Here is a 57,671-nt window from a genome sequence, read left to right on the forward strand (position 1 = left end):
GGCCGGCGGCGAGCCGGAGCGGATCGTGCTCTCCGGCGGGATGACCGAGGCGATCCCGGCCTGGCTGCACCTGCTGGCCGACGCGCTCGGTGCTCCCATCGATCACGTCGCGGTCTCCCGCTCGACCATGCGCGGCTCCGCCGTGATGGCCCTCGAGCAGGCCTCCCCCGGCACCGCCGTGGCCGAGGCGCCCGTGCTGCGCCGCGTCGAACCGGTCGCCGAGAACGCCGCGCACTACCGCGAGCGCCTGGAGCGCTTCGAGAAGCTCGCCGACCTCGCCTGACAGGGCACGACGTCAGCCCGAGCGACCCCGAAGACGCACCACCCTCAGCCCGCACCACCCCCAGGCGCACCACCTCAGCCCGCACCACCCCCGGGCGCACCACCCTCAGCCCGCGGTTGCGCGCTGTGCTTCCACTATGGGAAGCACAGCGCGCAATCGCGCGTAGTGGACCGGGCCGCGGCACGTGGACCGGGCCGGCCCCGGCCCCGGCCTCGCCTCGGTCCCGGTCTCGGTCTCGGTCTCGGTCTCGGCTCCGGCGTGTCCGCCACCGGCGTCGGCCGTTTGCACCTTTCGGAGGAGGCCACCGGATTCATCCCTCCTGATCTCGCTCTCACCTGCGTAGATGCCTAGCTTTGAGACGTGCCCATCACCTGGGCATCGACGACGACGAAGGGATCTCCCGTGACCACCACCGACCGCCCACCAGCCCTCTCCCGTCGGCCCCCGACGGCTCCCGGGCACGACGGCGTGCTCGCCGCCGTCCGGAGCCATCCCCTGCTGACCTTCTTCCTGCTGGCCAACGGGCTGAGCTGGCTGGCCTGGCTGCCGTACATCCTGTCGTTGAACGGCCTCGGGGTGTGGGGCATCGCGTTCCCCGCGCTTCTGGGCAGCAGCCAGCTGCTCGGTGTCCTGCCCGGTGCCTACCTCGGCCCGATCGGCTCCGCGCTGCTGGTCACCGCGATCGTCGACGGTCGCGCGGGGCTGCGCCGCTGGGTCGGCAGGCTGCTGCGCTGGCGCGTGAACTGGCGCTGGTACGCCGTCACCCTGTTCACGGTGCCCGCCGCCGCACTGCTGGCCGGGCTGGTGTTCTCCGGTGGCGAGGTGCATGCGCCCTCGACCGCCGTGCTCGTGGCGTACGTGCCGCTGCTGATGTTCCAGATGGTCGCCACGGGGCTGGCTGAGGAACCGGGCTGGCGCGACTTCGCCCTGGCTCGTATGCAGTATCGCTTCGGCCCGCTGCGCTCCGCGTTCCTGCTGGGGCCGCTGTGGGGCATGTGGCACCTGCCGCTGTTCCTGACCGAATGGGGAGGCTGGCCGGACTCGAGCTGGACCCGACCGATCGTGTTCGTGGTCTTCTGCATCTCCTTCAACATCGTGATGAGCTGGGTGTTCAACCGGACCGGGGAGTCGCTGCCGCTGTCGATGCTGATGCACGCCGGGGTGAACACCTTCGCCTCCACCCTCGCGGTCGACATGTTCCCGACCCTCGACGCCGAGCGCTCCCTGCTCGCCTTCACCGTGGCCGCGGTCATCGCCGCAGCGATCCTGCTGGTCAGCACCCGTGGCCGGCTCGGCTTCCCGGGGACCGCCCCGACAGCACGCGGCGGGGCGGGGGCCCCGGCCGAACCCGCACTAGGCTCTCGTCCATGACCTCCGACACCTCGCCACGCAGGGCGGTCGCCATCGCGACCGCCCTCGCGTGCTGGGTGCTCGCCCTGGTGCTGCTGGCAATCGTGCCCTCCCTCGTCCCGCCCGACGGGGCCGCCCCAGGAGCCCTCACTCCCCAGTGGTCGGGCCGCTGGTGGGCCACCGCCGGGACGATCACGCTCCAGTCCGCCGCCCTGCTGGTCGTCCGACGGGCACCGATCACCGCGGTGGGGATCATCGCCGCGCTCGCGCTCGCCCTGGGGCCGGTGGCCCCCGGCGTCGCGTACACGCTGTCGCATCTTCCCGTGCTGGTGGCCGTGTTCCTCGCAGCCCCTCGCCGTCCGTGGGGCACGATCCGCCTCGTGCTGACGGCGACGGCTCTCGCGATCACCCTGGGCACGCTCGCCAACGCCCTGCTCAGCGGGCTCGGGACGATGCCCGGCGTGCTCGGCGAGGCGCTCGTGCAGGGGGCCGGGGTCGTCGGGATCACCGCTCTGGTCTCCCTCGCGCTGGCCTCGATCCGGACGGCGCGCGAGGCGCAGCGCCTGGAGCTCGCGGCCCTGGACCGCGAACGGGATGCGCTGGCGCGCGAGCGGGAGGCGCTGGTCCGCGCCACGGCCTCCGAGGAGCGCGCGGCGATGGCCCGCGAGCTGCACGACATCGCGGCGCATCACCTCTCCGGGATCGCGCTGGTGGCCGCCGCCGCGGACCGTCAGATCGATAGGGATCCGCGGGCCGCGCACGAGTCCGTGCGCCAGGTGCGCACCCAGACCCGCGCCGTGCTCGACGACATCCGACGAGTGGTGGGGCTGCTGCGCGAGAGCGGGCCCGCCGAGCGGTCCGTCGAGAATCTCGCCACCGTTTCGGCGCTGGTCGGAGCCCGCGCCGAGGCCGGCATGCCCGTGCGCCTGGAGCAGATCCCCCCGTCGGGCGCCGGCGCGGTCGGCGACGGTATCGGTCCGCTCGCACAGCTGGTCGCGTACCGGATGATCCAGGAGGCCCTGACCAACGCCGCCGAGCATGCGCCGGGCGCGTCGTGCCTGGTCACGATCGACGACACGGAGGCGGCGGAGCTCGTGGTCACGGTGCACGACGACGGCGCGATGGCAGGGGGCGATGCGGACGATGCCACCCGTGCGGGGGATGCCGATGATGCCGGCAGCGGAGGAGGCTACGGCCTGATCGGGATGCGAGAGCGGGCCGGACTGATCGATGCCGAACTGGAGCACGGGCCGACGGCCGACAGCGGCTGGCGCGTGCAACTGAGGATCCCCCGCGACCGCACCGGCGTCCAGGCTCCCTCCGACGACCGGGAACGGGGCCGGAGGCTGGAGCAGGAGCAGGAGCAGGAGCAGGAGCAGGAGCAGGAGCAGGAGCAGGCACGATGATCCGGGTTCTGCTCGCCGATGACCAGCCGCTGGTGCGCGCCGGACTGTCCGGCCTGCTCGCGGCCGAGGAGGACCTCGAGGTGGTCGGTGCCGCCGCCGACGGGCAGGAGGCGCTGACCCTGGCTCGGGAGCTGCAACCCGACATCGCCTGCCTGGACATCCGCATGCCCGGTCTGGACGGCATCGAAGCCACCCGCGCCCTCACCGCGGCGGAGCCCCCGATCCCGGTGCTCATCCTGACCACCTTCGACCTCGACGACTACGTGTTCGGCGCCCTCGAGGCCGGAGCGGCAGGATTCCTGCTCAAGGACGCCGAGCCCGAGGTGATCATCGAGTCCGTGCGCCACGTCGCCGCCGGTCAAGGCACCCTCGACCAGTCGCTGACCCGGCGCATCCTGACCGAGTTTGTCCAGCGGCGCAGTCTGCAACCGGTCACCGCGCGGGGCGCCGAGGGGCTGCTCACCGCCCGCGAGCTCGAGATCCTGGGGCTGCTCGCGCGGGGCATGTCCAACGAGGAGATCGCCCGGGAGCTGGTCGTGGAGATCACCACGGTCAAGTCGCACGTGGCGCGCATGCTGCCCAAGCTCGGCGTGCGCTCCCGCCTGCAGGCCGTGGTGTGGGCCTACCAGAACCGCATCGTCACCGTGCCCGACGGGTCCTGAGGCACGCCTCCAGGGTCGCGACACCGCGACACCGCGACACCGCAACACCGCGGCACCGCGATTGTGCGCTCCACTTCCAGTCTTGGAAGCACAGCGCGCAATCGCGCCGTGGACGGAGTGGGCACGATCGCACCGGGCCGCACAGCGCGCAATCGCGCCGTGGACGGAGTGGGCACGATCGCACCGGGCGCAGGCCGGTCCGGGATCGTTCCTCCCCAAGCCCTATCCGTCCACAGCCGGGACGATGACAACCCGCGGGGACCGGCATCTCCCTACCGTCGCACCATGACGCCCCGTTGGTCCCCGAACCCCCGCAGCCTTCTGCGCCGACAGGAGCTCCTGACGCGTGGCGTCCATCCCCGTCGCCTCGCCTCGGAGGAGTTCACGGAGGTCATTCCCGGCTTCTGCACCCCGACCGATGCGCCGGCCGACCTTCAGGTGATCGCCCGGGTGCTGCAGCGAGAGGTCAGCCCCGACGCGGTGATCAGCCACGTCACCGCCGCGGAGCTCCTGCGGCTCCCCCTCCCCTTCTCGCAACGACACGACGAGCTGAACCGGATCCACTGCACCGTTGCGCCCGAGAAGCGTCGGAGGCTTGGCCCACGCGTCACGGTCCATGCCCGGCGCCCGGCACCGACCCGACGATGGCGGGGACTGACGATGAGCGCGCCCGTCGAGCTGCTGAGCGATCTCGCCGGCGAGCTCACCACGCTCGAGCTCGTCCAGGCGTGCGACAAGCTCGTCGGACCGCAGGCCGAGCGTCCCCGCGTCTCCCTGCGCGAGTTGCAGGAGCTCGTTGACCATGCTTCGGGAATCCCCGGCATCAACCAGGTCCGGCAGGCCGTGACCGAGGCACGGGAGCTGGTGGATTCGCCGAAGGAGACCGAGCTGCGGCTTCTCCTGACGGAAGAGAACTACGTCGAGCCCGAGATCAATGTCTGGGTCCGAGCTCCGAAGACCGGCGAGAACTTCCGTCTGGACCTGTCCTACCCCTGGCTGAAGATCGCCATCGAGTACGACGGGGACTGGCATCGCACCGACAGGGCGCGCCATCGACGGGACCGTCGCAAGGACGATGTGCTGCATGAGCTGGGGTGGCGGGTCGTGCGCGCCACGGACGAGGATCTGTCGTCACCCAGCAACTTCTTGGGCAGGCTGGCCCACCTCGGTGCTCCGCAGCTCCGCGCCGCGCAGATGCTCGTGGGGTGAGGTGCGGCAGGGGCATCGGGTCACGGAACGGCGGCCACGGAAGGGCGGTCACGGAAGGGGGGTCACGGGCACTGCGGAGTCGTGGAACTCGTCGGCATGAGCTGCCCATTCGTTACTCTGCTCACGCCATTGCGCTCTGAGCTTCCAAGAGCGGAAGCACAGCGCACAACCGCGTCACCGAGCCGGCCGCCATCGCCCTCGCACGGCCGTGCCTGCACTTCCGTTCCCGAAAACTCACGCCATTGCGCGCTGGGCTTCCAGTATCGGAAGCACAACGCGCAATGGCGTGAGCGTGCCTCGAGGCGGGGGCGAGCCGTGTCGGAGACCCCGACCAGCACCATCGGATCCAAGACCACCCCATTGCGCGCTGGGCTTCCAAGAGTGGAAGCAGGGCGCGCAATGGCGTCAGGGTCACGCCAGGCGCGCCGTCAAGGTCACGCCAGGCGCGCCGTCAAGGTCACGCCAGGCGCGCCGTCAGGGTCACGCACGACGGGCGCGAGAGCCGCCCGAGGCGCGGCCTCAGGGGCGCGGGAGGCGCTTCTCCTCGGCGATGACGGCATCGACCAGGGGATCGACGGCGGGGACGTCGAGCAGGTCCAGCAGCGCGCTGATCCGGTCGGTGGTGTTCTCCAGGACCGCAGCAGCAGCGATGGCCTCTGCCTGCGGATCCTTGACCTCGTGCCCGGCACGCACGCGCTCGGTGACCCAGGCGGTCCAGGCGGCGACGGCGGCGACTTCGCCGGGGGCCTTCTCGGGGCCGCCGAGCTCGGCGATCACCGGCAGCGCGCGCACGGGCAGCTTGGCGCTGCCGTCGGCGGCGATGCGGATCAGGTTGTCCGCCAGGCGCGGATTGCGGAAGCGCTCCTCGAGGGCCGCGGTGTAGGCATCGAGGTCGGCGGCGGGCAGGTCCAGCGTGGAGCGGGCCTCGGACCACAGCTGCTCGACCAGGGCGCGCACCTCGCGGTGCCTGATCGCCTCGTCGACGCGCTCGAGGCCGGCGACCTGCCCGGCGTAGGCCATGAGGGTGTGGGCGCCGTTGAGCAGGCGCAGCTTGCGCAGCTCGTGGAGCTCGAGATCGTCGGTCAGCTGCACCCCGGCCTTCTCCCACTCGGGGCGACGGCCGCGGAAGCTGTCCTGGACGACCCACTCGGTGAAGGGCTCGGTGACCACCGGGACGGTATCGGCCAGGCCCGTGCGCTCGGTGACCAGCGCGGCAGCGCCCTCGTCGGCCGAGGGGGTGATGCGGTCGACCATGGTGGAGATGACGTCGACGTGGCCGGCGAACCAGGTGCGGGTCTCCTCGTCGGCCGCGGCGAGCACGGCCTCGCGCAGCACGTCGCCGTTGCCAGTGAGGTTGTCGCAGGAGACCAGGGCGATCGGGTCGGTGACCCCGGCTTCGCGGCGGGCCTTCAGGCCCAGCGCCAGGCGCGCGGGAGCGGAGGTCGCGGGATCGTTGCCGGCGGCGTAGCCCTTCTCGGTGATGGTCAGGGTGACCACGGCGGTGAAGGGATCGGCGACCAGACGCACCAGAGCGTCGACGTCATCGGCCGGGTGCACCTCGTCGATCACGTCGACGATGCTGACCTCGTCGTCCTCGGCGCCGCGCACGATCAGGCCGTACTGGCCGTCCTGGGCGTTCAGCGCGTCGGCCATCGCGGCGGTGCGGCCGGTGAAGGCGCTGACGGACCAGCCGCCGGCCCGCTGCGTGGCGACCAGGGTGTGGGCGCGGGCGAAGTTGCCGATGCCGAGGTGGACCAGGCGGCCCACGTCGGAGGGTGCGGGAGTGTTCATCAGTTCTTCTCTCCTGCAGCGTCGCCGAGGCGGAAGACCTCGCGGGGCTGCTGATCGGGCAGGGTGGTGGCGATCTCCCGGGCGTCCTCGAGACGCATCCGGTGCTCGGCGACCAGGCCTGCGAGGTGCGTCGCGTCGAGGCGGCGGGACATGTCGTGGCGCGCCGGGATCGAGCAGAACGCCCGGGTGTCGTCGATGAAGCCGCTGGTGCGCGAGTAGCCGATGGTCTCGGAGACGGCGCGGCGGTAGCGCAGGATCGCATCCGGCGCGTCGATGAACCACCACGGGGCGCCCGCGTACACGGAGGGGTACACGCCGGCCAGCGGGGCGATCTCGCGAGAGAAGACGGTCTCGTCGATCGTGAACAGCACGGTGCGGAAGTTCGCCTCGTGGCCGACGTCGTTCAGCATCGGTGCGATGTGGTGGACGTAGTCGACGGCGACGGGGATGTCGAAGCCGACGTCGGGCCCGAAATTCTGGAACATCGACTCGCTGTGGTTGCGGTACACGGCGGGATGGATGGTCATGACCAGGCCGTCCTCGGCCGCCAGGCGCGCCTGGTCGGCGAGCAGGTGGCGACGCAGCGCCACGGCATCGTCGGCGCCGATCGTGCCGGAGCGGGCGGCGCCGTACAGGCGGCGGGCGTCCTCGTCGGCGAGGCGTGCGGTGCCCGGGTCGATGTGGGCATGATCCGAGGAGGCGGCGCCGTGGTCGCGGAAGTACAGGCGGCGGGCGCGCATGGCCTCGTGGTAGCCGTCGTAGGTGCCGACGTCGACGCCGGCGGCCTCCCCGAGGGCATCGGTGAGCACGGGGAAGTCGGGACGGCCGGCCTCGAGGTACTTGTCCGGACGGAAGGTGGGGATGACGCGCCCGGTGAAGTCCGCATCGGCCGCGAGCGCGTCGTGCGGGGCGAGATCGTCGACGGGGTCATCGGTGGTCGCCATGACCTGGATGCCGAAGCGCTCGAAGAGGGCACGGGGGCGGAACTCGGGCTGGGCGAGTTTCTCGGCGAGCGCGTCGTACATCGCGTCGGCCGTGCGCGGGTTCAGCACGGTCTCCAGGCCGAAGACCTCGTAGAACTCGTGCTCCATCCAATAGCGCGAGGGGGTGCCGGCGTAGGCGTGCCAGTGCTCGGCGAGCAGGCGCCAGGCCGCCCGGGAGTCCTTCTCGTCCAGCGGGCCGCGGCCGACGCCGAGGTCGGCGAGGTCGACGCCGCGGGCGTGCATCAGCCGGTTGACGTAGTGATCCGGGGTGATGAACAGCGAGGTCGGGTCGCGGAAGGGCTCGTCGTCCAGCAGCAGCCGGGGGTCGACGTGGCCATGCGGCGAGACGATGGGCTGGTCCTTTATCCCGTCGTAGAGGTCGCGCGCGATGTCCCGGACAGCGGGGTCCGCGGGCAGCAGTCGGTCGGGGTGGGGCACGTAGGCGTCGTCGCTCATGGAGCCATCCTCCCGCGAGGGGCCGCTCCGGGTCCCCCGGTTGTCATCGGTTGCCGACCAGGTCAGGGCCGAACAGAGCGCTTTCCCAGGTCATGGGCACCCAGCGTACCGGTGGGCTCGGGCCGACGGGGCGAGCTCAAGCACCGCCGGCGACGGCGCGGGTCGCAGAGCCGTCGTGCCGCCAGGCCGTCGGGCCGTCGGGCCGTCGGGCTCAGCCCTTGCCCCGCGGGCCGGTCGTGCCGCGCGGCACCAGGCGCACGGGCAGGGAGCCCTCGACCGGGGTGCGATGGGCCGAGGGGTTCTCGATCCGTCGCACGAGGCGTTCGACGGCCGCGCGGCCCTGAGCCCGTTTCGGGGTGACGACGGTGGTGAGCCCGCCGCCGATGAAGCGCGACAGCAGGATGTCGTCGTGACCCATGACCGACAGCTCGGAGGGCACCTTCACCCCCGCCCGCAGCGCCGAGACCAGGAACCCGAAGGCGACCAGGTCGTTGTAGCAGACCACGGCGTGCGGCAGGGAGTCGCGCAGCTCCTCGAAGGCCTGCTCCCCGCCGACGGTGGTCGGGGCGAAGGGGCCGTGGCGCTGCACCACCAGGCCGTTCGCCCGGGCAGCGGCGCGGGCGGCACGCCACCGCTCGCTGTCGGACCAGGAGTTCACGGGGCCGGCGACGTAGGTGACAGTGCGGATGCCGTTCTCGGCGAGGTGCGCCATCGCCTGCTGCATCCCGTGCTCGTAGTCCGGCGTCACGGAGTCCAGGCCCGCGACGCGGCGGTTGAGGACAACGACGGGGATCCGCTTGGTGAGGTGGTTCAGCGTCGCGTCCGACAGCCGGGTGCCGGACAGCACGATCCCGTCGACGACGTTGATCGCGCTCTCGAGGCTCGAGCGCTCCCGCACCTCGTCCTCCACGGTGTCGAGCAGGAGCATCAGGAAGTCCTGTTCATGGGCGGATTCCTGCATGCCCGAGACGAGCTCGGCGAAGTAGGGGTTGGTGAGGTCGGCGATCTCGATGCCGAGCCGGTGGTGACGCTCGTCGCGCTCCTGCGCATCGGGGGCGGCCGTGCGGTAGTTCAGCTGCTTGGCCGCGGCCATCACCGTGGCGTGCGTGGCAGCGCTGACGCGGCCGGGCCGGGAGAAGGCCCGGGAGACGGTCGACGGCGCGACCCCGGCGGTCTTGGCGACGTCGTAGATCGTCACGCGCTTGTCCGCCACCTGGTCGCTCCGTCCTCGCCTGCGCGGCGATGCTCTTCCGTGCGGCGCGGTCCGATGCTGCCGGGGTACGGTGGAACACGCCTGGTCCTGAGGATGAACTCTACCCCGCCGACGCGGCAACCAGCGGCAACCCCGAGAGGTCCGGGGCTCGCGGTCTGCCGGACGCGGTGCGGCGACGGCGGCTGCCGGCGGCCCGGATCACCCAGCTGGGGCAGGCGGCGGCCTTCGGCGGCGCACTCCCGCGCACGCTGCGTCCACGGTGAACTGCCGAGCGAACGGCCGGCTGACAGAGCTGGGGTGCCGAGACGTCACCGACAGTCGACTATGCACAATAGTCGTCGATGTCGCATAGTGGCGTCATGGAACGTTCCGGGGAGTGGATGAGACGAGCGCGGGAGACGCTGGCTCTGGCCGGCACGGCACTGCGCGCCTGGGGGCCGCGCCAGGTGTCCGTGGCGATCGCCGCGGGGACGGCCGTCGCCCTGGTGATCGGTCTGGCGACCGTGCTCATCCCCAATCCGGTCTTCGCGCGCGAGATCCCGACCGTGCCGTGGAACTACCCGGTATGGATCCTCACCTCCGTTCTGATGGGGGTGCTCGTCGCGACCTACGTCCAGCCGGACGCTGAACCCTCCGGCGCGACCGCCCGGGATGCCGCCGAGGCCGGGCGGGATGTCGAGGCGACCGCACAGCCGGCCACCTCGGACACCAGCGTGCCGGTCGACGCCTCGGAGCGGCGCAGCGCCCGCGCCGGCGGAGCGGCCGGGATCCTGGCCTGGTTCGCCGTCGGCTGCCCGGTGTGCAACAAGATCGCGCTCATCGCGCTCGGCTACACCGGGGCGCTGACCTGGTTCGCCCCGCTGCAGCCGTTCCTGGCGGCGGTCGCCCTGGTGCTCGCGACCCTCGCCGTGGTGTGGCGCTTGCGCGGACAGGTCGCCTGTCCGCTGCCCACCGTCGGCCGACGGGCGGTGACCTCGCCGTGACCGCCGCCGACCCTTCCCCCGACCGTTTCGAGCCCGTGCCCCTCGGCGCCCTCGAGCAGCAGGTCATGGATGCCCTCTGGGACGCCGGCGAGCTGACGGTCCGTGAGGTGATCACGGCGCTCGGCGACGTGCACGCCTACACGACCATCGCCACCGTGCTGACCAATCTCGACCGCAAGGGCATGATCCGCTCGCGGCGCCAGGGCCGCTCCGTGCACTACTCCGCCCGGCGCAGCCGCTCCGAGCATGCCGCGCTGGTCATGGAGCACGCGCTGTCGGCCAGCAGGGACCGTCGGGCCTCGATCGTGCACTTCGTGGAGACCATGGACCCCGGCGAGGTCGACCTGCTGCGCTCGTACCTCGATCAGCACCCCGGATCTGCGGGGAGGGACGGCGGATGAGCGTGCTGACCCCTCCCCTGATCATCGCGCTCCTGCTGGTCACGAGCGCCGTGGCGGGCCCGGCGCTGCTGCGCGCGGGGGCTCCGCTGCTCATGCGGGTCCCTCGCGCCGCCGTCGCGGTGCTGCTGACGTCCCTGGGCACCTGGCTGCTTGCGGCCGCATCGCTCAGCCTGCTCCTGGCCTGGACGCTCACGGGACCCGATCTGCTGCCCGGGGCCGTCGGCGAGGTGTGTCAGCGCTGCCTGGACGCCTCCACACCCTTCACCCCCGACCAGACCGTCGAGACGGCTCTGCCGATCGCGGTCCTCGTGGCCCTGCCGGTCCTCGGCGCTGCCGCGGTGCTCGTCCTCGGGGCGCGGCGCGCGGTTCGGGCCCGCTCCGCCGCTCGGGACGCGGCCCGGGACATCACTGCCGGTGCCCGCGCTGTCCGCCTCGCCGGTCACGACGTCTGGCTGGTCCCCGACGAGGAGCCCGCGGCCTTCGCGCTGCCCGCCGGCCTCGGCGGGATCGTGGTCTCCGCAGGGCTGCGACGGGCCCTCAGCGACGCGGAGCTGAGGGCCGTCCTCGCCCATGAGGGCGCTCATCTGCGCCAGCGTCATCATCTGGTGCTGTCGGCGACGCGCTCCCTCGCGGAGCCGCTGCGCTGGATCCCGCTCGCGGCGGCGATCGCCGACGCGGTCCCGCGCTATCTCGAGATCGCCGCCGACGAGAGCGCCCGCCGGTGTTCCGGAACCCGTTCGCTGGCCAGTGCTCTGTTGAAGATCGGTGCCCCTGTCCGCCCCGCGACCTCGGCGGCCGCTGCCCCCGCGACGGCCGCTGCGCCGGCAGGTCCGCTGCTGCATGCGGGGCTGCTGCACGCGGGTGGTCCGGATCGCATCCGCCATCTGGTCGCGCCGGCCGGGACGGGATCGGCTCTGCTGCCGACGGCACTGCTGTCCGGGCTGATGCTCGCCCTGACCGCCGTCATCGTCGCCGTGCACGGCCCGTACCTGCAGGTGCTGCTCGCGGGGTGCGCGATCACCGGCTGAGGCCGCCGACGTCGGTCAGCGCTGAGACTCCTCGCGGTGCCGGTCAGCGCTGAGACTCCTCGCGGTGCCGGTCAGCGCGTGCCGTAGTCCTCGTCGAAGGTCGTGGTGACCAGGTAGCGGGCCCCGTCGACGTCCACTGCCGCCGCCGAGTCGGCGGAGAAGATCTCGGGGACGGCGAGCGCACCCGTCTGGTCGACGTCATAGGGCTGGACCATGCGTCCATGCGAGGTGTCCAGCACCACCAGGGTGCCCTCCTCCTGCCGCTGGGCGTAGGCCAGGCGCTCGCCCGCGGTGATGAACCGCAGCTGCTCGGCGTCCTCGTGCCGCCAGCTCTCCGAGCCATCGGGATCGAGACCTCGCACCGTGGTCCCGGCGGCGAGGACGGTGACGTCCAGGACGTGGTCGTGGGCCACCTGATCGGCGTCGCGGGCGATCACCTGTCCGTCGGCGAGGTCGATCACGGTCCCGGCTCCGCTGCCGTCGCCGAGGACCGCGTACCCGGTGTTCGGGTCGATGCGCGGGCCGATGGCGCTCCGCTCGGGCTCGAGCCCCTCGGGCAGCGCGATCCGCCATCGCTGTTCGCCGTCGGCCGCCTCGAGCGCGACCAGCTCGTCGCCGTCGATCATGACGACGACGCCGCCGTGCTCGGCCAGGATCCTGCCGCCGTCGAGCTCCTCCTCGGTCAGCGCGATCTCGCCGGTTCCTGCGACCAGGGCCGTGCGCGTCTGCGCCGAGCCCATCGGGGCCTCCTCCGTCGCGGAGTACACCATCCCCTGCGCGGCCTGCGGGCCCGGCACCTCGACCGGGCCCCAGCGCACCTCGGCGGTGCGCAGGTCGTAGCCGGTCAGGCTCGTGGCCAGTGGGGCACCGCCTTCCGATGCCGTATCGGCCAGCACCGCGATGGCGGTCCCGTCGGGGTCGGCCGAGAGGCCGTACCCGGTGCAGCTGAGCGGTCGCTGCGCCTGCCACAGCAGCGTGCCGTCCTGGGCGACGGCCCGGAAGCGCAGCCGGTCACCGGCGTCGGAGTACCCCAGGAAGATCCCGTCCCGCTCCAGGGGCGTCGCGGTCCATCCCGGGTCCACCACGATCATCGGGGTCATCTCCAGCGGCAGGCGCAGCTCGTTGGCGTCGACCGTGTCGGCGCGTTCCTCGACCACCGTCGGAGCGGGGTCGACATCGACGTCCGACGGTGCGCCGGTCCCCTTCGAAGGGTTCGCGGGCTCGTCGGAGTCGCAGGCGGCGAGCGCGAGCAGCCCCAGCGGCAGCGTGAGCGCAAGGGTGCGGCGCCTCATCGCCGATCCATCCGCGGCAGAACGGGCCCGACCTCGACGCGTCGGCGGCGCCGTCGATCATGGCGCCACCACAGGGCCAGGGCGAGCAGCCCGAGCGCGGCGATCACCGCGATCTGGGCGCCGGTGCCGGTCAGCACGCTGCTGCTGGACTGCCAGCTCGCCAGCACGCTGGTGGGGATCAAGGAGGGCATGGTGACCAGGCCGTTGGTGGTCCAGAACAGGATGCCCAGGGCGATGATCACCGCGCCGGTGAGCACGGTGGTGGTGTGCAGCGTCCGACCCAGCACGGTGAACTCCCGGCCTCGCAGCAGGGAGCGGGTCCGGGCGCTGAGACGGTCCCACACGGCGGCGAGCGCCATCAGGGGCACCACCATGCCGGCACCGTAGACGGCCAGCAGGATCGCGGCGAGGACCATGCTCCCCTGCCCCATGGCGAGGGTGAGCACGGCGCCCAGGATGGGGCCGGCGCAGAAACCGGCCACCCCGCCCACGGCACCGAGCAGGAACGTGCGCGGCAGTCCGCTGCCGCGCGAGGAGGCCTGCTGGGCACGATCGATGCCGGGCAGCGCCCGGGAGAGGTCGAAGCCGAGGCCGAGCGCGTGCATCGCCCCGAGCACGATCAGGATCACGGAGGTGACGATGACCAGAACGGTGCGGTGCTGCGCGAACATCGTCCCGAGTGCACCGGCGCCGATGCCGAGCGGGACGAGGGTCAGCACCAGGCCGAGGTAGAACGCCAGGGCGTGCGGGACCAGTCGGGCGCGGCTAATGACGGTGGCGGCGAAGAAGCCGGGCAGCAGGAACGCCCCGCACGGGCTCAGGAGGGCGAGGGCGCCGCCCAGGAAGGCGGTCAGGATCCCGATCTCCATCTCAGCCCTCCTTCTCGGCCAGGGCCGTATCGAGCGCGTCGGTGAACACCTCGGTGGGCTGGGCGCCGGCCATGGGCGTGCCGTCGAGGAGGAAGGCGGGGGTGGACATGGCGCCCAGCTCGATGCCCTGCTGGGCGTTGGCGTCGATGGTCGCCGCGACCTCCTCGGAATTCAGGTCCGCGGTGAACTGCTCGGTGTCCAGGCCGAGTTCCCCGGCCAGATCGACCAGCGAGTCCTCGTCGAGATCCTGCGGTGAGCGGATCTCGCCGCCGGAGAAGAGGGCGTCGTGGTAATCCTGGAATCGGTCCTGCTTCGCGGCTGCGAGGACCGCACGGGCTGCTCGCTCGGACTCTTCCCCGTAGATGTTCACGTCGCGGTATTCGATGCGCAGCTCTCCGCGCTCGACGTATTCGCGCAGGACGGGCAGGGTCTCGTGCGACCACTGGGCGCAGTAGGGGCACTGGAAGTCGGAGAACATCACCAGCACCACCGGGGCATCGACCGGGCCCTCGGCCAGGAGGTCGTCGGGATCACGGGCCTCCTCCTCGCTGAGGTCCGGCTGCGCCACCTGGTCGGGGTGCTCGACCGCGCCGGGCTGCTCGGTGGGCTCGCCCGTGGCGGCGGTGCCGGCCGCCTGCTCGGCATCGTCGTCGCCCCCCATCCAGATCGCGGCCACGATCAGCGCGGCCACCACGGCGAGGATCACCAGCGGAGCCAGCCAGCGGCTGCGGCGGCCGGGAGGCTGTTCGGTCGCGCTCCCGGTCGTCTGCGGGTCAGGCATCCGTTCTCCGATCACGCGGGGGAACGGCGCACCGCGGCGCCATTCGACTATCCGTCATAGTAACTATGGTCGATAGTACGCAGATCGACGCGCTCGACTCAACCTCGGGTGATCGGCCGCTCAGTGCGTGCCGCCGAGCTCGATGAGCAGCACGCCGACGACGATCAGCCCCATGCCCCCGAGCATCGTCGGCGTCAGCGCCTCGCGGAACAGGACGCGGGAGAGCAGGGCGGTCAGCACGATGCCGGCGGCGGCCCAGACGCCGTAGGCGATGCCCAGCGGCATGCCCGTGGCGAGGGAGCCGGACAGGAAGGTGAAGGCGACGACATAGCCGAGCACCACCAGCAGGTAGGCGGCGCGACGACCGCCGGCGGCGACCCGCAGCGACAGGGTGGCGCCGACCTCGCTGATCACCGCAACGGTCAGCAGGATCCAGCTCATGGCGCCCCCGTCCCGCTCGCAGCCGGGAGATCGCGGGCCGGCACGGGCTCCTCGCGCTGCCCGCGCCGACGGGCCCGGTGGGAGCCGACCTCGACCACCGCGACGCCGACGGCGATGAGCACGACGCCGCTGATCTTCATCGCGGTGAAGGGCTCACCGAACAGCACCGCCGACAGCGCGGCGGTGAGCACCACGCCGCAGGCCGCCCAGATGCCGTAGGCGACACCGAGCGGCACCCCCCGGCGCAGCACGAGGGCGAGGAAGCCGAAGGAGAGGGCGTAGCCGATCACGACCACGACGTAGAGCGCGGGGTGATCGAGCGCTCCGCGCAGGGAGAGCGTCGCGCTGACCTCGCTGAGGATCGCGCCCACCAGCAGCAGCCAGGCGATCACCCCTCACCCCCGAGCAGGTCCAGGGCGAGGGCGTGGACAGCGTGCGCATCCTCGGAGGGCAGCTCGAGCTGGCCCGTGGCGCGGTCGAACCAGAGCCCGTCGGCCATCAGGCGCACGGCGAGCAGTCGCTGCCGCTCCGCGACAGGGGTGCCGGCGGGGACGGAGAGCCAGCCGGCCAGCTGCTCCTGCCAGCGCGCGGTCAGGCTCACCCGCAGCTTCGGATCCGCGAAGATCACCAGATCCGCCGGGGAGAGCTGCGCGTGGCAGGCCCAGTCGAGATAGGCGAGGAAGCGCCGGTGGGCGGGCACGGCGGCGAGGTCCTGGACGCCCGTGCCATGGACGGCCTCGATCTGGGCGAGCACCTCGCGCTCGTAACGGTCGGCGATGTGGTCCAGCACGGCCCGCAGCAGGGCCTCTTTGGTGGCGAAGTGGTACATCAGCCCGGTCTTGGTGACGCCGGCGGCGCGGGCCGCCGAGTCGAGGGTCAGGGTGCCGTCCACGCCGAGATGGGCTTCGGCGGCATCCAGCATCGCCACCCGGGCCGACGGGCGGTGGGCGGGACGGGGCGAGGGATCGGGCGCCATGAGGGCTCCTCCGGGACGACGGACCCTCGTTACTTTACTGCCCGTGCGGTCAAGTAAGCAATGGGGTGCACTCACGACCCTGAGGCCCTCCGGTATCACAGTGATACCATGTAGGTATGGCTATGACACTGCGACTGAGTGAAGCGGACGAGAAGACCCTTTCGGACCTCGCCCGCCAGGAAGGGATCAGCCGCCAGGAGGCCACGGTACGAGCGATCCGGGAGACGGCGGCCCGGCGCGGCCATCAGCAGGCCGTCAGCGAGATGTCGGAGCGGGCGCGAACTCGTTACGCGGAGCTGCTGGATCGCCTCGCACAGTGAACTCGACGAACCACCTCGGTCTCGAGGATCTCCTGGCGCTCATCGACGATCTTCGCATCGGGCCGGTGCGTGATCTCGGGTTGCTCGAATCTGCTGCCCACCGGCCGACGACGACGCTCTGGGGCACCGAGGCCTACGACGGTCTTGACCGCAAAGCGGCCGCTCTGCTGGAGTCGATCGTCCGCAATCATGCCCTGCCCGATGGGAACAAGCGACTCAGCTGGCTGGCTGTGGTCGTGTTCTATGGTCTCAACGACATCGATCTCGATGCCCCGGATGACGAGGCCTATGACCTGGTCATCGCCGTGGAGACGCGCGATGTGAGCCTCGAGGAGATCGCCGCAGCTCTTTCCGGCTGGCGATGAGGCTCCCACCCCGGGGCGGTGCGATGCGTCAGCCGACGCTCTCCCCCGGCCCCGGCGCCCAGCGGGCGATCTGGGCGGCGAGGTGCCCGGCGCCGTAGCCGTTGTCGATGTTGACCACGCCGATGCCGGGCGCGCAGGCCGAGAGCATCGTCAGGACGGCGGCGCGACCGCCCTCGGCGACGCCGTAGCCGACGGAGGTGGGCAGGGCGACGACGGGGGCGCTGATCTGCCCGGCGACCACGGTGGGCAGGGCCCCGTCCATGCCGGCGGCGACCACCACGCAGGCGGCCTCACGCAGCTCGGGCAGGCGGGCGAGCAGGCGATGGAGCCCGGCGATGCCGATGTCCGCGATCAGCCGGGTGGGACGGCCGAGATAGCGGGCGGTGAGCTCGGCCTCGCGGGCCACGGGCAGGTCGCTGGTGCCGGCGCAGGCGATGATCACCTCTCCCCCGCTCTCATCGGGCGGGGCCGCCGGCCAGGCCAGCAGGCGGGCGTCGGGGTCGTGGAAGGCGCCGGGCAGCATGTCGAGGATCGCGGCGGCCCGGGCCTCGTCGGCGCGGGTGAACAGCACAGGGCCGAGACCCTCGTGGCCGGCGGCGTGCAGCCGTGCGTACTCTGCGGCGATGGTGGCCACCTGGTCGACGCTCTTGGCGTCGCACAGCACGGCCTCGGGGGCGCCGCGGCGGCGCGAGCGGTCCAGGTCGAGCTCGAGGACGCCGTCGATCCGCCCGTCGGCCTTCCGTGCGCCGGGACCGGGGGCGACCTCGGAGCCGGGCTCGCCGGTGGCGTCAACCACGGGGCTTGGAGCTGAGGATCTGCAGGGAGAACAGGCCGGAGCGGATGCCGTCGAGGTCGATCGTGACGTGCGCGAACCCGGTCTCCTTGCCGGCGGCGACCAGCGCGGTGCGGATCTCCGGGTCCATGGCGCGCGGCAGCTCGTCGGTGGGCAGCTCGATGCGGCCGACGTCGCCGTGGTGTCGCACCCGGCAGTCGCTGAAGCCCTGCTCGTACACGGCGTCCTCGAGGTCGTCGATCTGACGCAGCTTCTCGGGAGTGACGGACTGCCCGAAGGGCACCCGGGAGGCCAGGCACGGCGCGGCGGGCTTGTCCGCGACCGGCAGCGAGAGGGCGCCGGCGACGTCGCGGACCTGCTGCTTGGTCATCCCGGCGCTCGACAGCGGGCGCAGCACGCGGTGGCGGGTGGCGGCCCCGGCACCGGGGCGGTCGCGGCGCTGAGCGTCGTCGGCGTTCTCCCCGTAGGCGACGGCGTCGAGCCGGTGCGCGTCGACGATGTCCTCGCCGATGCGGGTGAACAGCTCGTCCTTGCAGTGGAAGCACCGAGCACCGTCGTTCTTCTGGTACTCGGGGTTCTCGCCCTCGTGGGTGGGGACCTCGACCACGTCGATGCCGATCACGGCGGCGACCCGGTGGGCCAATCGGCGCTCGCGGCGGGCGAGCGAGGGCGAGACGCCGAGCAGGGCGACGACGTTCTCGGTGCCGAGGGCGCGCACGGCCAGCGCCAGCAGGGTCGCGGAGTCGACGCCGCCGGAGTAGGCGACGCCGAGGCGCTGGACGGTGCTGAGCTGGGCGGAGACCTCGTCGGCGAGGGCGAGGGGCTCTCCCTGCAGGGCCTCGGGGGTCATGGCCTCGACGTCGAACCCGGTGCCGCCGGGGTGGAACAGCGATGTGGGGGCAGGTGGCGTCGCGCTGGCGGCAGGAGTCGACGGGGCGATGCCTTCGTGGACGGCCGACGGGTCGGCGCTCGCGACGCGGGCCGACGGGTCGGGCGGGCGGGTGGTGTGCTGGGGGTTCGCGGTCACAGGGACTGGCGCTCCTCGGCGAGACGGAACAGGACTTCTCCGGCGTGGTCGATCACGAGGGTGTCGGGATCGTCGCGCAGCGCCTCGATGTCCAGGGCGGTGGGGTCCTGGTACAGGACGTTGTACTCCTCGCACTCCTGCTTCGAGATCGACGTGGCGAAGTAGCGGTTCACGCGCTGCTTCTCCTCGCCGGTGGCGGGGTCGTAGGTGCCCAGGCCGGTGACGTGCGTGGAGTGGGCGAGCTCGCCCCAGGGGTGGTCCTTGAACCGCTCCCACTGCTTCGTGAAGTACTCGATGTTGTGGTACCCGATGTCGCGCAGGCCGGGGTGCATGGCGGCGACCTCGGTGATGTGCGGGGCGTAGATGATGACGTCGCCTCCGTCGGCGCAGACGGGCTCGGACTTGTAGAAGCCCTTGGCGCCGGTCCACATGTCGTCGTACATCTCCGGCACCAGCGCCACGATGCGTCGGTACGGCTTGTCGACGTAGGTGATGTGGGTCTGCGCGGAGATCTTCGCGCTGGCGGCCCAGGCGGCCTGCGGGTCGCCGTAGGCGACAGCGCCGAGGTCCGCCCCGCCCTCCTTGACATCCATGGTGAAGCAGTACTTCTCGGTGGTGACGAGCTCGCTGGCGGCGTCGATGAGCTGGCGCACCGGGGTGATGCCGAGGGTGCCGATGATGCGGCTCGCGGTGATCAGCGCGCCGACCCAGTGGGAGATGTCGATGACGTCGTGCACCGAGCAGCCGGGGAAGAAGTACTTGTTGCCGCCGGAGAAGCCGACCACCTCGTGCGGGAACACCGGGCCGACGATGAGGTTCACATCGGACTCGACGCACAGGCGGTTGATCTGCACGCGCATGGGGACGTCGGTGAGCAGACCGCCGGTGAGCTCGCCGATGCGCTCGGCGGAGATCTCGCCGAGGTCCGCGATCTGGTCCGGGTCGTCCCAGGCGTGGTTGACGACGGTCCACTCGGGGTAGGTGGCCTGCGCGCCGCGCTCGGTGGAGCCCAGCAGCGTGTCGATCGCGTCGGCGTCCATCGCGGCGTGGGTGCCCAGCGCGATCAGCACGGTCACGGAGGCGGCGCGGCCGGCGAGGGCATCATGGATGGCGGGCAGCACCTTGGGCAGCGGGACCGAGCGAGTGCCGTCGGGGACGATCAGGCAGACGCTCTTGCCGTCGTAGTCGGTGGCGGCGAGCTGCTCGGTGACGAAGTCGCGGATCTGCTCGTCGGTGAGCGTTCCCTCCGGGCCGCCGAGCAGGGCGGCGCGTTCGGCCAGGCCGTCCGGGATCGGGTCGATGGTCGGCGTCGTCGCAGTCGGCTCGCTCATCACTCCATGATGCGCCGCCTGACCAGGGAAAGCCAAGGATGGTCAACTGTTGCCATCGGGCGGTCGCCCCGAGCACGATTTCCCGTCGGACGCTTCGCGGGCATCGGGGGCGTGCGAACAGCGGCCGGCGCTCATGCTGAAGGTGTCGCGATAGGGCCCTTCGTTCGGGGGGCTGCACAGATCTGTCACGAAACTGCCGACACGGACCCTATTCGCAACCGCGGCAGGGCGAGGAGCGGGGTGTCGCGCTGGGGTATACCCCAACGGGCCACCCCGGGGCGTATGACCCCCTGGAGGGTCATAATGTACTGTTCGCGCTTCAACGGTGGGCATTACTGCGGCCCTGGACGCCGGCATCGGAGCCGTGAAGGAACGCGACCACGGGCGCGTACTTGACCGCGCCGATGCCGCTCAAGTATGGCTACATCAACTACCGTCAGGCGATCCGTCGGGCCCTTGCGCTCGGCTACAGCGGTCCCATCTGCTGCGAGCACTACGGTTCGGACTCCTTGGGAGTCATCGCGGAGAATGTGCACTACGTCCGGCAGGTGCTGACCTCCGCTCTGGCCTGAACCGCTTGCCCGCTGACGAGGAGAGCCACCATGAGAGCTGGGCACCGTCTGTCGATCTTCGACGACGACCCCACGGGCTCGCAGTGCGTGGCTGGGATCGATGTCGCCTTCGCCGACGATCCGTTGATTCCGGTCGCAGCGCTGGCCGAGCCGGACTCCGCATGCTTCGTCCTGACCAACGGTCGGGCCCTCGACGAGGATCGTGCGATCGCCGTGAACCGCCGGTTGGTCCGGGGAGATGCTGCGAGCGGGCATCCCACCGAGCGGGATGCATGTGGTCTCCCGCTCGGACTCACCCGACGCTCGATGGGGCGGGTGATCGGAGGGCAAAGGGTCCGCGGCGTTCTTCGACGTCGCCGGCCACGTTATCGCCCTGGGCGGGTACGTTCCGCGCGACGTCGACCCGTTCGCGATCGGACTACCCCGGCAGTCGACGCGCCATCCGCCGCGAGCCCGCGCTACGCCACTCCGGAGGCCTCCGCCCCGTCGTAGGCGATTGCGAAGACGTGCAGGTTCTCGTTGCTCGGGAAGGTCACGGCGGCGATCTGCGTCCCGTCGGGCGCCGACCAGGCGTCGGTAGCGTAGACATAGGTGGTGCTCGCCTCGCCGGAGTTGTGATCCATCGTCGCCACCACGGTGTTGCCGTCGATCGGGGAGCCGTCCTCGCTCGGCAGCACCCAGTCCCCGAAGGAGATCGGCACGTCCTCCGTCGTGCCGTCTGTGAGCTCGACGGACACCGTGTCATCGACGGTGCCGTGGGTGCCGAGGCCAATGAAGGAGATCGACCCTGCCGGACCGGGCGGCTCGACCCGTTGTCCGTCGGCGGTTATGGTGTTCGGACTGCCCGGGGCCACGTCGGGCCACTGGAATGCCAGGCCGTGCACGTCGTGCTCGGACCCCGGCACGAGGCCCGTAGCGGCGAGCGCCTCCTCCGACAGGCTGTTCCCCGAGCCGTCGAGGTCTCCCGGTGAGGAACCATCGTCCGGGGAGCTGCCGACGGTGTTGAAGGACGCCATCATCGACCCGGGCGGGGCGACGCGAAGCCGGACCGGCAGCGTCCTGACCTCGTCGGACCCCTTGCGACCTACCGTGAGCCGCACGTTGTGGTCCCCGATGGCGACCTCGTCCGAGACGGTAAGGGCGATATCGGCGACCACCTGCCCGGAGCTGTCCGGGCGCAGGGGCCGTGCCGTGGCCGAGATGTCCTCGGGCGCGTCGATGTCGACGGCCACCGGCCGGTGGTTTCCACCGAACGCCTGCACGGTGGTGGTGAGGACGGCGGACTCTCCCGGCGCGACGGTCTGGAAGGACGGCGTCGCCGTCGCGACGAGCTCGGATTCGCCGTCACGGAACGACGGCGGGGCCGCATCCTCCCCGGTGCCCCAGTCCTGGTCCGGTGAGTCGGACATCGTCAGGTCGATGACGCCGCCCTCGGCGATCAGCTGCTCGGGCAGGTAGGTCCGATCCCACGGCTCCCCGTCGACCTTCATGCCAGCGATGTATCTGCCGCCGTCAGCAGCGCCCGGGGCCAGGATCTCCAGCTGCTGTCCCTCGCCCAGGTCGACCTCGACCCGTTCGAAGCGCGGGGCGTTGAGCGTCAGCACATCGGTGCCGGGCGTGGAGGGGTACAGCCCCATCGCGGCCCACACGTACCACCCGGCCTGTGCGCCGAGGTCGTCATTGCCAGGCTTGCCGTCCGGCGTGGGCTGGAACAGCTCGGCGATGACGTCGTCGACGAGCTCCGAGGTCCGCACTGGCTGGCCGACGTAGTTGTACAGCCAGGGCACGCCGAAGTTCGGCTCATTGCCGATCCACAGCTTCGGTGCGCCGTCCCCGGCGTTGTACTCGGTGGTGAACTCGTCGAGCCGCGCGATCGTAGCCTCCCTCCCGCCGAGCGCCTCGACCAGGCCCTCGACGTTCTGGGGGACGAGCCAAGTGTACTGGTGATCGTTGCCCTCGTCGAAGCCCTCCTGTCCGAAGCCGGGTCCGGATCTCGGCTCGATGAACGCCCCGGACTCGGAGCGCGCGGACATCAGGTCGGTGGCCGGGTCGTAAATGTTCTGCCAGTACTGTCCGCGTTCCTGGAACTCGGTCGCGACCTCGTCCCGGCCGGTGGCGGTGGCCAGCTGCCCGATCGCGAAGTCGGCGATCGACCACTCCAGGGTCACCGAGGCGCCGACGATCCCGTGGTCGCCGCGGAACTCCTCCGTCTGGGGGCCGTACCCGAGCTCGAGGTAGCTCTCGAGCCCGGGTCGCTGCACGTACCCGTCTGTGTCCGCGGGGGTTTGCGTGGCGCCCTTGATCATGTAGTCCAGGGCGGACTCCACGTCGAAGTCACGGGCCCCGAAGGCATACATGGACGCGATCAGCGGGACGGAGGAGTCCCCCGTCATCTGCCCGGTCGGCTGGTTCGCCACCGGCCATCGGGGGAGCCACCCGTACTGCACGGCGTCGTTTACCAGGGACTGCGCCATGTCAGAGGCGCGCTCCGGCACGAGGATCGCGTGCAGTGCGGCGAGTGAGCGGTAGGTGTCCCAGTCGGAGAAGTTGGCGTACTGGGTGTGGCCGGGGGCGACCTCGTGGATCTCGCCGTCGAAGCCGACGTAGCGCCCGTCGACGTCGTTGAAGGTGTTCGGGTGCATCAGCGAGTGGTACAGCGAGGTGTAGAACATCGTGGTGTCGGAGTCGGCCCCTCCGGAGACCTCGATCCTGCCGAGCATCTCGGCCCAAGCGTCGCGATTGGCCTGCTGGAGGGAATCGACATCCCACGCGGGAATCTCGGCGGCGAGGTTCGCTGCGGCCCCGGCCGCGTCCACGTAGGAGATGGACGACTTGACGGTGATCTCGGATCCGGCCGGGAACGTGAGCCAGGCGCCGGCCGTCTGTCCGTCGGCCGTCGCCTCGCCCGGACGGAGCTCGCCGTCCTGCCAGGTGCCGAAGTCCTCGACGGCGGTGTCGAACTCCATGACGAAGTGGGTGGTGTGCTGGTTGTCCTTACCGCAGAACCCGCCGGTGGTCACGGCGCCGGTCACGGTGCTCCCCTCGACCTGCAGGTCGACGTCGTAGACGCTGGCCTTCGAGCCGCCGGCGTCGAGGATCACTTGGGCCGGCTCGGACTCCGGGAAGTCGAAGGTCATGCCGGCGGAACGGGTGGCCGCGAACAGCTCGACGTCGATGTCCGAGGACTCCAGCGTGACGGCGTACCTCCCGACCTCGGCGGATTCGACGTCGTGCGAGAACTGCTCGGTGCGGTCCCACGGCGTCTCGCCGACCTCCCCGGTGACCGGGAGCAGCGGGAGGTCGCCGAACACGTTGCAGCCTGCGGCCGCGTGGGTCAGGCTGAAGCCGCTGATCTCGGAGTCGGAGTGCCGGTAGCCTGCGTAGGAGCTCGGGGTGTCGGGCGAGACCTGCACCATCCCGAAGGGCATCGACGGACCGGGGAAGTTGTTGATCTCCCCGACCACGGCTCCCGTCGCCGCACCTGTGCCCACCATCGGGTTGACGTGGTCGAGGGGATCGTGCACCGCCGCCTCGCCGCTTCCGTTCGCGGGTGGGGCCGCCGCTGCGCCGACCGTCCCGCCGACGCTCAGTGCCAGTGCCGTCAGTAGTGCCGCGGCACCGCGTGCAGTTCGTGCTCTGGTCAAGGGTCTCATCGCGAATCATCCGCTCAGTTCGTGCCGAGCCGCTGCGCCCGAGCCACTGCGGGCCCGCGTCGTCGCGGGCCTCCGGGTGACACCACCACACCCAGGAGTAGGGTTCCAGCCTTATGACAACCTTGTCAACAGGGCGGAAAAGATGTTGACTATGTCGCGTCCGAGGAACTCCGAGCCGAGTGCACGCAGCAGATCGACCAAGGGCTGCGACGTCTCGCGGCGACCGTCGGACGTCCCGCATTCGCCCGACGGGTGGGGTGAACGACGCTCCAGCCCGTGCCTCACGATCACGTGACGACGAAAGGACCGCCATGCGCTGGCGCACCGCACTCTCCACCACTGCCGCCGTAGGACTGATCTCGATGGGCGCCGCCCTGCCCGCCCACGCGGGACTGACGACGTACTGCCAGGGCACCGCCGCCGACGTGACCGTCCCCGGGGACCTGGTCGTCCGCGCCGACCAGGCCTGTGACCTGTCCGGCGTGACCGTGACCGGGAACGTCACCGTACGTGCGGGGGCAAATCTCCTCGCCGAGGATTCCACGTTCGAGGGCAGACTCCGCGTGCAGGACAACGCCTATCTCGACGCGAAGGGGTCGACCATCGCGGGCAACCTGGTCCTGCGCTCGGCCTACGGCGCCTACGTCGAGGACGGCGCCGTCGATGGCCGGACCAACGCGCAGGAGTCAGGATTCCTCTACAGCCTGGACTCTGAGCACAGCGCCAGGGTCGTCGCCGCGAGCGGGGAGACCTACCTCGATGGGTCCGTGGTCCGGGGCAGCGTCACTACCACCGACGAGCACCTCACGGACGTCTACGACAGCTGGATCACCGGCGATCTGAGCGTGACCGGCGCCGCCGAGGGCGGCCTGCTGTGCACCAGCGAGGTCGACGGCGACCTCAGCTACACGGGCAACGGGGGACTGGTGCAGATCAGCGCCAGCGCACCGGTCGGGCCCTGCGGCGTCAGCTATGTCGGCGGTGACGTCGCGCTCGTGGACAACACGGCCGACGTGATCATCAGCAACACGATCGTACGCGGCGACCTGCGCTGCGACGAGAACGACACGGCCCCGACCGGCGAGGATAACCGCGTGCGAGGGACGTCCGAGGGCCAGTGCGCCGAGCTCGCGCCGACGGCGGACACCTCCGGCCGCGCCCGGATCGCGCCGCAGCAGGTCGACGACCGACGGGAGGGCGTCCTGGAGAAGGCCGGGGCCCGCACCGCCGAGGGGGAGCGGGAGGCCGCTGCGGCGGGCAGCGCCGGGATCGGCGACTGACAACCCAGCGACCTTCACGCAGCACGGAGCCCTCCCCTGCTCGGGGCGGGCTCCGTGCTGCGTAGCGGGGAGTTCCGGTCGGCGATCGGTTCCTGGCGCACCGGACAACTTCCGCCGCAGGGTTGTCCGGTGTGACACAGGACGCTACTCTTGCCCGTGACATCGTTGTCAACATGATGACCACGATCCACCGAATCTGCGTCGATCTACGGTATCGCCCCAGTCGCTCAGAAGAGGCGCTGGGCGCTGTCGACAGTGCGCAGGAGCGGCCTTGCGCTACCGGATCGTCGGGTCGTTCGAAGGAGAACTACATGCGACGCAGAAATTTCCTGGTCCTCGCCGGAAGTGGCCTCACCGCGGCCGGGCTGGCTCGGACTCCGGCGGGGTCGGCTCAGGCGGCGAGGCCAGCAGCGGGACCGGCGGCGACGCTGAGGCCTTCACCTGGTGCCCCCTCTCCGCGCTTCCTGACGTCTTACGAGGACGGGGACCCCGCGCTCGACTGGACCGGCGAGGTCGAGACCCGTCCCGACGGAAGTTCGTGGTCGGGGAGCGTCGTCACCTCGGCGCTCCCCGGCGACCTGACGCCTAGCGTCATCACCGTGACCGGGAGCGCCGAGAACCCGCCGACGGAGACAGCAGCAAAGGCCGTCGACGGCAGCACCGCGACGAAATGGCTGGCCTTCAAGTCCGAGGCCTGGTTACAGATCGAGCTCGAGGAGCCACTCGTCGTCGCTGACTACGTTCTCACCTCCGCCGATGACTCGCCGGAGCGCGACCCGAAGGACTGGACCCTTCAGGGGTCGACCGACGGCGCCACCTGGGCAACCTTCGACACACAGACCAGTCAGACCTTCGAGGGCAGGGGCACCGCCAACACCTACGAGACCGACAACGAGACCGCCTACGCCTTCTACCGGCTCGACATCTCTGCCGTCGGCAGTGGCGACACCGTTCAGCTCGCGGAGCTGACCCTGTCCGACGGCTCCGAGGAGGCGGCACCCGGAATGCTGATCACTACCGGAAGCGGTCCGGCTGCTGCCTACGCCTCGAAGACCAACGTCGGATTCACCGGCGTAAACGCCCTGAAGTACTCGGGACAGACGACGAGCGAGAACGGCGGCCACCACTGGCAAAAGTTGCACGACGTCGACATCTCGGTCACGCCGGACACTGAGCTCACCTACCGGATTTTTCCCGAGTTCACTGACGACCTGAGCTACCCGTCGACGTTCACTGCGATCGACCTCGCCTTCACCGACGGCACCTATCTCAGCGAGCTGGACGCAGAGGACCAGTACCGGTTCGGCGCGTCACCCGCCGCGCAGGGAGATTCCAAGGCCCTCTTCACCAACCAGTGGAACCACCGCGCGCTGCGCGTGGGCGATGTCGCCGCGGGCAAGACCATCGACCGCGTGCTGATCGGCTACGACGCCCCCGTGGGACCGAAGAGCTTCTCCGGCTGGGTCGACGACATCGAGGTCGCTGACCGGCCGCTCGAGACCCACGAGCGCCCCTCAGACTGGGTCGACACCCGCCGGGGCACCCACTCGAGCGGCGCCTATTCGCGCGGCAACAATCTACCCGCCACCGTCATGCCCCACGGTTTCAACTTCTGGATCCCGGTCACCGACGCCGGGGTCCTGAACTGGCCGTACGCCTATCACCAGGACAACGACGCGCAGAACCGTCCGCGTCTCGAGGCATTCGCCGTGAGTCATGCGCCCAGCCCCTGGATGGGGGACCGGCAGACCTTCCAGTTCATGCCCTCGCTGGCCGAGGGTGCCCCGGAGACCGGCCGCGACGGCCGGGCGATGACGTTCTCCCACGACAACGAGAAGGCCACCGCCCATCACTACCGTGTCGAGTTCGACAACGGCACGGTCACCGAGATGGCACCGACGGACCACGCCGCCATCGTTCGCTTCGATTTTCCCGGCGACGACGCCTCCGTCGTCTTCGACAACGTCAACGACGACTCCGGTCTGACGCTCCACGACGACGGCGCCGTGACCGCTTACTCCGACGTTCGCAGCGGACTGTCCGCCGGCGCCACGCGACTGTTCGTCTACGTCCAGTTCGACCAGGAGGTCGTCGACCAGGGGGCCGAGGACGGCAACACCGGGTGGGTGCGCCTCGTCGCCGAGGACAACGGCACCGCCACGATGCGCATCGCCACCTCGCTGATCAGCGTGGATCAGGCCCAGAAGAACCTACAGCAGGAGATCACCCCGGACGACACCTTCGACACCATCCGCGACCGCGCACAGACCGCCTGGGACCAGAAGCTGTCCATCATCGAGGTCGAGGGCGCCACCCCCAACGAGCTCACGACCCTCTACTCCAACCTCTACCGCCTCAACGCCTACCCGAACTCCGGGTTCGAGAACACCGGCACCCCCGAGGACCCGCATTTCCAGTATGCCTCTCCGGTGTCGGAGCCGACGGGGGAACCTACGGAGACCGCCACTGGTGCGGAAATTTTGGACGGGAAGATCTACGTCAACAACGGCTTCTGGGACACATACCGGACCGCCTGGCCGGCCTACAGCCTGCTCGCGCCCGACGACGCGGGAGAGCTGGTCAACGGGTTCGTGCAGCAATACCGCGACGGCGGGTGGGTGTCCCGATGGTCGTCTCCCGGCTACGCGAACCTGATGACCGGCACCAGCTCCGACGTCGCCTTCGCCGACGCCTACACGAAGGGCGTCGACCTCCCCGATCCCATGGGGACGTACAAGGCCGGACTGAAGAACGCGACCGTGACTCCACCCGGCAGCGCGACCGACTCGGACGTCGGCCGCAAGGGACTGAACACCTCGATCTTCCGCGGCTGGACCGACACATCGGTCGGCGAGGGCACCTCGTGGGCTCTCGAGGGCGCCATCAACGACTTCGCACTGGCCCGCCAAGCCGAGAAGCTCGCCGAGGCCTCCGACGTCAGTGATGACGAGGCGGAGCGACTCACCACCGAGGCCGCATACCTAGACGCCCGCTCGAAGAACTACGTCAACCACTTCGACCCGGAAGTCGGCTTCTTCCAGGGCCGGAACGATGATGGGAGCTTCCGCCACGGACCTGACGAGTACGACCCGCGGATCTGGGGACAGCACGACTACACCGAGACCAACGGGTGGAACTTCGCCTTCCACGCACCGTTCGACGGGCAGGGGCTCGCGAACCTGTACGGTGGACGCGACGGCCTGGCCGCCAAGCTCGACGAGTTCTATGCGACACCGGAGACCGCCGAGTTCCCCGGCACCTACGGCGGCACGATCCACGAGATGGTGGAGGCCCGCGACGTCCGGATGGGAATGTGGGGCTTCTCGAACCAGGTCTCCCACCACATCCCGTTCACGTATATCCATGCGGGGCAGCCCTGGAGGACGCAAGAAATTACCCGCGAGGTCCAGTCCCGTCACTACGTCGGCAGCGACATCGGCCAGGGTTACGCAGGCGACGAGGATAACGGCGAGACCTCGGCCTGGTGGCTGTTCACGATGCTCGGCCTCTACCCGTTGCAGCTCGGGGACGGCAATTACGCGTTGACATCGCCTCTGTTCACCAAGGCGACGGCGCACCTGCCGAACGGCGAGGACATCGTCGTCAACGCTCCCGACAACAGCGACGAGAACGTCTACGTCCAGTCCTTGCTGGTCGATGGAAAGGACCGGAACAAGGCGTGGATCGAGCACGCGTCCCTCGCCAAGGGCGCCGTCCTTGACTTCACGATGGGTCCCGAGCCGTCCGACTGGGGGTCCGCGCCGGAGAACGCCCCGCCGTCGCCGACGACGGGCGACGAACCCCCTGAGCCGCTCACCGATCTCCTGGCCGACCCGGCGCAGGTAGGAGGGGTCGAGGGCGTGCAGCAGGTGGTCGACGACGACTCGTCGACCCAGCTCGTCCTCGCCCCTGAGGATGCCATCACCTATCAGTCGGACACCCCCCGGAATGAGGTCACGATGTACACGCTGACCTCGGGCGACGACTCCGTCGGGCACCCGACCGCGTGGGTCGTGGAGGGCTCCCGCGACGGTGAGCGGTGGTTCGAGATCGACAGCCGTGAGGACGAGACCTTCGAATGGGAGCATCAGACCCGGCCATTCAAGGCAACCGGGACTAGGGGGCCGGGCACCTACACCCATTACCGGCTGCAGGTGCTCGAAGGGTCCTCCGACGAGGTCGGGCTCGCCGAGCTCGAGTTCTTCGACATTGACGTCGGCCAGTCCACCCCCGAGAAGTAGGAGCAGACGATGTCACGTCGCCTCCTCACCCCGTTCATCGCGTTCGCGGCCGTGCTGAGCCTGGCCGCTCCGCTCGCCTCCGCGGCATCGGCGGAAGAAGTGTCCTCGGTCGACTCGGTCGACCTCGTGAACCCCTTCATCGGCACTCAGGCCGAGGGGAACACCTTCCCAGGAGCGAGCCTGCCCTTCGGGATGGTGCAGCTGTCCCCAGACACCGGGCACTACTCCGGCTACAGCTACACTCACGACCGCATCCGGGGCTTCTCGATGACCCATGTCTCCGGCGTGGGCTGCGGGCTAGGCGGTGAGCTGCCCATGACCCCGATGACCGGGCGACCCGATACCACCGACTACGCCCAGTACGCCCAGCCGTTCCGGCACGAGACCGAAACGGCTTCCCCGGGGTCCTACCAGGTAACCCTCGACGATCCCGACGGGGCGGTGACCGCAGAGCTCACCGCGACCACCCGCACCGGCTGGCAGCGCCTGACCTACGAGGGCTCCGAGGAGTCGGGCCTGATGCTGAACGCCGGGCAGGCGCTGCACGGTGTGCGCTCGTCCCGGGTCGAGGTCCTCGACGCCCGGACGGTCCGCACGACGGTCGAGGGCTCCGGCTTCTGCCAGGAGACCGAGCCGTATACATTGCACTTCCTGACCACCTTCGATCGCGACATCGAGCGTGTCGACCTGTTCGACGGTGACGAGTTCACCGAGGCGGTCCCCGACGGCTCCGCGGCCACCGAGGGAGAAGCACGGCAGGGGGCCTGGATCGGTTTCGACACCACCGAGGACGAGGACGTCGTCGTCACCACCTCGCTTTCCTGGGTCGATGCCGACGGCGCGGCCGCGAATCTCGCCGAGGAGGGCGCAAGCACCTTCGACGAGGTGCGTGACAATGCACGCGCCGTCTGGCAAGACCGACTCGACAGCATCCAGGTCGAGGGTGGCATCGACGAGCAACGCGCCACCTTCTACTCGTCGCTCTACCGCAGCCTGCTGGGGCCGCACCGCGCAGACGATGTCGACGGCCGCTACCGCGGCTGGGACGATGAGGTCCACACCGCCGACGGCCACGGCTACTACCAGACATCCTCGCTGTGGGACACCTACCGGACGCAGATCCAGCTACTAGCGCTCATCGCGCCGCAGGAAGCGCGGGATCAGTCGATCTCGCTGATCCTTCAGGGCGAGCAGAGCGGATGGCTGCCACGCTGGGGCTGGGGAACGGTGGAGACCAACATCATGACCGGAGACCCTGTCACCCCCCAGCTCGTCACGGCACAGCAGTACGGGCTCCTCGAGGGCTGGGAGGACCGCCTGTGGGACCAGCTCGTCCGCAATGCCGACGGCGTCCCGCCCGCCGACCACCCCGCGAACGGGCGCGCAGGCAACGAGCACTACCTCGAGCACGGCTACGTGCCCGCCGAGACCGGGGCGCAGTGCAAGCCCGGCGACTGCGACCTGGACCACGCCGGGTCGGCGACGATGGAGTACGCGGTCGCCGACGCCGCGATGTCGGTACTCGCCGAGGACCTCGGACACGATGACGACGCGCTCCGCTACGCAGAGCGCTCCCGGTCCTGGGAGAGCATCATCAATCCGGACACTGGGTTCCCGCAACCCCGCAATGCCGACGGGGTCTTCGTCGGCGACCCCGACCCCGCCTACACCGAGGGGTTCCACGAGGGCACCGCCTGGCAGTACCAGTGGCTGGTCCCCCAGGACGTGCCAGGTCTGATCGCGAAGATCGGCGGTACGGAGGCTACCAACGAGCGGCTCGACCACTTCTTCGCCTACGACCAGCTGCTCACGGACCCTGAGGGAACCGCCCGCGACGTCTGGGTCAACAGCGCCTATGGGTACTACGGGACCTCCCGCTACAACCCGCAGAACGAGCCCGACCTGCACGCCCCCTACCTCTACCTGTGGACGGGGCAGCCTTGGAAGAGCGCGGACGTGGTGCGGGCAGCGCTCACCCTGTTCACGGATAGTTCGTCCGGCATCACGGGCAACGACGACGTCGGCACCATGTCGGCCTGGCACGTTCTGTCCTCGCTGGGGATCTACCCGGCGATCGCCGGCACCGACGTTCTGACGATCGGGTCCCCGGTCTTCGATCGCGCCGTGATCGACCTCCCGGAGCCGTTTTACGACGGCGACCTGGTGATCGAGGCGCCCGACACCTCGCAGGACGCCCGCTACGTCCAGCAGGTGGAGCTCGACGGCCGGAAGCACCGTCACTCCTGGCTCGCCGCCAGCGACTTGCGCCACGGCGCCGACCTCGAAATCTCGCTCGGCGAGGAGCCCTCGGACTGGGGCACCCGCCGCGGCGAGCAGCCTCCGGCTCCGGTCCCCGGACGCGGAGAAGGGCAGCGGGAGGACCTCGGTGCCGCGCTCACCACCGACGCGCCGCTGACGGTGACTACGGGTCAGGAGACCACATTCGACGCCACACTGTCGGCTGTGCTGACCGGGCGGGGCGAGACCACGGCCGACGTCGAACTCACCTCCGATGGTGCGGTGTCGGTGACTCCTGAGCACGGCGAGCTGCGCGTGCAGGGAGACGGCGCACCGCAGGTCGCCGAGCTACCCGTGACGCTGACCATTCCGGCCGATGCTCCCGCGGGCGAGCACACCGTCACCGCGACGGTGACCTCCCGCGTCGGCACTGCGGAGTCCGAGCTGGTGGTGCGGGTGCTGGATGCCGGCTGCGAGTCGGCCGGTTCTCAATGCATCGTGCCGCTGGATAGTGTCCTCACCCTAGATGGCGTCGCGACGCTCGACGACACCACGGCGGGTGACTTCGACGAGAAGGGATGGGCGTTCGCGGGCGATGAGCTGCCGACGCCCGGCGATGCGCCGGTCGATGACGTGGTGATGCGGATTCCCTCGACCGCGGGCACGGATCCGAACTTCGCGGTCGGTCCCTTCACCGTCGAGGTCGGGCTGCCGGCGGAGCAGCTGACCTTCCTCGCCACCGCCCGCAACGGGGACGCGGCCGACGTGCCGCTGACGCTCGCCTACGCCGACGGGAGCACCGAGGAGACCACGGTCTCGGTCGGGGACTGGGCGGGCGGGTCACCGCAGTTCGACAACCGGCCGGGCCTCCACCAGGGGTATCGGATCGAGAACGGGGTTGGTCGGGTGGGGCCCGAGACCGATCTGTGGCTTCTTGACGTGCCGGCCGACCCGGCCCGGGAGCTGGCCTCGATCACGGTTGGCGACGACCCCGACCTCGCCGTGATGGCGGTGACAGCGCACCGCTCCTGACCCGCACCACCGGAGGTTCCGGACGGGGCGCGTCGGGAGAGCGTCGGCCCGTCACCGCCGCCCGGTCATCGCCGCCTGATCGCTCAAGCGGCGTCACCGTGGAGCGGCGCACGACCAGCTCGGTCGCCAGCCGCACCCGCCGAGACGGGCCGCTGCCGCCGCGGACCCTCTCCAACAGCATGCGCGCGCCGCGTTCGCCCATCTCGGCGGGAGAGTTCGAGACGACGCTCATCCCAAGCACCTCCGCGAGCTCGAAGTCGTCGAATCCGATCAGCGCGGGCAGGTCGTCGCGGCGGGACACCGCGCGCAGGGCACCGACCGCCATCCGGTTGTTCGTCGTGAACACGGCAGTGGGTGGGGCGGAGAGGGTCAGGAGCCCTCGCATCGCGGCCTCGGCACCGTCGGCGTCGTGGACGTCGGTGACGAAAAGGTCCTCGCGGACCGGGACCCCGGCCTCGGTCAGCGCACGCCGCACGCCGGCGATCCGCTCGTGGTGGGTCGGCAGGGAGCCGAGGTCTCCGATCACCCCGATCCGCCGGTGCCCCTGCTCCAACAGATGGTCGACCGCCGCGCGAGCTCCCTCGAGGTTGTCGAACAGGACCTCGTCGACTGCTAGGTCACGCGCCGGGCGGTCGAGGAAAACGGTCGGCACTCCGCGCTCGGCCTCGCTCCGAAGCTGCGGATGGTCCTCGCGCGAGGAGACCACGAGTAAGCCGGCGACGCGCCGTTCGAGGAAGCCACTGATGATGCGCTCCTCCGACGCGGGGTCCTTGTCGCTGACCCCTATGAACAGGAGCAGGCCCTGCTCACCCAGCACCGCCCCGGCGGCCAGGGCAATGTCCGCGTAGAACGGGTTCGCGGCATCGGCGATAACCATTCCGACGACGTCCGCACCCGCGTGGGCGCGGAGGTCCCGCGCCAGGAGGTTCCGCCGGTATCCGAGCGCCGACGCCGCCTCCTTCACCCGGTCCGAGGTAGCTGGCGCGACGTGGGCCTCCCCATTGAGCGCGCGGGAGGCCGTCTTGATGCTCACCCCGGCGGCTGCGGCAACCTGCCGCAGCGTGGGGAGCTCGCGCGCCACCTTCTCACTTACCATCAGTGCTCCCATCGCTCGAGGATGTTCGGCTGCCACGGCGAAGCCCGGTGAACTCATCCTCGAGCTCCCGGAACTGTACCGCGCCCGGCAGTCCGACATCGTTGTCATAACGTTAGCGATGATTCATCGAAACGCCTTGGACCTGCTGTAGTGTCCTCGTGAGACGAGGTATCAGCGCAAGCGCTGCTGCGCGAGTGCAGCCTCGCACAACCGGATCGTTCGAAGGAGAACACGATGCGACGCAGGAATCTTCTCATCCTTGCTGGGAGCGGAGTTACCGCGGCCGGTCTCGCGGCCTGCAGCGGGGGCTCCGGCTCCGGCGGCGGGACCGGGGGCTCCGCCGGGAGTGAGGTCGAGGTCTTCACCTGGTGGGCCCAGGGCTCCGAGAAAGCGGGCCTCGACGCGCTCGTCGCCCAGTTCGAAGAGGACTACCCCGACTTCACGTTCGTCAACGGCTCGGTCGCCGGAGGCGCGGGCAGCGCGGCGAAAGATATGTTGCAGTCCCGTCTGCAGGCGGGCGACCCGCCGGACACCTTCCAGGCGCACGCCGGCGAGGAGCTGGCGGACTACATCGCCTCTGCCCAGATCGAGGACGTCTCGGGCCTCTACGACGAGTACGGCTTGAACGACGCGTTCCCGCAGGACCTGCTGGAGCTGCTGACGGTCGATGACATGATCTACTCCGTCCCGTCGAACATCCACCGTTCGAACATGGTCTGGACGAACAACCAGCTGCTGGAAGACGCCGGGATCGACCCGAGCGCCATCCCGGCCGATGTCGACGCGTTCACCGCCGACGTCGAGACAGCCGCGGCCTCGGGCGTCACCGGGCTGTCGATCGGGATGGCCTGGACCCAGGTGAACCTGCTCGAGGCGATCCTCATGGCGGACCTCGGCTCAGAGGCCTACAACGGGCTCTGGACCGGCGACACCGACTGGAACGGCGCCGACGTCACCACCGCGATCGAGCACTTCGAGACTCTGATGTCCTTCACCAACAGCGACCGCGACGGCTTGGACTGGACCGATGCCACCCAGATGCAGATCGACGGCACCGCCGCCTACAACGTGATGGGCGACTGGGCCGTGGCCTCGTTCCAGCAGGCCGACATGGTGGCCAACGAGGACTTCGGCTTCTACCCGCTCAGCGGTGGCGAGGCGATCTTCGGGTTCCTGGCGGACTCGTTCACCCTTCCGGTCGGCGCTCCCAATCCCGACGGCACAAAGGCGTGGCTCGACACCATCAGCTCGGAGGCCGGCCAGCTCGGCTTCTCCCTGGCCAAGGGGTCCATCCCGGCGCGCACCGACGTCGACACCGTCGAGTTCCCGACCTACCAGCAGACGGCGATCGAGTCCTACGCCAACGACACCATCTGCCCATCGCTCGCCCACGGCGCCGCGACCCCGGTGCGGTGGCTGAACGAAATCACGGACGCCACCAGCCAGTTCACCACCGGCGCGAACGCCGCCGCCGGCTACCAGGAGCAGCTGGCCTCGATCGCGGAGTCCAACCTCTCCGCCTGATCCAGTCCCCGACGGCGGGAGCGAACCGGAATCCCCGCGTCCCGGGCCCGCGCCCGCCGCCGAGTGCCGACGCGCCCGGGGGAAAGCCCGGGAGAAAGGAGAGGGTATGAAGGGCTTCGTCTCGCGCTACGGCGCACCGGTGCTCATGATCCTCCCGTCGATCCTCCTGATCGGCATCTTCGTCTACGCCCTGCTCGGTGTGAACTTCTGGACGTCAATGACCGACAACCACACCGCCGCCCAGCAGGCCGGCCAGGAACCCGTCGCCTTCGTGGGGCTGACCAACTACATCGACCTGCTGATGACCGAGCAGTTCCGGCACTCACTGGCGAACCTGGTGCTGTTCACCCTCGCCTTCCTGGTGGGTGCGATGGCAACGGGATTCGTCTGGGCGTGGCTGCTGGAGCGGCCGCTGAAGGGCGGACGGTTCTTCCAGACCGTCTACCTGTTCCCCATGGCCGTGAGCTTCGTCGCCTCCGGGGTCGTGTGGCGCTGGCTGCTGAACTCTAGCCAGGGCGAGGGCGCCAGTGGCCTGAACCGGCTGTTCCAGTTGATCGGGCTGGACTTCCTGCAGAATCCCTGGTGGAACAACGTCACGTTCGGCATCCTCGCGATCGCCCTGCCAGCGATCTGGCAGCTCTCGGGCTACGTGATGGCCCTGTTCCTGGCCGGGTTCCGCGGCGTGCCCGAGGAACTGCGCGAGGCTGCCCGCATGGACGGCGCCAACGAGTGGCAGATCTACCGCCGCGTGATCTTCCCGCAGCTCACGCCGATGCTGATGAGCGCGATCGTGATCATCGCCCACATGTCCCTGAAGTCCTTCGACCTGATCATGTCGATCTCCGGCGCGTCGGCCTACCAGACCAAGGTGCCCGCGATCGACATGTTCGTCTTCAAGTCGGGCTTCGACTACGCGAACTCCGCGGCGGTCGGTGCCTTCCTGCTGATCATCGTCGCGTTTCTGATCGTCCCCTACCTCGTCAACCAGCACCGGGAGCGCACCCGATGAGCACCCCCATCACTCCCACCCCGGTCGCCCCCGACGACGTCGAGATCCACCCCGCTTCCCGCACTCGGGGGCGAACGCGGTGGGCGCAGCTCGTCCGCTACTCGCTGATCCTGTTCGGCATCGTCGTCGTGCTGATCCCCGTCTACGTCCTACTGATCACCAGCTTCAAGGGCATCGGCGACGCCTCGCCGACCCGAGCCTGGTTCCTTCCGCAGGACTGGACCACCGAGAACTGGACCCGGGCCTGGGACGCGCTCGCCCCCTCCATCTGGCGCAGCGTTCAGATGGTCGTCCCGGCGACGATCATCTCAGCCGTCCTCGGCTGCATGAACGGATTCGTCCTGTCGCGCTGGCGCTTCCCCGGCGCCGACCTAGTCTTCACGCTGATCCTTTTCGGCATGTTCCTGCCGTACCAGGCCGTCATGATCCCGCTGATGGAAATGCTGCTGGCCGTCGGCGTCCCGAACGGCATCCCGTCGCTGATCCTGCTGCACGTCGTCTTCGGAATCCCGATCACGACCCTGATCTTCCGGAACTACTTCGAGTCCGTCCCGCACGAGCTCATCGAGTCCGCGAAGGTCGACGGCGCTGGCATGTTCCGCACGTTCGTCAGCGTCGCGCTGCCGCTGGCGATTCCGGGCTTCGTCGTCGTCCTGATCTGGCAGTTCACCAACGCCTGGAACGACTTCCTGTTCGCCGTGTTCTTCTCGTCCCCGGCCAACGGTCCCGTCACCCTGGCGCTGAACAACCTCGCCAACGGCGCCCTGCTGACGAACTACGGCGTCTCCATGGCGGGCGCACTCCTGGCGTCGCTGCCGACGCTGCTGGTCTATATCCTGCTCAGCAAATACTTCCTGTCGGGACTTATGTCCGGCTCGCTCAAGGGATGAGCTCGCGCAGTAGTCTCGAATCATGTCGCCCAATTTCTCCGACTCGAGGGCTCCGCACTCCTATCTCTCCTTGTGAATCAATACCAGATTTAACACCTGTGGGCGTTCGCACTTCTTGGTCGACTTGATCCGCCGCTCATAGTGGGCACCGGGTGCGGTTCGATCTGAGTCTCTACGGCGTGCTGGCGTGCCCTGTCCTCTCCGATCTGTCATTGATGGAAGTGGCAGATTGGAGAGGCATGAGATCATCACGACGTGAGCAAGGCAGACAACGCGAGCCCGACGCCGCCGGTGGTGCGCGGGACACCGATCACGATGCGCCGCCGGTGCGGCAAGATGACGTGCCGATGCGCGAGCGGGGCCCAGCACGAGAGCCCGGCGCTGTCGACGAGCCGGGCGGGCCGGTGACGAGCAACGTGCGTCCGGCCGATGTCCCGGCGGCCCAGGCGGCACTGGACCGATACCAGAGCGCTCGCGAGGATCTCGAGGCGCAGGCAACGCAGGGCGTGGAGGCACTGCGGGCCCGGCGCAGACGGCGCTGAGGTCCTGGGAGCAGCTGCTCGCGCTCACTGCAATGGTGTTCACCGCGCCGGGCTTCGCGCTCTTCACCGACCTGGTCACCGGCTGGGTGTGCCCCGTTACCTTCTTCGTATCCCCGGTTCCACACGGGATCGGGGTGGCTGGCCTGTCGGGCCCGGCATGGCTCTTACCCCCAGTCGTTGATGATCCGGGGGGTGTTGCCACCGGGCCTCGATAGGCGTCAGAGGATCGCTGATAGGGACCAGGCCAAGCCGCGTAGCGATGCGACGGCAGGCCGGGCGTAACGTGGATGCCGAGCTCTGAGGCCGCAGGACAAGCCAGCCGTTCCACCCGTCCGACCTCGCCTTGGAGGAGCTCATGTTTCCCGAACACGACACGGTCGATGTGTTCATCGGCATCGACGTCGGCAAGACCGACCACCACGCCGTCGCGATCGACCGCACCGGCAAGAAGCTGCTGGACAAGCCCCTGCCGCAGGACGAGGCGAAACTCCGCGCACTGATCAACAAAGTCACCGGCCACGGACGGATTCTCGTGGTTGTGGACCAGCCCGCGACCATCGGCGCACTGCCCTTGGCGGTCGCTCGGGACATGGGCGTCATGGTCGGCTACCTTCCCGGTCTGGCCATGCGCCGCATCGCCGATCTCCACCCCGGTGAAGCGAAGACTGACGCCCGCGACGCCGCGATCATCGCCGATGCCGCCCGCACCATGCCCCACACGCTGCGTTCAATCGTGCTGGCCGATGAGCAGGCCGCGCAGTTGAGCATGCTCTGCGGTTTCGACGACGACCTCGCCAAGCAGGCCACCGCCACATCGAACCGGATCCGGGGGCTGCTGACCCAGATCCATCCGGCACTCGAGCGCACCATCGGCAAGCACCTCGACCACCCCGTCATGCCTGCCCTGCTGGAGAAGTATCCGGGCCCGGCGGAGCTCCGGAGGGCGGGGCAGAAGCGCGTTGCGACTTTCATGCGCAAGTACGCTCCCCGAGGCGGGAACGCCTGGGCCGCAGACATCTTCGAAGCGCTGGACCAGCAGAGCGTCACCGTCGCCGGCACCGACGCGGCCGGCCTCGTGCTGCGCCAACTCGCCACACAGCTCGCCCAGTTGCGCACCTCCCGCGAGGAGGTCTTCGAGCAGGTCGAGAAGTTGGTGGCCGACCACCCTCTTTGCGACCTTCTGATGTCCATGCCGGCGGTCGGCGTCAGGACCGCTGCCAGGATCATCACCGAGGTGACCGGCAAGCACTTCGAGACCGCAGGCCACCTCGCCTCCTACGCTGGCCTCACCCCGGTGACCTGGCGTTCTGGCACCTCGATCCGCGGGGACCACCCCTCGAGGAAGGGCAACAAGGTCCTGAAACGGGCCTTGTTCCTCTCTGCGTTCGCAGCGCTGAAAGATCCAGTCTCCCGGGCTTACTACGACCGGAAGCGGGCCGAGAAGAAGAAGCACAACCAGGCGCTCATCGCCCTCGCCCGACGCCGCTGCGACGTGCTATTCGCGATGCTCCGCGACGGCACGTTCTACACCACACCGACCACCCCCGAGGCGCCCATCGCGACCGCCGCCTGACACCTCGCACGCACCCACGAACCGGCAGCAACGCCACCCTGCCGGCCACTCCCTCACGCCCCAGTCCCAGCGCCACGAACCCAAACAAGTAGCCCTGATCCTCTTGACGAGGAACATAGGGGGCTCTTCCCGGTTCGTGGTGATGGGGAGCGTCGCGTCGTTGGCGTAGAACGGCTCGTGGTCCTGCTGTGATGGGTGTTGTCAAGACATCCACATTCCAGAGGACCACGAGCCTGTGCACGAGAATACTGGTTCGCAGCGGGATGCTGCGAGCACGATCTTCAACCTGCCCAACTACCGCGTCATCGATGCCGTCGACCTGCCCGATGGCAGCCGGCGGGTGGTGATCGCCTCGACCGTCCCGCCGGGCTGTCCGTCCTGCGGGGCGCTCGCGACGCAGGTCCACTCCCGCCGGATGCAGCAAGTCAGGGACGTTCCCGTCGCCGGGGCGACGGTGGTGGTGTGGGCCAAGCGGCGCTGGTTCTGTCTCGAGCCGGCCTGCGCCCGGGGCACGTTCGCTGAGGCCACCGAGCAGATCCCCCGATACGCCCGCTCGACCACCAGGCTGCGCGATCAAGTCGTCTCGGCCGTGATCACCTCCGGCCGGGCAGCTTCCGAGGTCGCCCGGGCCCACGGCGTCTCGTGGTGGCTGGTCCAGGCCGCCCTCAGCGCCGCTGCCGTGGTCCTGACCGACGTCGAGAAGACGTGCGTGACCCGGCTGGGCATCGATGAGCACCGCTACCGGTCAGTGCGCTGGTTCCGCACCGATCAGGGCTCCTGGAGGCGGTTCGAGCCGTGGATGACGACACTGGTCGACCTGGCCACCGGGCAGGTCCTGGGCATCGTCGACGGCCGCGACAGCGCCACCGTCGGGGACTGGCTCGCCCAGCGCTCCGAGGCCTGGCGGGAGCGGATCGAGATCGTCGCGATCGACCCCTCGGCCGCGTTCCGCAAAGCACTACGGACCTACCTGCCCCGCGCCGCGGTCTCGGTCGACAAGTTCCACCTCGTAAAGCTCGGCAACAACATGGTCACCACCATCAGGCAGCGCCTGGCCCGCACCCACCGCGGTCGCCGGGGCCGCAAGGACGACCCGGCCTGGGCCCACCGGATGCTGCTGCTACGCGGCGGCGACACCCTCACCCCGCGAGCCTGGGAGCGGCTCGAGGACGTGTTCCGCACCGATGACCCCACCGACGAGCTCTCCGCCGCCTGGGGCATCAAGGAGCAACTCCGCCGCCTGCTGGCCACCGACACCCTCGCCCAGGCCTGGGACGAACGGATGCGGATGGGCTACTTCGCCCAGATCGCGAACATGCCCGAGGCGACAAAGCTCTACGACACCGTCGTGGCCTGGTGGGACGCGATCGAGGTCCTCATCGTCACCGGCGCGACCACCGCCCGCGTCGAGGCCGCGAACACCGGCATCAAGAACATCAAACGCACCGGCCGCGGATTCCGCAACGCGGAGAACTACCGGATGCGTATCCTGCTGACCAGCGCCGCGAGAACCGTAGCGTGAACACCCTCCACAGCAGGGTCATTCACCACGAACCGCGAAGAGCCGGTATACCCCAGAGTGACGCCGCGGTTGGCTCCTGTTGGCGCAGCGGCCCCAGTCGCACTCGCCCGCTCCAGAGGTGACGTGCGGTGCTCACTCCTGGCGCGAGTGGGTGCCCAGTGCTACCCTCGTAGACGCGAGGCCCTATGTGGCCTGTTGGTCACCCAAAGGGTCTCGCATCTCGCGAACCCCTGGCCTTTGGTCAGGGGTTCTTGCGTTCGTCCACCCAGATGATGCCGTTGTCAGAGCCGGGTAGCCAGCGATTCTTGGTCCTGTAGTAAGCCCGGATCGCTGCCGGCACAGGCTTGTTCTTCTGGCCCCACACCTCGGGGTGGTTCTGCAGGTGTAGGTGGTACGCGCCGTATGCGACGAGATCAGCGGCCTGGATGAGCTGGTTGTACTTGCTGTCCTGCATGACGACGTCTTCGATGACTCGCCGCGTGCCAAGGTCCAGTGCTCGATGGGTGTTGCGGTACGGCGCTGCCGAACGGAGCGCCTGTTCCCAGTCTGCTCGGATCTCTTCAGGACTGCGGTCCGCGTGCGGCTCACCGTAACCCTGCTGGCCGTCGTAGAAGATCATTACCGTGGTCTGTTCCTTCTCTGCCCACTGATCCAGCCAGTTCACGAGCACGGCGTATGCCTGGGCTGATGAGTTGGTGGGTGTCGCGATTGTGACGATCAGCAGGCCCTCGGCCTTAGCCTCGGGATTTCATGGGGGCGTGGTCCCGACCGGCGGACGGCATGGAGAAAGGTGCTCCTGACCTGGAATGATACGGGGTGTTGAAGCTCGTATCGATCCACCGGAAGGAGCACCTTTCAGGTGTCCCAGCCTACCTTGTTCTTCTACCCCCGTCCGCGCGTGGACATCGCTGAGGTCCCGGCGGTCTCGCAGGCGGGTGCGGTGCTGCTGACCGACACGCTCCATGCCACTGGCCTGGCCGCTTCGCTGCGCGAAGCGCTGGGTCCCTGGACGAAACCGCTGGCCGAGCATCACGCCGCGAAAGTCCTGCTGGACCTCGCGATGACTCTCGCGATCGGCGGGGAAGTCGCCCGCGACACTGACCTGCTGCGGTGCGAGCCGGGACTGTTCGGGTCCGTCGCCTCTGCGCCGACGATCTCCCGCACACTCACTACCTTGGCCCAGGACGCCCCGGCGGTGGTCGAGGCGATCTCGAGGGCTCGCCGTGCCGCGCGCGAACGAGCCTGGACCATGGCCGGTGACCACGCCCCTGGCCACGGGGTCAGCGCGAAGAACCCGCTGGTCATCGACCTTGATGCCACACTGATCAACGTTCACAGTGAGAAGGAGCAGGCCTCACCGACGTTCAAACGCGGGTTCGGCTATCACCCTCTATGCGCGTTCCTCGATCACGGACAGGCCGGCACCGGGGAACCCCTCGCCATCGCCCTGCGCCCGGGCAACGCGGGATCGAACACCGCCGCCGATCACATCGCCGTCACGCGCGAGGCTCTCGCCCAGCTCCCGCCAGCCCTGCTGGGCCGGGGCGGGCGGGGGTCGAAGAAGATCCTGATCCGCACCGACGGAGCCGGCGGCACCAAGGACTACATCCAGTGGCTGACCACGCGGCGTCTGGCCTACTCGGTCGGGTTCACCCTCCCCGCACATACTCCTGACCTGCTGAAACGAGTTGACGAAGCAGACGCGTGGACGCCGGCCTATGACAGCGACGATGACGGGATTCGAGACGGGGCCTGGGTCGCAGACCTCACCGGGCTGCTGGACCTCGCAGGCTGGCCCGACGGGATGCGCGTCATCGTGCGGAAAGAACGACCGCACCCCGGGGCACAGCTGCGAATCACTGACCACGACGGGATGCGGATCACCGCGTTCGCGACCAACACCAGCCGCGGACAGCTCCCCGTTCTCGAGCTGCGTCACCGTCGCCGCGCGCGCTGCGAGGACCGGATTCGCAACGCGAAGGACATGGGCCTTGAGAAGTTCCCGCTGCAGGGATTCGCGCAGAACCAGATCTGGTGCCAGATCGTCCAGCTCGCCTCTGAGCTTGTCGCCTGGATGCAGACCATCGCCTTCACCAGCGGCGACGCAAGGAGATGGGAGCCCAAACGACTCCGCGCGCGGTTGTTCGAGATCCCCGCGACGCTCGTGCGGCGCTGCCGACACAAGGTCCTCCACCTCGCCCGGCACGCCCCGGAAGCCTCCACCGTCCTGACCGGCGTCAACCGGCTCCGCACCGCCGTCGCCCAGACCTGACCAGACGACTCAGCCGTCCCTACGATCTCCAGCTGCACGACCTCGGGCGTGGAACCCGACCGCCCGCAACGGACACTGCGACAGATCGTCACACCCAGATGCCAGAATCAGCAGCTGAACACCGGCAACGACGCCGGCCCACCCCACTCACGGGCGTCATGAAATTTCGAGGTTAGACAGCCACGAGAGCATGATGCGACCCGTCGCTTCACGTCGCGGCGTCGAGAACAGCTCGTCGTCAGCGGTGGTCTCGCAGTACCTTCCCCGGCCTTTGTAAAGCTCGTTGGCATGAAGCTCCTTGGTCTTGGGGACCCCAAACTCTCGGTGGATCTGGCGCCGGCCCTCGAGCCATGCCGCCAACACGTCGTTCCAGCGATGATCAGGCACCAGCAGAGCGGTGAGGATGGTGCCGCTCCTGGAGTCGCCGGAGTCATCGACGTAGACCAAGTGCATAGTTCCTCCGACTTCCTAGGCGCCTTCCCAGTATGCCGCGCTGACCTCGTTTCACACCGTGGAGAGTTCGTGGTGATCAGCCGCTCGACGGCAGCGCACGCGCAGGGACAGCTACGCATCCGGTTGCAGCCGCGCAACACCGTCGCGGCGCGTCTCCCTCGCACTCACGACTCAACCGGCGACCAGACGTCAGGACGGCGAGGCAGCTATGCCAGTCCGGACGGATTCAGCTGCTTCGTCAAGCTCGGCGCGTGGCCGTTGTCGCCAGCCGGCGTCGATGCGGAAGCCGTCGCCGGTTGTTCGGGGGAAGACGTGAAGGTGGACGTGAAAGACCTCCTGGAACGCGACTTCGCCGTCGGCCAGAAAGAAGTTCACCCCCTCGCACGGAAGCCCCGAGGTGGCGCTCATGGACTCTACTGTGCCCGATCCGGAGGGCGAGGTACCTCAACTGAGCGCATCCGTCCGGTTAGGCATCACCCTGCGTGACAGCTACAGCACCGTAGGCTTCCCCGTCCCGCAGGGTCCGAATCGGCAGTTTCCTGACAGATCTGCAGGTTGGGGTATACCCCAGCGCAACACTTGCCCGGTGACGATCGAGACAGGTGGAGTGGAGATAATGTCTTCACCCCGACAGAGAGCAGGCGAGAATGCCCCGAAGAGTTTCAGCCATCACCGTCCTCATCGCGTCCCCGAGCGACACGGGCGAGGCCCGGGAGCAGGTGCGCGACGAGGTCTTTCAGTGGACCCTCAACACGGGCATGCGCCGTGGTGTTGTAGCCCTACCCTGGCTCTACGAGCGCAACGCAGTCCCCCTATCGGGCGATCGGCCTCAAGCCCTGATCAATGAGCAGGCAGTGGACGACGCCGACGTGGTCGTGGCCTTCTTCAACAGTCGCCTCGGTAGCGATACGGGGATGGACGTATCCGGCACAGCCGAGGAGATCCGCCATGCCCAAGAGCGCGGCCGCCCCGTTCATGTTTACTTTTCTGACGAGGATCGCCCGCGCAAGCTCGATCTCGACCAGGCAGCGGCACTCGAGAAGTTCCGAGCCGAACTCCAGAAAACCGTCCTTACCGGGTCGTATAGTTCTGCAGTTGATATCGCGCACCAGGTAACGAGAGCCCTTGAACTAGACGTCCAGAACAACGAGTGGGCAACCGGCATCGCAGATTCAGGCGTATCTGGCCTGCACGGGAGCCCCGGGCTCAAGTGGCGACACGTCCATGAAACGAGCGTCAATGGGCGAGGCAAGACGGTCACGACCCGCAACGAGCTAGTGGTGAGTAACCCCTCCCCCGTGGATGCCGAAGGGCTTACATTCCAGTTGTCGGGCGCCCCCTTGGACTCCCAAGGGGAACCGGCAATGAGGTTCGAGGGACCCGACGGCCCCGTCACGGTCCACGGAGAGTCGGAGAGGTCCTGGCGCCTTATCCCCTTGGTCTCCTTCGAGGCCACCGTTGAAGCGAAGTGGACTCAGAACGGCAAGCCTCAGCAGCAGACAAGAACCTTCCGCGTCGGGCGCTAGCCTTAGATTAGATGCGATGAGCCATGAAAGGAGGCGGCCAGGGTCGGCGCAAGGTTCCACTTGATGGCAGACTCGGCTCATGAGTGACGACAGCGGCATTGCGAACGGCACGCGGTATGGAATCACCGAGGCAGCCCACCACGGGGATGAACGCACGACGCTGCTGGGCGTGCTGCAGCGTCAACGGGACCTTGTCGCGTGGAAGCTCGGCGGCACCACGGATCAGGTTCTGAACTCAGCCGCCACACCGAGCGGGATGAGCCTGCACGGACTGGTACGCCACCTAACCAACGTGGAACGGTCATGGCTGCGGGGTGTCTTCGCCGGCCAGCGTGATCTTTGCTATGACTGGACCGAGGAAGATCCGGAAGCCGAGTGGCGGGTGGCGGCGGACACGACCATGACCGACCTGCTCGCGGGCTACGCCGAGGAGTCCCGTCGCTGCGATGCCGTAGTCACTGCTGCGCCCTCACTCGACGTCACCTCTGCCTCCCGCGACGTATCGATGCGCTGGATCCTGCTGCACCTGGTCGAGGAGACCGCACGCCACCTCGGGCACCTTGACCTGTTACGTGAGCGGGCTGACGGAAGCACCGGCGAGGAACCGACGACGTAACCGACCCCAGCAACGGCATCGTCTCGACCCCAGGACGAAGCGCCGTCCGTTGTACCGCAAGGGGATCCGCTTGCGGGAACGCTCGGCCGTGGTCGTGACGGAGCTCGACACGTGTGGCACCGACTCCTCGGTCATACTCTTGCGGACGGCCACGAGTGCAGATGCTTCCCCTTCGCCGGTCGTGCGCCTATCGTCGATCACATGAGCAGCTACAGTAATTGGGGTGAGGGCGCCGGAGTGTCGCCGGTAGTTTCCTGGCGCGAGGAGTTGCGCGTCGAACCATGCAGTCAGTCCGACCTGGAACACCTCTTGTCTCAAGATCTCACGCTGCAGGTTGCAGCGCATCATCGCGAGCGCTTTGCGCTGCAACGTTCTGGGGTTGCATCCTACCTTCTGGCATGGCGAGGACCGCAGAATGTCGGACGAGCGACGATCTACAACGAATCGAAGTACAAGCCAGTTCGTGCGGCTCACCCCGGCGTGGCCGAGATCAATGCCCTGGAGGCAGAGCCTCGACGGCAGGGGATCGGGACGGCAATCATAACCGCAGCCGAATTGGTCGCGGCACGGCAGGGCCGCGCTTCGATGGGGCTTGCTGTCGAACCAAGCAATCCGGAGGCGCGTCGGCTGTACGAACGCCTCGGCTACGTGCTGTGGGGACGCGGAGAAGTGACCGATGAGTGGGTTGAATCGGGAACTCGCGGCGAAGTCGTTCATCAGAACTCGTGCGACTACATGATCAAGTCGCTAAGCAGCGTTGCCTCAGGACCCGCGCTCGATCAAGATGACCGGGATGGGTGATCTTTGGGTCCGTCCTTGATCGATGACAATGCCAATCTGATGCTCACCACTTCGCTGTCTGCCCGGTCAGCGATAGATCACCGAAACGCGCGTCTATCCTCGTGAGCATGACTGATGGCCAGGTCCGCGACGCCTACGCTGCGCGCGCAACGGAGTACACCCGGGCGCTCGGTTCCCTCGAGGAGATGCACGACCTGGACCGGCGACGGATCCAACGATGGGCCGAAGACATCCCTGGTCGGGTGCTCGACGGCGGGTGCGGTCCCGGGCATTGGGCGGCATTCCTGCATGAGCAAGGCGTGGACGTGGAGGGAGTCGACTTGGTGCCCGCATTCATCAAGAGCGCACGCACCCGCTTCCCCGACGTGCCGTTCCGGGTCGGCGCGCTCGACCGTCTCGACGTGCCCGATAGATCGCTGCACGGAGTCCTCGCTTGGTACTCGCTCATCCACGTTCCCCCGGAGGAGCTGCCGGCGACGCTCTCCGCGATCGCCCGGGCTCTGGTGCCGCGCGGGCGAGTGCTCATCGGATTCTTCGAGAGCGCCACGGCGGAGCCCTTCCCACATGCGATCACAACGGCCTACTACTGGCCGATTGAGCAGATCCGCCATCTGCTCAACCAGGCCGGCTTCACCGTGCTCGACATCGAGTCGCGCCGCGATCCCGGTCAGAGGCCGCACGCCTCGATCTCGGCCGCGGCGCATTGTCAGTAAACCATCGGCTTGCGGAATGCGGACCCCCAAGTAATCGCTCTGGACCCGCGGCTGCGGGGCCGCCACTTAGCGTCGGAAGATCCCCGCCATTTAGCGGACGAAGTCACACCTCCCCCGTCCCACAGGGCCCGAATCGGCGCTTCCGTGACACGTCTGCGCCGTGGGGTATACCCCAACAGGACGCGTCCGTTCGCTACCGGATTCGGTGCATACTGACCTTCATGTCCAGTCGTGTCCCGCAGATCGTTGCTCTCGGAGTCCTCGGGCTCCTTGCGGCATCTGGTTGCGCGAGCGATCCCGGGCGCGGAGTCAAAGCTGAAGCGTGCGTCTCGTGGGCAGATCTGTCAGATCCCCAGGCAGCGTTCGACGAGGCGGATGCCGTGATCATCGGCCGATCAAGCGCCTCCACAACAGTGACGAACATGTACGGGCTCGACGCCGCTGTGCACGACGTGGAAGTGCTGCAGGTACTCAAGGGGGACTTGGCGGACACGGAGGCAATCGCCGCGACCCCGGAAACATGCACTACCGGCGCCCCTTACCCGAGCGGCGATCCTTTGAACGCTGATGAAGATCTGCTTCTCTTCCTGACCCAGCCGGCTGGCGGCACACCGTGGTCCACGGTGACGCCACTGGACGGTGCGCAGCCCGCGCCGAAGGATGGGTCACTCCCGTTTGAAGTCACCGCCACCCCTGGTGGCTGACCTGCCTGCGAGTCCCGGAGCATCCATGGATGGGGACTGCTGCACGATCTGGTGTCAGTCCGGCCTTTCGCCGCTGGGGTCGAAGAGGGTGCCTTCGACAGCGCGGCGCTCGAAATTCCCGAGCGCGTGGTTGCGCAGCGATCCGAGTCCTGCAAGGTGTGCAGCCGCCGCGACCTGCAGGCGAAGAGTCGCTCGGTGGAGCATCGCTCTTCGGATCTCCTCCGACTCGCCAAGCGGCATGACGCCCGAGGCGCCGTGGAAGCTGATCAGGGGCGCGAGGTCGATCACGGGATCTCCGATACAGGCATGGTCGAAGTCGATGACCGAGTCGACTCGTTCCCCGGCCCACAAGATGTTGTGAGGACCGAAATCGCCATGGCAGAACGTCTGTGGAGCATCCATTTCGGCGTCGAGCATGGCCTCGACGCGCTCCACGGCGGTGAACCGCGTAGCCCGCGAGAGCAGCGGGGCCAAGTCGCGTCGCACGATTCCCGGCCAGAGCTCTGCGCCGCACCAAGCCCGCACTGGTGCTAGTTCGTGGTGGACGCGTAGTGAAGTCGCGCGGAGCGAGCGCAGCACATCTTCGTATGCAGAGAGCCTTTCGGAACCACAAGCTTGGAGAGCTGTTTGTGCGGGAGTCTCAAGCTGTGGCAACGCATCTGGCTCGAGGTGGCGCCCTCGGGGCAGTCCTTGGTGGCGACGAGAGGCTTCTACGTGTTCGTCAGGGACTGCCGCACGGATCGCGGACGGGGCTGCCCCCGTGACTCCGTCGGGCGCAGCACGCCTGATGTCCGCCATGCACGGCGTGCCGCCGCGCAGGCCGGGGGGCCTCCTCGCCGTCCCCGACATAAGATCCCTTGAAGCGACAAGACTGACGCAAAGGAGCACGCGATGAGATCACCTATTCTCGGTTATCTCGACACGGTCATCGAGGAGACCGCTCACATCAGCGCCGGTGATGTTGCCGGTTACATCCCCGAACTCGCGGCCGCCGACCCGGATCGCGTGGCCATCGCCCTGTGCACGGTCAACGGTACGGTCTATTCCAGCGGCGACGTCGACCATCGTTTCAGTATCCAATCGATGTCCAAGCCGTTCGCGTATGCCCTGGCGATCGAGGACCACGGCCTGGGCGCGGTGCTCGACAACGTCGGTGTCGAACCCAGCGGTGAGGCCTTCAACGAGCTCTCCCTTGATCCAGAGACCGGCAAACCGCGCAACCCGATGATCAACGCCGGTGCCATTGCGACCCACGCGCTGCTAAAGAGCGACGAGGAGTCGTCGGTCGAGCGGATGCTCAAGTTGTTCTCGCAGCTGACGGGTCGACAGATCGACATCGAGGAGGCAGTCGCTGCATCGGAGCTTGGTGCGGGCGATCGCAATCTCGGGCTCGCTCATCTCTTGCGCGCGGCCGGGGCGCTCGCGCAGGAGCCTGGGCCTGCGGTCGAGGGGTACATCCGCCAATGCGCGGCCTCTGTCACCGTGCGTGACCTTGCCCTAATGGCGGCAACCCTTGCCAACGCCGGCGTGCAACCTGAAACGGGCGAGCAGGTGTTGCGTCGACAGACGACCAGACAGGTGCTCAGCGTCATGGCGTCCTGCGGCATGTACGACGCGGCGGGAGACTGGCTCTCCACAGTTGGCATCCCCGCCAAGAGCGGAGTCGCCGGAGGCATCATCGGCGTCCTGCCCGGGCAGATCGGGGTAGTAGTCTTCTCTCCCCGGCTCGACCCACACGGCAACAGTGCCCGTGGGATCGAGATGATGAAACGGCTCTCAGAAGACCTCGGTCTGCATCTCATGGACACGGGAAGACCAGCGCGCTCCTCACTGCGCGAGACACGGACCGTCATCGTCGAAGGACAACCAGCGACGATCTATGTCCTCCAAGGTGACCTGGTGCTCAGCTCCATCGAATCCCTCGTGCACGAGATTATCGAGCATCCTCCGCAGACCGACCTCATCATCTTCGACATGAGCCGAGTCGACGAAGTGCATGCCGTCGCCCGGCGCACGTCGTCCGACATGGCAACGAAGCTCGTCGAAGAGGGACACCAGATCATCCTCATTGATCCAGACGAGACCGTCACCGACTTCCAAGACAGTCAAGGACGCCCCGTCGAACGGTGGAGCCCTCATCGACTGGAACAAGCAACCGAAGGTCCGGAACGGTGACCCTCAAGCACGGGCCCTCGCGGCGCTGACGAGCGCCTCGACGGAAACGATCAGCAGGGCGCGGTGCCGCTGGAGGCGGTCATCAGACCAGGGCCCCTCTGATGCGTGCGCGCGAAGCCCAGACGATGCGAACTGCCACGCCGTGATCTGGCCAAGCAGCAAGGCGAGCACATCGACCGCCGCACCATCGAAATGCTCTGACAGCTCTCGCACCTTGGGCTCGTACGCCTGGACCTCGCCCGGCGATGCATCCTCCCGCTCAAGTCCAGCCCAGGATGTTAAGCGCAGGATCTCTGGTCGCTCTGTCAGGTAGTCGAACAGCGCCGCGGCGTACGAAGGGAGGTCCTCAGCAGTGAATGGCACCTCGTCTGCCATCTCGGCCAGCGCGGCCGACACCACAAGATCGAACAGCTGGCCCTTGGGTCCGAAGTGAACGTAGATGGAGCGCTTGTTGACCCGCCCAGTCTCAGCGATTCTGTCCACGCGCGCGCCAGCAAGGCCGAACTGCGCGAACTCGGCCCGCGCCGCGTCGAGGATCCGACGTTTGGTCTCCGTGGCATCGGGTGGCATCCCCTCAGCCTATAGGTAACCACCTGGTTATTGACCTGTCTGTCCTGGCGTGGCAGGCTCCCTGTCGTAAGCATCCAGATAGTTACCCAAGGAGTGCCCATGTCCCAGAAGATCTTGATCACCGGTGCCAGCAGTGGATTCGGGCAAGGAGCAGCGCTCGAGCTTGCCCGTCAGGGCCACGATGTGATTGCCGCTGCCGAGACGTGGCCCCAGGTCCGCAGCCTTCGAGCGGATGCCGACGCAGCCGGCGTCGAACTCAACGTCATCAAGCTCAACCTGCTCGACCCCATCGACATCGCTCACGCCGGCTCCTTCGACGTGGACGTTCTGGTCCTCAACGCCGGAGTCATGGAGGGCGGGTCCGTGGTCGATATCCCGCTGCAGAGAGTGCGGGAGTCGTTCGACATCAACCTGTTCGGGCACCTCGAACTGGTCCAGGCCATCGCACCGAAGATGATCGCTCGCAAGAGCGGACGCATCATCTGGACCTCCTCGATGGGCGGGATCCTCGTCGTCCCGTTCCTAGGCGCCTACTGCGCGACCAAGCACGCGATCGAAGCGGTCGCCGGGTCGATGAAGGCCGAGCTGGAGCAGTTCGGCATCAAGGTCGCCACCATCAACCCCGGAGTGTTCGGGACCGGGTTCAACGACACCGGCGCCGAGAGCTACGTGCAGTGGTACGACGGCGAGACCGCGCATGTCCCGATGCCTGACTTCGGTCCATCGCTGGCCGACCAGGCCGACCCCCAGGAGATGGTCGACGCGATGGTGGAGACCATCACCGCCGACAATCCCGACTACCGGACCATGCGGCCACTGGAGACCATCGACGCTGCCAAGCAGTGGCAGGAAACCGAGTGGACCCAGAAGGCCTGACACCAAGAGAGAAGGAAAGGACAGAACCACATGTCACACCCCACAATCACTCTTGAAACGGCCAGCCGCATCATCGACGCCGGCCAGGAGAAGGCCCATGATCTCGGCCTGAACGCCGTCTTCGCCGTCCTCGACGCCGGGGCGAACCTTGTCGCCTTCGAGCGCATGGATGGCGCCTGGCTGGCCTCTAATGATCTGGCGCTGGCGAAGTCACGTACCTCCGTCATGTTCGAAGCACCAAGCGAAGTTTTGAACGCGCCCTTACAGCTCGGTGAGCCGGTCGCTCACTTCGATCACACCAACGGCGGTCTGCTCCTCATGGGCGGCGGCGTTCCGATCACTGATGACACAGGTCGACTCCTCGGTGCGCTAGGTGTCTCAGGAGGAACCCCAGAACAGGACGCCGAGATCGCTCGGGCAGCGATCAGCTAAACGACTCGGGTCACGGAACGGGCCTCGTCCGGCGAGATGGGCGAACCCAGCCCCCACCGCTCCGGCCAGAGGCCCGTTCCCCACCCAGGCGCCGCGTCGACCACGTCGTAACGGTGCGCAGCAGCTGTCGCACTCACGGAGCCGAACGACCAGAATCTCCACCGCGTGAACCACACTTCCCTCACGAAACCCCTGCCCTTGCCGTGACCAAGAACGTCAGTGCGGCGGTGAGAACCAGAGCAGCGCTCACTACGAGTGGCCCCGTGGCTCCGGCTGTTGCGTAAGCGATCCCGCCGAGGATGGGGCCTGCAGCAGCGCCGATGTTGAGGGATGCTGTCGCGAACGAGCCCGACATAGTTGGGGCAGATGCCGCCGCGCGGATCGAGGCGGCGATGAGGGTGCTTCCGACGGCGAACGACAGCGCTCCTTGAAGAAGTGCGAGGGTGAACACCGCGGCAGGGACCGTGGCGAACACCGCGAGGGATCCCCATCCGACAAACAAAGCCGCTCCGCCTGCGACGAGGATGAGGGTGGAGTGAGCGTCGCCGTGCCGTCTGTCAACGGTCAGCGGGATGTCCCTGTGGGCGGTCATCAGATCTCCCTGTCCGCGGACAGTTCATCTCCCTGTCCGCGGTCAGTTGATCTCCCGGCTGGTTAGGTCAGTGGGACGACGCCGTGTCCGGCGGTGGCTTCGGCCAGGCGCATCGAGGTGCCCTCGGTGGTGATGACGTGGGCGTGGTGCAGGAGGCGGTCCACGGCCGCGGTGGCGAGGGTCTTGGGCATGAAGCTGTCGAACCCGGAGGGATGAAGATTGCTGGTCACGGCCAGGCTCCTGCGCTCGTAGGTCGCGTCGACGAGTCGGTAGAAGGCCTCGGCGGCAGCCTGCCCTGAGGGCAGCATGCCGATGTCGTCGACGACGATCAGGTCGGCGCGGGCGATGCGGGCGATGACCTTGCTGATGGAGCCGTCCACGCTGGCCCGTCCGATCGCGGCGGTCAGCGACTCCAGGGTGAACCAGGAGACCCGCATACCGGCATCGATCACCTGGTGGGCGAGGGCCTCGACGAAGTGTGTCTTCCCGGTCCCGGAGGGTCCGCTGATGGCGAGGTTCTCGGCGCGGTGGATCCATTCCAGGGTGGCCAGGGCCGACTGGGTCGGGGCAGGAATCGAGGAATCTTTCTCGCGCCAGGTCTCGAAGGTCTTGCCGGCCGGCAGTCCGGCGCTCTTGCGGCGCATCGCTTTCGTGGCCGCGTCCCTGCCTCGGACCTCCTCAGCGAGTAGCACGCGAAGGACCTCGGTGGGGTCCCAGCGCTGGGACTTCGCGGTGGCCAGCACGTCCGGGGCCGCAGCTCGCAGATAGGGCATGCGCATGCGCTTCAGAACTGCGGTGAGATCCTCGGGCAACGGCGGCGCGAGCATCGTCGTGGTGGCGGTCATCGGGTGTGCTCCTTGCGGGTGGTGGTGAACCCGGCCCAGCTGGTGGTGCCGGGCTGGATGGAGTAGGTCTCGTCGGCGATCACGAGGTCGGCGGCAGTGGCACCGCTGGCGTGGTGGTCAACGATCGTGGCGAGGTCGCCCTCGGCGAAGCGCCCTGCCGCTGCGGCGATTCCCAGCGCGGCATCGACGGCCTCGGTGCCGACCAGGGCGGCGAGTTCAACAGCGGCGGCCATCTTGGCTCGGATCCGCACCGTCCCGGCCGCGGAGGCTTCGATCAGCCAGGCCTGCGCCCCGTCCCCGAGGGCCAGGAAGTCGCGCTCGGCGCTGTTGCGGGCCCGCGGCCGCAGTAGGCGTGGCGCGCCGGCGGGGTCCTGGGGGTGGTCGGGATAGTGGGACAGGTCGATCCGCGGGGTCCCCGGAGTCGAGAGCTGGTGGCGGGCGACCTCGACCAGCCCGCGCCGCCCGCCGGCCCAGTCTGGGACTCGTGGCAGGGCGTCGAGGTCTGCGATGACCACCAGCTCCATCCCAGCCGCACGGACCCAGACCTCGGCCCCGACCAGGCCCGGCGGCGTGGAGTAGCGCACCGACCCGAACCGCACCGTCTGATCGGTATTGACCATCCGGGTCTGGCCCAGCGCCATCGTGTGCGGAGCAGACGGCAGCACATGCAACCGGGCACGCTCCTCGGCCAGCGCCTCGGCGGGGATCCGGGCGGACTCCCGGTGGCGGCGCTGATTGACCTTCCCCATGAATGCCTCGCAGGCGGCCTCGAGCTCGGCGAACGAGGCGTAGTCGGAGCGCAGGTTCGCGTCGGTGGGCACCACGTCGGCCTTGGCGATCTTCACCGTCGATTCGGTCCCGCCCTTGGACTCCGGATCGAACGGGACACAGGTATGGACGCCCATGCCGTAGTGGCGACCGACCTCGACGATCTGCGGGTGGCGGACCGGCACCCCGGCCACGTGATCGATCGAGACGGTCTTGGGATTGTCGGTCAGCACATAGGTCGGCACCCCGCCCAGACGCCGTAGCGTCGCGTCCAGGCACGTGATCAGCGTCGGCAAGGTCTGGTCCCAGACCGGGATCACGACCCGGAACCTCGAAAAGGCCAGCCAGGCGCAGAACAGCCACGTCCGCCGCAGCGTCCCGTCCGGGCCGGGGACCTTCGGGCCCTCGCCCCAGTCGAACTGCAACCACAAGCCCGGCTCGGTGATCCAGGGCCGATACGTGCGCTGACGTCCGGCCCGCCACGCCGCCTTGACCCGCGCGACCGCCCGCCGGGTGGTTCGCTCGGTGCCCTCGAACCCCAGCGAGACCAGCCGCTCGTGGACCACATCGGCGCGGACCTTGCCGCTGGACCGGTCGACCCATTCCTCGATCTTGGGTAAGAACCCATCGAGCATCCGTGGCCGCCGGCCCGGCCCCGTCACCGGGGCTCCAGCGTCACGGGCGGCGACGTAGCGCCGCACTGTCTTCGCATCCACCCCCGCCAGCGGCGCGGCCGAGTGCGCACTTCCCGTCGCGTCGAACGCTTCCAGAATCTCCATGATCTCCCTGTCAGACTTCTTCATGCGTCCCTCCGGTGGAACCTGCTCGTGGTGGTCGAAGACCTCGAGCAAACCCCGGAGGGACGCGCATCTCGGGACCGACACGACCCCGACCCCATCGCCACAGACAGGGAGATCAACTGTCCGTCAGCAGGGAAGTCCGTGTCCGCCTAAAGGGAGACTGACATGTCCGCTAGCACCGTCCCGCTGTCCATACTCCGACGCATGATCCGACGCCGAAAACCGCCAACACAGCAGGCACTGCGGGCGCGGCGAGGCCAGCGGACTCAGTGATCACTGGCGCGAAGTAGGTGAAGGCGCAGAACGTAGCACCGTTGATCAGTGCCCCGAGCCCCAACGGGATCAAGAGTCCCGGTCGGCGCAGAACTCGGATCTCCGCCACCAGCGACACAGGGCGCTGCCTGCCAACCGCTCGCTGAGGGGTCGCCACCATCACGGCGACCAGAGCCGGCACAGAGATGGCAGCTACCGCCCACATGGCTGCTCGCCAACCGAGCAGAGATCCAATCACGGCGCCGCCGGGGACACCTGCGATCAGTGCCAAGGTGGTCCCACCAAGGATCACGGCCAGCGCACGCGCAATGCGGCCGGGAGGTACCAGCGCCGAGACTGTGGAGAGCGTGACGGCGAGAAAGCCTGCATTGGTCAAGGCGGCCACGATGCGCGTGGCGAGGAGGAGTACGAAGCTGTCAGTCACGGCTCCGATCGCATGCATCGCGATAAAAACGACGAGGAAGACCGAGAGGGCAAGCCTCGGCGACCAGCGGCGACTGACGGCGGCCATGGCAGGAGCGCCGACGATCATGCCGAGGGCGAAGGCTGAGGTCAGTAGGCCCGCCTGAGGGATGCTGATTGCGAGGTCTTCCGCGATCTCCGGCAGAAGACCGGCGAGCATGAACTCGGAGGTTCCCTGGGCGAAGACCGCTACAGCGAGCAGGACGATAACGAGTGGCATGGTGAGTCTTTCGAAGTGAGGTGGCGGTCGGGTTAGACCGGCACGCGTGCTCACTGACCGCGATCAACGTCGCGCAGTCGCACCCACTCGAAGAGGAAGGCGTCGAAGTAGTGAGCTACCGGCGTACCGGCAGCTCGACCTTGGACGCTTCGGGAGAACTCACTGAACCACCATAACCGAGCCCCGGACTGACACGCACAGCGGTGTCACGCGCAGCGTCGCCAGGTACGTCTCGAACTAGGGAACCCCACCAGGACAGCTACTCGCAGGTCGTTTACGGTTCCCAATAGGGCCCGAGAACGCATTTTTGCGACACTTCTGTCGGGCTGGGTATACCTCAACGGAGCAGTTCCACGGGGCCTACCCCCGGTTCGTGGACACGGGGGTGTTTACGCTGCGAGCGCTAGCTTAGCGGTGTAGGCGCGCTCGTAGGCGTTCGGGGACAGGTAGCGGCACCAGGAATGGCGGCGCTTGGTGTTGTAGCGGGTCAGCCAGCGGAACATCTTGCGGCGGGCGGTGAGCTCGTCGGTGAAGCACGCGGCGTCGCGGAGGACCTCGCGCTTCGTGGTCGCGTTGAACGATTCGGCCATCGCGTTGTCGGCGCTGGAGCCGACGGCTCCCATCGACTGGGTCACGCCGAGCCGCTGGCAGAGCTCGGCGTAGGCCTTGGAGGTGTAGACGGACCCGTGATCGCTGTGGAAGATCGCTCCTGCCAGAGATCCACGGGCCGCGGCGGCGGCCTTGAGCGCGTCGGCGACGAGGTCGGTGCGCATGTGATCGGCGATGGCCCAGCCCACCAGGCGGCGGCTGTAGCAGTCGATCACTGTGGCCAGATACAGGTTCCCGCCCCCGCCGGCCTCGGATAGCGGCAGGTAGGTGATGTCGCCGACGTAGCGCTGGTTCGGCGCCTCGGCGGTGAAATCCCGGCCCAGCAGGTCAGGAACGACCTGGTCGGCCGGCTCCGGCACCGTCGTGCGGTGCTTACGCTTCTTGACGTAGCCGCTGAGGCCGGCCTCTCGCATCACGCGAGCGACCCGCTTGTGGTTGACCCGGTCCTCGGGCGCGGCCGCGTCGTTGAGCTCTGCCGTGATCCGCGGGGCACCCTGTGCATCGTCCTTCGCGTGGATGATGCGGATCCGCTCCAGCAGCTCGCCATCGGAAGCGGCCCGCGCGGACCGAGCCGGGGCGCCTGTCTGCCAGGCGTAGTAGGAGGAACGCTCGATCTCGACGAGCTCGCACAGTCGCTTCACCGGGTAGGTGGTGGAGTGGTCGGCGACGAACTGGAAGCGACTCACCAGCGCGTCTCCCCGGCGAAATACTTCGCGGCCTTCTGGAGGATCTCCCGCTCCGTGGTGAGCTTCGTCGTCTCCGCTCTCAGCTGGGCGTTCTCCGCCTCCAGCCGGGCCACGCGCTGCTCGAGCGGCTCACTAGGATCCGACGT

The 57,671-nt window shown here is 68.6% G+C and carries 52 protein-coding genes (2 of these 52 running past the window's edge); 28 read left to right on the top strand and 24 right to left on the bottom strand.

The annotated features are described in order from the left end of the window. From JOF44_RS11785 to JOF44_RS11805, 5 genes are all read left to right on the top strand, one after another. Positions 1-283: the end of a gluconokinase gene (locus JOF44_RS11785; protein ID WP_209891399.1), read on the top strand. The gene continues 1,205 nt to the left of window position 1, outside the view; the window shows 283 of its 1,488 coding nt (coding positions 1,206-1,488); the start codon falls outside the window, past its left edge; its stop codon occupies positions 281-283. Positions 284-685: 402 nt separating this feature from the next. Continuing rightward, entirely contained in the window at positions 686-1,654 is a 969-nt protein-coding gene (locus JOF44_RS21160) for a CPBP family intramembrane glutamic endopeptidase (RefSeq protein WP_209891402.1), read from the top strand. After that, a complete protein-coding gene (locus tag JOF44_RS11795; protein WP_209891405.1) occupies positions 1,651-3,039 on the top strand; it encodes a sensor histidine kinase in 1,389 nt (462 codons plus the stop codon). The genes JOF44_RS21160 and JOF44_RS11795 overlap by 4 nt, the downstream gene beginning before the upstream one ends. Continuing rightward, complete coding sequence (locus tag JOF44_RS11800; protein ID WP_209891408.1) at positions 3,036-3,701, top strand: response regulator; 666 nt, start codon at positions 3,036-3,038, stop codon at positions 3,699-3,701. The genes JOF44_RS11795 and JOF44_RS11800 overlap by 4 nt, the downstream gene beginning before the upstream one ends. A gap of 285 nt (positions 3,702-3,986) precedes the next feature. Next, a complete protein-coding gene (locus JOF44_RS11805; RefSeq protein WP_245348928.1) occupies positions 3,987-4,910 on the top strand; it encodes a DUF559 domain-containing protein in 924 nt (307 codons plus the stop codon). 519 nt (positions 4,911-5,429) lie between these two features. Here JOF44_RS11805 and JOF44_RS11810 read toward each other — a convergent pair. From JOF44_RS11810 to JOF44_RS11820, 3 genes are all read right to left on the bottom strand, one after another. Continuing rightward, positions 5,430-6,701 (bottom strand): mannitol dehydrogenase family protein, encoded by a 1,272-nt coding sequence (locus JOF44_RS11810; protein WP_209891411.1) that lies wholly within the window; start codon positions 6,699-6,701, stop codon positions 5,430-5,432. Then, entirely contained in the window at positions 6,701-8,140 is a 1,440-nt protein-coding gene (uxaC, locus tag JOF44_RS11815; protein WP_209891414.1) for a glucuronate isomerase, read from the bottom strand. Before uxaC ends, JOF44_RS11810 begins: the two co-directional genes overlap by 1 nt. A gap of 211 nt (positions 8,141-8,351) precedes the next feature. Beyond that, on the bottom strand, positions 8,352-9,353 hold the full coding sequence (locus JOF44_RS11820) for a LacI family DNA-binding transcriptional regulator (protein ID WP_209891417.1): 1,002 nt from the start codon (positions 9,351-9,353) through the stop codon (positions 8,352-8,354). A gap of 359 nt (positions 9,354-9,712) precedes the next feature. Here JOF44_RS11820 and JOF44_RS11825 point away from each other — a divergent pair, with 359 nt between their 5' ends. From JOF44_RS11825 to JOF44_RS11835, 3 genes are read left to right on the top strand one after another with little or no spacing between them, the layout of a single operon-like run. Beyond that, positions 9,713-10,336 (top strand): hypothetical protein, encoded by a 624-nt coding sequence (locus JOF44_RS11825; RefSeq protein ID WP_209891420.1) that lies wholly within the window; start codon positions 9,713-9,715, stop codon positions 10,334-10,336. Further along, complete coding sequence (locus JOF44_RS11830; protein WP_209891423.1) at positions 10,333-10,737, top strand: BlaI/MecI/CopY family transcriptional regulator; 405 nt, start codon at positions 10,333-10,335, stop codon at positions 10,735-10,737. Before JOF44_RS11825 ends, JOF44_RS11830 begins: the two co-directional genes overlap by 4 nt. Continuing rightward, the gene (locus JOF44_RS11835) at positions 10,734-11,765 is read left to right on the top strand and encodes a M56 family metallopeptidase (RefSeq protein ID WP_209891427.1); all 1,032 of its coding nucleotides are present in this window, start codon (positions 10,734-10,736) and stop codon (positions 11,763-11,765) included. The genes JOF44_RS11830 and JOF44_RS11835 overlap by 4 nt, the downstream gene beginning before the upstream one ends. Before the next feature lie 71 nt (positions 11,766-11,836). Here JOF44_RS11835 and JOF44_RS11840 read toward each other — a convergent pair whose 3' ends face one another. The 6 genes from JOF44_RS11840 to JOF44_RS11865 form a co-directional block, all read right to left on the bottom strand. Further along, positions 11,837-13,057, bottom strand: a complete 1,221-nt coding sequence (locus JOF44_RS11840; protein WP_209891429.1) for an outer membrane protein assembly factor BamB family protein — start codon at positions 13,055-13,057, stop codon at positions 11,837-11,839. Further along, the gene (locus tag JOF44_RS11845) at positions 13,054-13,926 is read right to left on the bottom strand and encodes a cytochrome c biogenesis CcdA family protein (protein WP_209891432.1); all 873 of its coding nucleotides are present in this window, start codon (positions 13,924-13,926) and stop codon (positions 13,054-13,056) included. The genes JOF44_RS11840 and JOF44_RS11845 overlap by 4 nt, the downstream gene beginning before the upstream one ends. A 1-nt stretch (position 13,927) precedes the next feature. Continuing rightward, the gene (locus JOF44_RS11850; RefSeq protein WP_209891435.1) at positions 13,928-14,707 is read right to left on the bottom strand and encodes a DsbA family protein; all 780 of its coding nucleotides are present in this window, start codon (positions 14,705-14,707) and stop codon (positions 13,928-13,930) included. Between the two features lie 120 nt (positions 14,708-14,827). Then, positions 14,828-15,148 (bottom strand): DMT family transporter, encoded by a 321-nt coding sequence (locus JOF44_RS11855; protein ID WP_209891438.1) that lies wholly within the window; start codon positions 15,146-15,148, stop codon positions 14,828-14,830. Then, positions 15,145-15,540: a DMT family transporter gene (locus JOF44_RS11860; RefSeq protein WP_209891441.1), complete on the bottom strand. Its 396-nt coding sequence runs from the start codon at positions 15,538-15,540 to the stop codon at positions 15,145-15,147. The genes JOF44_RS11855 and JOF44_RS11860 overlap by 4 nt, the downstream gene beginning before the upstream one ends. After that, the gene (locus tag JOF44_RS11865) at positions 15,537-16,124 is read right to left on the bottom strand and encodes a TetR family transcriptional regulator (protein WP_245348930.1); all 588 of its coding nucleotides are present in this window, start codon (positions 16,122-16,124) and stop codon (positions 15,537-15,539) included. The genes JOF44_RS11860 and JOF44_RS11865 overlap by 4 nt, the downstream gene beginning before the upstream one ends. A gap of 116 nt (positions 16,125-16,240) precedes the next feature. Here JOF44_RS11865 and JOF44_RS11870 point away from each other — a divergent pair, with 116 nt between their 5' ends. Further along, positions 16,241-16,444, top strand: a complete 204-nt coding sequence (locus tag JOF44_RS11870) for a CopG family transcriptional regulator (RefSeq protein WP_209891443.1) — start codon at positions 16,241-16,243, stop codon at positions 16,442-16,444. Further along, positions 16,441-16,809, top strand: coding sequence for a type II toxin-antitoxin system death-on-curing family toxin (locus JOF44_RS11875; protein ID WP_209891446.1), 369 nt, complete (start codon positions 16,441-16,443; stop codon positions 16,807-16,809). Before JOF44_RS11870 ends, JOF44_RS11875 begins: the two co-directional genes overlap by 4 nt. A gap of 28 nt (positions 16,810-16,837) precedes the next feature. On the opposite strand, the gene larB is transcribed toward JOF44_RS11875, so the two are convergent. From larB to JOF44_RS11890, 3 genes are read right to left on the bottom strand one after another with little or no spacing between them, the layout of a single operon-like run. Next, positions 16,838-17,605 carry a nickel pincer cofactor biosynthesis protein LarB gene (gene larB, locus JOF44_RS11880; RefSeq protein WP_209891449.1) on the bottom strand — a complete coding sequence of 256 codons (768 nt, stop codon included), beginning with the start codon at positions 17,603-17,605 and terminating at the stop codon, positions 16,838-16,840. Next, positions 17,598-18,629 carry an ATP-dependent sacrificial sulfur transferase LarE gene (gene larE, locus JOF44_RS11885; RefSeq protein ID WP_342591767.1) on the bottom strand — a complete coding sequence of 344 codons (1,032 nt, stop codon included), beginning with the start codon at positions 18,627-18,629 and terminating at the stop codon, positions 17,598-17,600. The genes larB and larE overlap by 8 nt, the downstream gene beginning before the upstream one ends. Next, complete coding sequence (locus tag JOF44_RS11890) at positions 18,626-19,960, bottom strand: lactate racemase domain-containing protein (RefSeq protein ID WP_209891453.1); 1,335 nt, start codon at positions 19,958-19,960, stop codon at positions 18,626-18,628. Before JOF44_RS11890 ends, larE begins: the two co-directional genes overlap by 4 nt. Before the next feature lie 404 nt (positions 19,961-20,364). Between JOF44_RS11890 and JOF44_RS11895 the strand changes: the two genes are divergently transcribed. Then, complete coding sequence (locus JOF44_RS11895) at positions 20,365-20,532, top strand: hypothetical protein (protein ID WP_245348931.1); 168 nt, start codon at positions 20,365-20,367, stop codon at positions 20,530-20,532. Between the two features lie 458 nt (positions 20,533-20,990). Here JOF44_RS11895 and JOF44_RS11900 read toward each other — a convergent pair whose 3' ends face one another. Continuing rightward, positions 20,991-24,185, bottom strand: coding sequence for a GH92 family glycosyl hydrolase (locus tag JOF44_RS11900; protein WP_209891456.1), 3,195 nt, complete (start codon positions 24,183-24,185; stop codon positions 20,991-20,993). 311 nt (positions 24,186-24,496) lie between these two features. Here JOF44_RS11900 and JOF44_RS11905 point away from each other — a divergent pair, with 311 nt between their 5' ends. The 3 genes from JOF44_RS11905 to JOF44_RS11915 all read left to right on the top strand — a co-directional run bounded on the left by JOF44_RS11905 (position 24,497) and on the right by JOF44_RS11915 (position 32,976). Next, a complete protein-coding gene (locus tag JOF44_RS11905) occupies positions 24,497-25,465 on the top strand; it encodes a hypothetical protein (RefSeq protein WP_209891459.1) in 969 nt (322 codons plus the stop codon). 599 nt (positions 25,466-26,064) lie between these two features. Then, positions 26,065-29,706, top strand: coding sequence for a GH92 family glycosyl hydrolase (locus JOF44_RS11910; RefSeq protein WP_209891462.1), 3,642 nt, complete (start codon positions 26,065-26,067; stop codon positions 29,704-29,706). A gap of 9 nt (positions 29,707-29,715) precedes the next feature. After that, on the top strand, positions 29,716-32,976 hold the full coding sequence (locus JOF44_RS11915) for a GH92 family glycosyl hydrolase (protein WP_209891466.1): 3,261 nt from the start codon (positions 29,716-29,718) through the stop codon (positions 32,974-32,976). Here JOF44_RS11915 and JOF44_RS11920 read toward each other — a convergent pair. Beyond that, positions 32,918-34,072 carry a LacI family DNA-binding transcriptional regulator gene (locus JOF44_RS11920; protein ID WP_209891468.1) on the bottom strand — a complete coding sequence of 385 codons (1,155 nt, stop codon included), beginning with the start codon at positions 34,070-34,072 and terminating at the stop codon, positions 32,918-32,920. The genes JOF44_RS11915 and JOF44_RS11920 overlap by 59 nt on opposite strands. A 234-nt stretch (positions 34,073-34,306) precedes the next feature. On the opposite strand from JOF44_RS11920, the gene JOF44_RS11925 reads away from it, so the two are divergent. From JOF44_RS11925 to JOF44_RS11945, 5 genes are all read left to right on the top strand, one after another. After that, entirely contained in the window at positions 34,307-35,596 is a 1,290-nt protein-coding gene (locus JOF44_RS11925; RefSeq protein WP_209891471.1) for an ABC transporter substrate-binding protein, read from the top strand. A 106-nt stretch (positions 35,597-35,702) separates the two neighbouring features. Beyond that, positions 35,703-36,605 carry a carbohydrate ABC transporter permease gene (locus JOF44_RS11930; protein ID WP_209891474.1) on the top strand — a complete coding sequence of 301 codons (903 nt, stop codon included), beginning with the start codon at positions 35,703-35,705 and terminating at the stop codon, positions 36,603-36,605. Continuing rightward, positions 36,602-37,495 (top strand): carbohydrate ABC transporter permease, encoded by an 894-nt coding sequence (locus tag JOF44_RS11935; RefSeq protein WP_209891477.1) that lies wholly within the window; start codon positions 36,602-36,604, stop codon positions 37,493-37,495. The genes JOF44_RS11930 and JOF44_RS11935 overlap by 4 nt, the downstream gene beginning before the upstream one ends. Positions 37,496-38,392: 897 nt before the next feature. Next, positions 38,393-39,610, top strand: coding sequence for an IS110 family RNA-guided transposase (locus JOF44_RS11940; RefSeq protein WP_209891478.1), 1,218 nt, complete (start codon positions 38,393-38,395; stop codon positions 39,608-39,610). Positions 39,611-39,845: 235 nt separating this feature from the next. Then, positions 39,846-41,132 (top strand): ISL3 family transposase, encoded by a 1,287-nt coding sequence (locus JOF44_RS11945; RefSeq protein ID WP_209891481.1) that lies wholly within the window; start codon positions 39,846-39,848, stop codon positions 41,130-41,132. 241 nt (positions 41,133-41,373) lie between these two features. Here JOF44_RS11945 and JOF44_RS11950 read toward each other — a convergent pair whose 3' ends face one another. Next, positions 41,374-41,796: a DUF3800 domain-containing protein gene (locus JOF44_RS11950; RefSeq protein ID WP_209891484.1), complete on the bottom strand. Its 423-nt coding sequence runs from the start codon at positions 41,794-41,796 to the stop codon at positions 41,374-41,376. A gap of 195 nt (positions 41,797-41,991) precedes the next feature. On the opposite strand from JOF44_RS11950, the gene JOF44_RS11955 reads away from it, so the two are divergent. Beyond that, positions 41,992-43,404, top strand: a complete 1,413-nt coding sequence (locus tag JOF44_RS11955; RefSeq protein WP_417281547.1) for an IS1380 family transposase — start codon at positions 41,992-41,994, stop codon at positions 43,402-43,404. Between the two features lie 156 nt (positions 43,405-43,560). On the opposite strand, the gene JOF44_RS11960 is transcribed toward JOF44_RS11955, so the two are convergent. Beyond that, complete coding sequence (locus JOF44_RS11960) at positions 43,561-43,851, bottom strand: hypothetical protein (protein ID WP_209891486.1); 291 nt, start codon at positions 43,849-43,851, stop codon at positions 43,561-43,563. A gap of 195 nt (positions 43,852-44,046) precedes the next feature. Then, on the bottom strand, positions 44,047-44,265 hold the full coding sequence (locus JOF44_RS11965) for an HIT family protein (RefSeq protein ID WP_209891489.1): 219 nt from the start codon (positions 44,263-44,265) through the stop codon (positions 44,047-44,049). 311 nt (positions 44,266-44,576) lie between these two features. Here JOF44_RS11965 and JOF44_RS11970 point away from each other — a divergent pair, with 311 nt between their 5' ends. The 5 genes from JOF44_RS11970 to JOF44_RS11990 all read left to right on the top strand — a co-directional run bounded on the left by JOF44_RS11970 (position 44,577) and on the right by JOF44_RS11990 (position 48,217). Continuing rightward, entirely contained in the window at positions 44,577-45,383 is an 807-nt protein-coding gene (locus JOF44_RS11970) for a hypothetical protein (RefSeq protein WP_209891491.1), read from the top strand. Positions 45,384-45,462: 79 nt separating this feature from the next. Further along, on the top strand, positions 45,463-45,999 hold the full coding sequence (locus JOF44_RS11975) for a DinB family protein (RefSeq protein ID WP_209891502.1): 537 nt from the start codon (positions 45,463-45,465) through the stop codon (positions 45,997-45,999). Between the two features lie 201 nt (positions 46,000-46,200). Continuing rightward, positions 46,201-46,800, top strand: coding sequence for a GNAT family N-acetyltransferase (locus tag JOF44_RS11980; RefSeq protein ID WP_209891505.1), 600 nt, complete (start codon positions 46,201-46,203; stop codon positions 46,798-46,800). Between the two features lie 107 nt (positions 46,801-46,907). Beyond that, a complete protein-coding gene (locus tag JOF44_RS11985) occupies positions 46,908-47,513 on the top strand; it encodes a class I SAM-dependent DNA methyltransferase (RefSeq protein WP_209891509.1) in 606 nt (201 codons plus the stop codon). 221 nt (positions 47,514-47,734) lie between these two features. Further along, a complete protein-coding gene (locus JOF44_RS11990; RefSeq protein ID WP_209891512.1) occupies positions 47,735-48,217 on the top strand; it encodes a hypothetical protein in 483 nt (160 codons plus the stop codon). A gap of 54 nt (positions 48,218-48,271) precedes the next feature. On the opposite strand, the gene JOF44_RS20760 is transcribed toward JOF44_RS11990, so the two are convergent. After that, the gene (locus tag JOF44_RS20760; RefSeq protein ID WP_342591768.1) at positions 48,272-49,066 is read right to left on the bottom strand and encodes a phosphotransferase family protein; all 795 of its coding nucleotides are present in this window, start codon (positions 49,064-49,066) and stop codon (positions 48,272-48,274) included. Between the two features lie 42 nt (positions 49,067-49,108). On the opposite strand from JOF44_RS20760, the gene JOF44_RS12000 reads away from it, so the two are divergent. After that, positions 49,109-50,392: a glutaminase gene (locus tag JOF44_RS12000; RefSeq protein ID WP_209891518.1), complete on the top strand. Its 1,284-nt coding sequence runs from the start codon at positions 49,109-49,111 to the stop codon at positions 50,390-50,392. 3 nt (positions 50,393-50,395) lie between these two features. Here the strand turns inward: JOF44_RS12000 and JOF44_RS12005 are convergent, their stop codons facing one another. After that, positions 50,396-50,962, bottom strand: a complete 567-nt coding sequence (locus JOF44_RS12005) for a TetR/AcrR family transcriptional regulator (RefSeq protein WP_209891521.1) — start codon at positions 50,960-50,962, stop codon at positions 50,396-50,398. 99 nt (positions 50,963-51,061) lie between these two features. On the opposite strand from JOF44_RS12005, the gene JOF44_RS12010 reads away from it, so the two are divergent. Next, a complete protein-coding gene (locus JOF44_RS12010) occupies positions 51,062-51,838 on the top strand; it encodes an SDR family oxidoreductase (RefSeq protein ID WP_209891524.1) in 777 nt (258 codons plus the stop codon). Between the two features lie 30 nt (positions 51,839-51,868). Next, a complete protein-coding gene (locus tag JOF44_RS12015; RefSeq protein ID WP_209891527.1) occupies positions 51,869-52,270 on the top strand; it encodes a GlcG/HbpS family heme-binding protein in 402 nt (133 codons plus the stop codon). A 181-nt stretch (positions 52,271-52,451) separates the two neighbouring features. Here JOF44_RS12015 and JOF44_RS12020 read toward each other — a convergent pair whose 3' ends face one another. From JOF44_RS12020 to JOF44_RS12040, 5 genes are all read right to left on the bottom strand, one after another. Then, a complete protein-coding gene (locus JOF44_RS12020) occupies positions 52,452-52,862 on the bottom strand; it encodes an MFS transporter (RefSeq protein WP_209891530.1) in 411 nt (136 codons plus the stop codon). Between the two features lie 62 nt (positions 52,863-52,924). After that, positions 52,925-53,707 (bottom strand): IS21-like element helper ATPase IstB, encoded by a 783-nt coding sequence (gene istB, locus JOF44_RS12025; RefSeq protein WP_209886504.1) that lies wholly within the window; start codon positions 53,705-53,707, stop codon positions 52,925-52,927. After that, positions 53,704-55,278 carry an IS21 family transposase gene (istA, locus tag JOF44_RS12030; protein WP_209891533.1) on the bottom strand — a complete coding sequence of 525 codons (1,575 nt, stop codon included), beginning with the start codon at positions 55,276-55,278 and terminating at the stop codon, positions 53,704-53,706. Before istA ends, istB begins: the two co-directional genes overlap by 4 nt. Before the next feature lie 169 nt (positions 55,279-55,447). Next, on the bottom strand, positions 55,448-56,230 hold the full coding sequence (locus JOF44_RS12035) for an MFS transporter (protein ID WP_209891536.1): 783 nt from the start codon (positions 56,228-56,230) through the stop codon (positions 55,448-55,450). A 389-nt stretch (positions 56,231-56,619) separates the two neighbouring features. Continuing rightward, positions 56,620-57,671 (bottom strand): IS3 family transposase gene (locus JOF44_RS12040; protein ID WP_377785327.1). Its coding sequence is split into 2 segments (ribosomal slippage): positions 56,620-57,542 and positions 57,542-57,671, totalling 1,266 coding nucleotides (it continues 213 nt past the right edge of the window); the frame shifts between segments, so codons are not numbered across the junction.

This window comes from Brachybacterium fresconis (genome assembly GCF_017876515.1).
GTDB classification, from domain to species: Bacteria; Actinomycetota; Actinomycetes; order Actinomycetales; family Dermabacteraceae; genus Brachybacterium; species Brachybacterium fresconis.

Coding starts and splice junctions, on each gene's coding strand:
- JOF44_RS11795 (WP_209891405.1), top strand. CDS start 1,651: ATGACCTCCGACACCTCGCCACGCAGGGCGGTCGCCATCGCGACCGCC.
- JOF44_RS11905 (WP_209891459.1), top strand. CDS start 24,497: ATGCGCTGGCGCACCGCACTCTCCACCACTGCCGCCGTAGGACTGATC.
- JOF44_RS20760 (WP_342591768.1), bottom strand. CDS start 49,066: ATGTCGGGGACGGCGAGGAGGCCCCCCGGCCTGCGCGGCGGCACGCCG.
- JOF44_RS11835 (WP_209891427.1), top strand. CDS start 10,734: ATGAGCGTGCTGACCCCTCCCCTGATCATCGCGCTCCTGCTGGTCACG.
- JOF44_RS11965 (WP_209891489.1), bottom strand. CDS start 44,265: ATGAGCGCCACCTCGGGGCTTCCGTGCGAGGGGGTGAACTTCTTTCTG.
- JOF44_RS11870 (WP_209891443.1), top strand. CDS start 16,241: ATGGCTATGACACTGCGACTGAGTGAAGCGGACGAGAAGACCCTTTCG.
- JOF44_RS11805 (WP_245348928.1), top strand. CDS start 3,987: ATGACGCCCCGTTGGTCCCCGAACCCCCGCAGCCTTCTGCGCCGACAG.
- JOF44_RS12000 (WP_209891518.1), top strand. CDS start 49,109: ATGAGATCACCTATTCTCGGTTATCTCGACACGGTCATCGAGGAGACC.
- JOF44_RS11810 (WP_209891411.1), bottom strand. CDS start 6,701: ATGAACACTCCCGCACCCTCCGACGTGGGCCGCCTGGTCCACCTCGGC.
- JOF44_RS12005 (WP_209891521.1), bottom strand. CDS start 50,962: ATGCCACCCGATGCCACGGAGACCAAACGTCGGATCCTCGACGCGGCG.
- JOF44_RS12015 (WP_209891527.1), top strand. CDS start 51,869: ATGTCACACCCCACAATCACTCTTGAAACGGCCAGCCGCATCATCGAC.
- JOF44_RS11895 (WP_245348931.1), top strand. CDS start 20,365: ATGCCGCTCAAGTATGGCTACATCAACTACCGTCAGGCGATCCGTCGG.
- JOF44_RS11900 (WP_209891456.1), bottom strand. CDS start 24,185: ATGAGACCCTTGACCAGAGCACGAACTGCACGCGGTGCCGCGGCACTA.
- JOF44_RS11925 (WP_209891471.1), top strand. CDS start 34,307: ATGCGACGCAGGAATCTTCTCATCCTTGCTGGGAGCGGAGTTACCGCG.
- JOF44_RS11990 (WP_209891512.1), top strand. CDS start 47,735: ATGTCCAGTCGTGTCCCGCAGATCGTTGCTCTCGGAGTCCTCGGGCTC.
- JOF44_RS12035 (WP_209891536.1), bottom strand. CDS start 56,230: ATGCCACTCGTTATCGTCCTGCTCGCTGTAGCGGTCTTCGCCCAGGGA.
- JOF44_RS11920 (WP_209891468.1), bottom strand. CDS start 34,072: ATGGTAAGTGAGAAGGTGGCGCGCGAGCTCCCCACGCTGCGGCAGGTT.
- JOF44_RS11940 (WP_209891478.1), top strand. CDS start 38,393: ATGTTTCCCGAACACGACACGGTCGATGTGTTCATCGGCATCGACGTC.
- JOF44_RS11845 (WP_209891432.1), bottom strand. CDS start 13,926: ATGGAGATCGGGATCCTGACCGCCTTCCTGGGCGGCGCCCTCGCCCTC.
- JOF44_RS11865 (WP_245348930.1), bottom strand. CDS start 16,124: ATGGCGCCCGATCCCTCGCCCCGTCCCGCCCACCGCCCGTCGGCCCGG.
- JOF44_RS11800 (WP_209891408.1), top strand. CDS start 3,036: ATGATCCGGGTTCTGCTCGCCGATGACCAGCCGCTGGTGCGCGCCGGA.
- uxaC (WP_209891414.1), bottom strand. CDS start 8,140: ATGAGCGACGACGCCTACGTGCCCCACCCCGACCGACTGCTGCCCGCG.
- istB (WP_209886504.1), bottom strand. CDS start 53,707: ATGACCGCCACCACGACGATGCTCGCGCCGCCGTTGCCCGAGGATCTC.
- JOF44_RS11855 (WP_209891438.1), bottom strand. CDS start 15,148: ATGAGCTGGATCCTGCTGACCGTTGCGGTGATCAGCGAGGTCGGCGCC.
- JOF44_RS11930 (WP_209891474.1), top strand. CDS start 35,703: ATGAAGGGCTTCGTCTCGCGCTACGGCGCACCGGTGCTCATGATCCTC.
- JOF44_RS12010 (WP_209891524.1), top strand. CDS start 51,062: ATGTCCCAGAAGATCTTGATCACCGGTGCCAGCAGTGGATTCGGGCAA.
- JOF44_RS11840 (WP_209891429.1), bottom strand. CDS start 13,057: ATGAGGCGCCGCACCCTTGCGCTCACGCTGCCGCTGGGGCTGCTCGCG.
- istA (WP_209891533.1), bottom strand. CDS start 55,278: ATGAAGAAGTCTGACAGGGAGATCATGGAGATTCTGGAAGCGTTCGAC.
- JOF44_RS11980 (WP_209891505.1), top strand. CDS start 46,201: ATGAGCAGCTACAGTAATTGGGGTGAGGGCGCCGGAGTGTCGCCGGTA.
- JOF44_RS11915 (WP_209891466.1), top strand. CDS start 29,716: ATGTCACGTCGCCTCCTCACCCCGTTCATCGCGTTCGCGGCCGTGCTG.
- JOF44_RS11850 (WP_209891435.1), bottom strand. CDS start 14,707: ATGCCTGACCCGCAGACGACCGGGAGCGCGACCGAACAGCCTCCCGGC.
- JOF44_RS12020 (WP_209891530.1), bottom strand. CDS start 52,862: ATGACCGCCCACAGGGACATCCCGCTGACCGTTGACAGACGGCACGGC.
- JOF44_RS11975 (WP_209891502.1), top strand. CDS start 45,463: ATGAGTGACGACAGCGGCATTGCGAACGGCACGCGGTATGGAATCACC.
- JOF44_RS11825 (WP_209891420.1), top strand. CDS start 9,713: ATGGAACGTTCCGGGGAGTGGATGAGACGAGCGCGGGAGACGCTGGCT.
- JOF44_RS11985 (WP_209891509.1), top strand. CDS start 46,908: ATGACTGATGGCCAGGTCCGCGACGCCTACGCTGCGCGCGCAACGGAG.
- JOF44_RS11890 (WP_209891453.1), bottom strand. CDS start 19,960: ATGAGCGAGCCGACTGCGACGACGCCGACCATCGACCCGATCCCGGAC.
- JOF44_RS11935 (WP_209891477.1), top strand. CDS start 36,602: ATGAGCACCCCCATCACTCCCACCCCGGTCGCCCCCGACGACGTCGAG.